The organism is Chloracidobacterium sp. (assembly GCA_016715795.1).
GTDB lineage: Bacteria > Acidobacteriota > Blastocatellia > Pyrinomonadales > Pyrinomonadaceae > OLB17.
Genome location: JADJXP010000001.1, coordinates 864,071 through 920,052 on the forward strand (window position 1 = coordinate 864,071; position 55,982 = coordinate 920,052).

The following is a 55,982-nucleotide window of genomic DNA, read 5'->3' on the forward strand; positions in this document are numbered from 1 at the left end:
ACTCTCACGGCTGATCGGCTCCAGCAGGATGCGAATGACACCGCGGCAGCCCATGTTCATGCTGAAGACAGAATCCTGGTCGCTACTCGTATCATAGGTTAGTACCGTTGAACGCTGAGATTTGAGAACCTGTTTTGCACGTTCGAGCACATCGGCTTCAAGACAGCCGCCTGAAATAATACCTACGGTCTTACCGTTTGCGAGTATGAGCATGCGGGCTCCTGGTAGCCGATAGCTGGAGCCCCGCACATCGACAACCGTTGCGAGCACCGTGCTCTCATCTACGGCAGCGGTCGCAATCGCATCAAGAATCTGCCGGAGCTCTTTCATCTGATGATGTCCATACGTCTAAATCGCCGCCACACCCGCCATTTTGCGCTCACCGCAAGAACAAGTCACTTGTCTCGACAGTAATGCCTGTTTGGGACGAATATTCATCATCTTACCTAGTACTCGGTCGCGAGAGTTCAGGATTATTGGGGTTAACCTTCTTCAATCGCTCGAGTGTCTTAGCAAGGTTCTCTTGGTCTCCTTTTTCACGGTAGGCAAAGGCAAGATTCTGAAGGGCCTTTTCGAATTTAGGATCGGCCGAAAGAATGGTATTGAACTCGGCTATAGCGCGGTCGACGTCGGCCGGCTCTCTCGACAAGAATGTCAACGCCAAGTCGTTTCGGATGTCTTTGTCATTAGGAGCTTTCTTCAAGGCTTCGCGATACCATTTCTCTGCGTCCAAAAACTTGCCACCATCATAAAATGCGTTCCCGGCCTTGATCAGCGGCTCGGCCTCGGCGGGCTTGACCTTGCTCGCTGCCTCATAGAATTTTGCAGCTTCGTCAAACCGCTGGATCTGATAATAGAGGTCCGCTGCGGTCATCTGAGCCTCGTAATTTTGGGGTTCGGAGCGGGCCTTTTCGATCGCAGCCGATACTTCAGGAACCGACATTCCGCTAGACTGGCCGTTAACATTACCAATCGGCGGGTGGTTGGGCGGCAGGGCCGAATTTGCGGCCATTAGCTGATTTGCTGCCGGCAGCGAACTTTTGGACGTGGTCGCATCGCGATTGACGCTGTTAGCGAACATAAACCCTACTATCAGCCCGATCATCAGGCCGAGTACAGCAAAAAGCAGATTTTCCTTGTTCATTCAAACTAGATTATAGCCAAAATCCGGGCATAGAAAAGGCGTCCGTAGGACGCCTTCATTCAAGAGATGGTGGAGACGAGGGGGATCGAACCCCTGACCTCATGAATGCCATTCATGCGCTCTCCCAGCTGAGCTACGTCCCCGTTACGCAATTACGAATTGCGAATTACGAATTATAGATTACGGACGGCCCTTAGGGCAAACTCCGTCTGTCGCCCAAGAAGCCATTCATAATTCGGCATTTTTAATGCCTAACTTATCAGCGGCCTTTGAAAACAGGCTTGCGCTTTTCGAGAAATGCGGCGACACCTTCCGTTTTGTCGTCGGTCGAAAAGCAGATGGCGAACAGGTCCACTTCTCGGCGCAGCCCCTCGTCAAGATTTGATCGGGAGGCAAACTTGACGGCCTCCTTTGAGAGCTGCAGGGCGATCGGCGCTTTTTCGGCGATCCTTTCGGCGAGCTTCATTGTTTCGGGTTCGAGTTGATCGGCTGGAAAGACGTGATTAACGAGGCCAAATTGCGCGGCAGTCACTGCGTCGATCATGTCGCCGGTCAGGGCCATCTCCATGGCACGGCCTTCGCCTATCAGGCGCGGCAGCCGCTGGGTGCCGCCGCCACCGCACATAATACCGAGATTGATCTCGGGTTGTGAGAATCTTGCATTTTCACTAGCCATGCGTATGTCGCAGGCCATTGCCAGTTCGTTGCCGCCACCCAGGCAAAACCCATTGACCATCGCGATTACGGGCTTAGGAAACGTATCGATCGAGTTGAACAGCGAACGCTCATGAAAGCTGTCACGCTGCGTTACGGGCGTCTGTCCCTCAAATTCGCTGATGTCGGCGCCGGCTATGAACGATTTTTCACCGGCACCGGTTATTACCAGCACACGAATCTCGTTGTCCTTGCGTAAATTGTCCAACGCGGCCACGCCTTCTGAGTGGACCTTGTTGTTGAGTACATTGAGTTTATCGGGACGGTTGATGGTGAGAACGGCTACTCGGCCACGGCGTTCTACGGTGATCGTTTCAAACTTTGACATAAAAAGGACACAGGGCTATCCGGCCAGTCGCGACGATGGGCAGTCGCAGCGTTCAGTATCATTCACTCACGCCATCGACAATGTTATCGTCAGCGATCCATGCCACGAAAAGCCTGAGCCAGTTTTCTTTGGGTTCTTCAATTGAAACGCCGACACGCGATGTTCCATAGCTCGCCGGCAGGATACGGACGACCTGGGCTTTGACCTCAACGGGAACACCATTTGGCCTGTGCGAGCGGATGTAGAGGCTGTCGCCTTGCTTTATAGGCTGATTCAACTGAAATAGAGCCCCAAGTGTCGAGATATCGTCTGTCTCAGTCGGTTCACTCCACGCCGCCCCGTCATCGGCCCGCCCCGATACGACAATGGGCAGGCGGAGGGCCATTCTGAGTGCAAACCGTTTTTCCTCGAAAGGCTGGATAGAGGTCATCACGAAACTGATCAAAACGCGCGGAAGCCAAAAACTCCGTTTAGCTTAACACGAAACGGCCCGCCGGAACACAATTTACCCGAAACCCGACGATAGTTATACTATACCAACAGCGATTATCCAAAGATTTGGCGTCGCTGCAGAGTTTATGTCTGTCTCAGAAATTCGTCGTAAGGTAGTCATCCTCGGTTCGGGCCCCGCAGGCCTGACAGCGGCCATTTATGCAGGCCGGGCACAGCTCGATCCGCTTGTGATCGATGGCCCACAGCCGGGCGGTCAGCTGACCATAACCACCGATGTCGAGAATTATCCGGGCTTTGCCGACGGTATCATGGGGCCCATACTCATGGACGAGTTTCGCGCGCAGGCATTAAGGTTCGGTACCGAGATCATCAATGTATGGATCGATCGAGTCGACCTGTCTGAGCGGCCGTTCACTCTCTACGGCAAAGAAAGCGAAGACAGTGACGGAGTATCCACCGTAATAAAAGCTGAAACGCTTATTATCGCAACGGGCGCGTCAGCCAAATGGCTTGGTATCCCCGGCGAGGCACCGCTGCCCGACGGTCTCGGTGGTAATGGCGTGTCAGCTTGTGCGACCTGTGACGGGTTCTTTTTCCGTGATATGCCGATCGTTGTGGTCGGCGGTGGCGATACGGCGATGGAAGAGGCACTGTTTCTGACCAAGTTTGCCTCGGAGGTGACCCTGGTGCATCGCCGTGACGAGTTTCGTGCTTCGAAGATAATGCAGGACCGCGTTCTTGCACATGCGAAGATAAAGGTCGTGTGGGATACAGAGGTCACTGAGATACACGGTACAAAGGAAAGCGGTGTTGACAGCGTGACGTTACTTAACAGAAAAACCGGCGAAACAACGAGTCTGGCAACACGGGGCGTATTCATTGCCATAGGTCACAAGCCCAACACCGACCTTTTTGCGGGTGTTCTCGATATCGACGAGGTAGGTTACCTAAAGACAGAAGGCCGGACGATGAGAACAAGGATTCCCGGGGTTTTCGCCAGTGGTGATGTCCAGGATTCATACTATCGCCAAGCTGTAACGGCTGCCGGAACGGGCTGTATGGCGGCAATCGACGCCGAGCGGTTTTTGGCCGAGAATGAGATCGAACAAGTGACGAGCGAGAAAGTAAGAGCTTAGCGAAATGCCGATTTACGAGTATAAATGTCAGCAATGCGGGGCCCAGCTTGAGGTGCGCCAAGGAGTATCGGACAAACCTCTCACGACTTGCGAAAAATGCCATGGCAAGCTCGAGAAGCAATGGTCACTGTCGGGTTTTCAGTTTAAGGGAGCGGGTTGGTACGTTACAGATTACGCGGGAAAAAAAACTGAATCGAGTTCCAAGGTGGAATCAACGGTTGCCTCCGATACGGCATCAAAACCAACAGACAAGACGACAACGGCCTCCGACGCGAAAGTCTCAAAGCCTGAGAAGACATGATCCGCTGCTTAACCATTGCGACCGTTTGCCTGTTGACGCTGGCCATCAGCGGTATGGGTCAATCACGCCGGAACAACCGGGGCGACAGCATTGAAGGCACGGTCCTGCCTGTTATCGCCGAGCGCAGTGGCAAGAACGAAGGCCCGATCAAGATTGAAGACCTTTTTCTATATGAGAATGGTGTCGAGCAACGGATCAGGAACTTTGTTCCAGATCCGAGTCCGTCCAGGATCCTAGTCCTGGTGGACAATTCACAAACGCTGCCTGTCTCGACCGATACTCTGAAAAAGGCAGTGATGGAATTCGCTTACGAGATATTTGAAGGCGACCAACTCTTCGTTGTTGCCTATGACGAAAAGGCCGAGATCATTCAGGAATGGACCGACGATGCTAAGAAGATGGAGGCGTCGCTGGAGACCTTTCGCAAAAGGGGGAATCCAAACCTCTTCGATGCGCTCGAGATCTCGATGAAAGAGATATTGCTTCCGCTGATGCCCGGCACACGCAAGACAGCGGTGGTACTCGTGGGTGATGGACTGGATCGAGGCAGCAAAGCGACCTTCGACAAGATCCTTGCCGAGTATCAGAACGAGAATGTGGCCGTATATTCGCTTCAGATCGCCGATCGCACAGGTGGAGCTTACCGGCGCGATCAGCCAAAGGCCGCTGCTATAATGACACGCCTTGCGGATGAGACCGGCGGAAAAGTATTTCCCTTCGAAGAGGCCCAAGCCGCAGCAAAGGCGATTTGTGACGAATTAAGGCGGAACCGTTACCTGCTCTCTTATCTACCAACCAACGCTACATCCTTCGATTCGCGCCGACTCCTGCTTACTGCATCCGAGGGGATCAACATCCGGATGAAAACTGCCCAACCACCGAATGTAAAGTAGTCAAGTTTAGACCGCGACCGGCGCGGCGATCTTGCCCCATGACTGATAGTTTTCTAATTTCAGGTTCTCAAAGCTGAAATTCAGCAAGCCGTGGAGGCCTTTCAGATCATCTGCATTGACAAGTGCTAACTCGGGTAGCGGCATTGGCTCCCGGGCGAGAAGCTCGTCAACCTGTTCGAGATGGTTGGCGTAGATATGCAGGTCACCAAATGTATGGACAAACTCTCCGGCACTGAGCCCTGTCACATGCGCAACGAGATGGGTGAGCAAGGCGTAGCTCGAAATATTGAAAGGCACGCCAAGAAAGGCATCTGCTGAGCGTTGGTAAAGCTGACAATGCAGAGTTCCGCCGTCTACCTTGAATTGAAAGAGCGTATGACACGGTGGCAACGCAACGTCGTCACACACACGCGGATCCCAACCCGATACGATCAGCCGTCGCGAATTTGGGTTTGTCTCGATCTCGCTTATCAGCCGAGCGATCTGATCTACGCCATTCGTTCGCGGGTAATCCCCGCCGAAGGATCGCCATAGGTAACCGTAAACAGGCCCAAGATCACCGACATCGCGTTCAAACCTAGCGGTCTGTTCCTTGGTTGCCCACTCGGCCCATATATCTACGCCTTGCGCTCTAAGTGCGGTTTCATCGGTCGATCCGCTCAGGAACCAAAACAGCTCCTCCGCGACCCACCGAAACGGCACACGCTTTGTCGTGACGATCGGAAACCCCTCGCGAAGGTCGAACCGCATCTGATATCCAAATGTAGAGAGTGTTCCGACCCCTGTCCGGTCCTCGTGTCGCGTTCCGTGAGCCAAAATATGCTTGAGTAGATCGTGAAGTTGGCGCATCAAATGAATATTAAATAGTCGATAGAGAATAGTAAAGATAGGCGGTTCTCAGCCCGTGATTTACTATTCGCGGTTTCCGATTTACCATTTATTAGCAATGTTGGAGATAAGTTTTAACTCACCTCAATGCGGTTGGATGTCGATTGGTTTTAATGACGGCTCGAATGAGTTTCATACGACGACGGCACATTCACCGCACGAGGGAGCTTTAGGCGATCTGATGTCTATACTTTCCGCGATCGCGAACCCGGCGACTCGTGAGAACGAGCACACATTGAGATGGAACCGTGATCCGGAGGAGTTTGACTTTCGTTTTCTCCGTACCGGTGAGGAGTTGACGATCGAGATCTACCAGTATCCATCCGACCGGCGTGATAGCCGAGAGCGTGAGCTTGTTTTCTCGCACAACGGTACAGTCAGTGACGTGTGCTCTGCATTTGCCGAAACCTTCGAGCAGCTTTATCAGGATCGCGATACTGACGAATTCGAGTTCAACTGGCGTCAGCCTTTTCCCATTGCGGAGTTTGGCAGGTTCAAATCTGTGGTCTCCGGATGAGAAGGTGGCTCCTAAGGTTGCTGCTGGTCGGTGCGACAATTGTCGTGCTTATGGCCGTTTGGATCGGTCTTGATCTTAATTGGTCATACAAGGTGGACATTCGAGATTTCGATCCGGACGAGGTCGCCCGTCTCGATACGGCAATGTGGCGGTCGTACTATGAGCGTGAGCGACTAAGACTATTCCGAGAACTTACTGAGCTTCTTGGCCACCAGTTCCATTTTCCATTCTGGCGCCGACAACTCGTCGCGTTTCATGCGGCGAAGGGAGCATTCGTCTTCAAGGACGGGCACTCCCGCGATGGCTACCTCAATGCAATGCCTGACGTTCAGCGGTTCTATGAACAGATCCGCGATGTAAGCATCACGGATTTTGATGCTCATAGGGCTGCTGAACTTGAGGTCGAATGGTGGATAGTTCACCGTCAGCGGAAGATGCATCAGCCGGGCGATCTTTCGCGGGCGCTCGCCGAGGCGGCCGCGGCCGTCTACCGTCTGCCGGCAGAGAACTTTACCGAGCATGCCGACCTCCGCGCTCAAGCGATGGAGATCCGGGATAGCAAGGCCGAGGCCGGCGGTGTTACAGAAGGAGACTGGCGGCATATAGACGAGCTACTCCACCGATCGTGGCGTTCGCTTCACGTGGCGGTAAACAAATGAAAGAGAGACTTCTGGACCTTCTGGCATGCCCCACGTGCGGTGGTGATATCCTGCTCGCTTACGCGAGTTCCTACGAGGACAAGGAGATCATAGAAGGTGTCTTGACCTGTAGGAAATGCACGCGCGAATACAAGGTCGTCCATGGTGTCCCACGGTTTGCCGACCTTGGTAAGGTCGACGAAGATAAGGCGGCAACGGCCGAGAATTTTGGCTGGCAATGGACAAATTTTACACAGGAAGACTCACGTTACGAAGAGCAATTGCTGGGCTGGCTCCAGCCCGTAAAACCTGAGTTTTTCGAAGGAAAGATAGTCCTCGAAGGCGGCTGCGGCAAAGGCCGCCATACAAAACTCACCGCCAAATGGGGAGCAAAAGAGGTCGTCGGCATCGACCTCGGAGACGGCGTTGAATCCGCATTCGCCCTTACCCGCAACCTGCCAAACGTGCATATCGTCCAGTGCGATATCTACAAGCTGCCGTTAAGAAAAGTATTCGACTACGCATTTAGCGTTGGCGTCTTACACCACACACCAGACCCGAAGGGAGCGTTCCTCTCGCTGGCTGGCAAGGTAAAAAAGGGCGGACATCTCTCGGCCTGGGTTTATGGCGCGGAGAACAACGAATGGATCACGAGATACGTGGATCCCGTGCGGAATGGCTTCACATCGCGAATCTCTCAGCCTGTGCTATACCAGGTTTCAAAGCTGCCGACGCTTGGCGTTTTTCTCTCGACAAAGTTGGTTTATCGCCCGCTGAACTCCGTCGCAAAGCCGGTGGCAAGCAGACTTTTTTATAACGAATATCTCAATCACCTCGGAACCTTCGGCTGGCGCGAGCATCACAATATCGTCTTTGACCATCTGGTTGCTCCGACCGCATTCTATCTCTCAAAGACAGAGTTTGAACAATGGTGGAGTGAGGTCGACGCAACTGATGTCGAGATCACATGGCACAATAAGAACAGTTGGTGTGGATTTGGCAAATTATGAGATTTGAGCGGGGCGTTGGCAAGAGATACCGTCAGTCGATCGAGGATGCGTTTGATACGATCATCGCGCGCGGAAACAACTTTCATCGCGAAATGATGAGCGAGATCGTGAAGTCGCGAATGCTCATTCGCTGTAGACCGGTTAAGGAGGTTAATGCGTCCGGTATCACGGGGGTGATCGATTCCGGATGTACAAATGCTAAGATCACGACCGGTCCGATGAGCTTGCGCGAGGCCCTAGGCGAGATCTACATTGCCATCGCAGAGGAGACGATCGATACCGGTTGCCAGCGCGGCTGCGAGGGGACGTTTGTCCACGAGGGGCGTCATGCGTACGACTTCGCACAGACCATTGCGAGCCTGTCGAACGCAGCCGTTAATCCGCTAAGTATCTTTAATCCAACGCTTTACGAGCTCGAATGGGAAGCCCACAAGACCGCCGGCGACTATCTGCTATGCATCGACAAAAAAGAATACCTTGACGAGGGCCTTCAGCTCATGATCCTTTGCTCCACCGAATCTGGCGGCTGCGAACTCAGCGACGACGGCATTCGCCGACGCTTGAACGAGAGCTACGGAATGCAGCCCGACGGCAACGTCGGCCCCCTCGCAAGCGAGATGATGGGCCTTACCGTTTAGCCACGCGTTTACACGAATCATACGAATTACGGATTGGTTTTTGATTCGTGTGGTTCGTGTAATTCGTGGCAAACTACGTCTTATGAATGCCGACCTGCCACAAGAAATGCAGCAGCACACCTACGCCATCATGGACGAGGTCGAGGGCTCGCATTGGTGGTTTGTCGGCCGTCGCGCAATTCTCGAGAGCTTTCTCGAATCGATCGTCTCAAGGCTTGAGACTTCAGACTCACGACTGCGTGTCCTGGATGTCGGCTGCGGCACCGGAGCGAATATTGAGATGTTGTCGCAATACGGCGACGCCGAGGGCGTCGATGTATCGGACGACGCGTTGGAAATCTGCCGCCGCAAGGGATTAAAGGTAGAAAAAGGCCTCGCCGAGCGGTTGCCTTACAATGACGGAGCCTTTGATGTTACGACAGCCCTCGACGTGATTGAGCATCTCGACGACGACGTTGCGGGCCTCAAAGAGATGCATCGGGTCACTCGTGGCGGCGGGTATTCGCTGTTTTTTGTGCCCGCGTTCATGTGGCTGTGGGGCGTGCAGGATGATATCTCGCATCATCGCATTCGTTACACACGGAAACAGATCGTCGAACGGATCGAGAACGCCGGTTACACGGTCGAGCGGGCAACCTACGCAAATTGGACCTTCTTCGCCCCGATCCTCGGCGGCCGTGTGATAATGAAACTAACCGGCATCAAACCAGCCTCCGAGAACAACATCAACGTGTCCGCCCTTAACGGCGTGTTTGGAAAGCTATTCTCGGCCGAGCGGTTCTGGCTCAAGAAGTTCAATTTTCCCATCGGCGTCTCGATCGTGGTCGTAGCGAGAAAGAACTGACCACTGATAAACACGATTCGACAGAGATAAGAAGTGCCTCTGTCCGTGTTTATCTGTGTTCATCTGTGGTTTAATTTAACTTTTTGGCAATGCGTCAAGACACAAATCCCGAGCTTTCGTTGTTCCTTCCTGTCCTCGACGAGGAAGAGAACCTGCGGCCGATGCACGCAAAGATACAGGCCGCTCTCGATGAACTCGGCAGATCGGCCGAGGTCATCTATGTCGATGACGGCTCGACGGACAGCAGTCTCAAAATACTAAGAGAAATCGCCGATAACGACGAGCGTGTTCGCGTCATCAGCCTGCGCCGCAATTACGGCCAGACGGCGGCGATGTCGGCCGGCATCGACGCGGCGACGGGCGACATCCTCATTCCGATGGACGCCGACCTGCAAAACGATCCGGCTGATATACGGCGCCTGCTCGACAAGCTCGATGAAGGCTTCGACGTCGTCTCGGGTTGGCGAAAGAACCGCCAGGACAAACTTATTTCGCGCAAGATTCCGTCACAGATCGCTAACCGCATCATCTCGTGGATCGGCGGCGTCCACCTGCACGATTACGGTTGTTCGCTAAAAGCCTATCGTCGCGAAGTGATACAGGACGTGCGGCTCTACGGCGAGATGCATCGATTTATACCGATCTATGCTTCGTGGGCCGGTGCCCGTGTGACCGAGATTCCCGTCGATCACCACGCCCGCACGATGGGCAAGTCGAAGTACGGGATATCTCGCACCATCAAAGTTGTTTTCGACCTGATGACGATCAAATTCATGGCGTCGTATCAGACAAAGCCGATATATGTTTTCGGTACATTCGGAATGATCGCGTTCCTTCTAGCACTGGTCGCCGGCATCTGGGCCGTCGTGCTAAAACTCGAAGGCGTCTCGTTCATCCTCACTCCGCTGCCTGTAATCACCGTCGTCATGCTCGCGATCTCGGTGCAGTTCTTCCTAATGGGCCTGCTCGCGGAATTGCTCGTTCGCACCTATCACGAATCGCAGGACAAGACGATCTATGCGGTCAGGGAACGTATCGGATTCGAAAAATAGCTAATAGCTGATAGCTAACAGCTATTAGCTACTTTCTTAAATGTGCGGCATCACCGGCTGGGTCAAATTATCAAATAGTTCGACGGATCATACCGAGGCCGTTCTGCACTCGATGTGCGAGACGATTCTGCACCGCGGTCCTGACAGTGAGGGTATCTGGATGGACGACACCGTCGCTCTCGGTATGCGGCGGCTGTCGATCATCGATCTCAGGACCGGCGACCAGCCCGTTTTTAGCGAGGACCGCGCGGTCGTCGCAATGCAGAACGGCGAGCTCTATAACTATCGCGAGGTCCGCGAAGAGTTAGAGAAAAAAGGCCACCGGTTTACGACCCAGACCGACACAGAGATCATCCCGCACCTCTATCAGGAATACGGCGAGGATTTCGTCAATCACCTCAACGGCATGTTCGCGATATCGCTGTGGGACTCGCGCAAGAAAAAACTCATTCTCGCCCGCGACCGATTTGGCGAAAAACCGCTGTATTACGGCGTTTTTGACAACAAACTTATCTACGCGTCCGAGCCCAAAGCGATTCTCGCCAATCCCTCCGTCAAGGCCGACCTCGACCTCGACGCCCTGCGGCACTATCTCAGTTACGATTACGTTCCGGCCCCGCTTTCTATCTACAAAGGTATCGCAAAACTCCCTGCCGCCCTTGTCCTCACGGTCGAGAACGGACAGATAAAGACACGCCAGTATTGGAAGCTCGAATGGACCAACCGATTGCAGAAGCGCGCGCGTGAGCAAGGGCGTAACGCCCACCTGGAAGAAAGAGCGACTGAGCTTCAAAGCCTCCTCTCCGACGCGGTCCGAATGCGTCTCGTCTCGGACGTCCCACTCGGCATACTGCTTTCCGGAGGCGTCGACTCATCGACCGTGGCAGCATTCGCCACACAGTACGCAACAGAAAAGGTAAAAACATTCTCGATCGGCTTTGAAGAAGATTCCTTTGACGAATCAAAATTTGCCCGCCGCGTCGCGCGACATCTGGACACCGAACATTACGAAGACAAGCTCTCGGCCGCAACGGCCGGCGATCTCATCAGCGAGATCGGCCAGTGGCTCGATGAACCGATGTCCGACGGCTCGTTGATACCGACTTTCTTACTCGCGCGGTTTGTCAGGCAGCACGTGACCGTTGCTCTCGGCGGTGACGGCGGCGACGAATTATTCGCGGGTTACCCGATGTATCGCGCACATCAGTTAATGCGAAAGTATAGAGCGATACCGCGATTTCTCCGCTCCGGCCTGATCGAGCCGGTCGTAAACCGTCTTCCCGTATCGACAAAGAACATGTCGTTCGATTACAAAGCAAAACGCTTTGTCCGAGGCGCGAATCTTGAGGCAGTCGAACGCCACCACACGTGGTTCGGCTCCTTCGCGGCATCCGACCACGAGCGACTGCTGACCCGCGACGTCCTCGACCATAGCAACGGAGACATCTACGCCGACGCCCGCGCGACGCTGTCGCACTCGAACGCCGCCGACGAGATCGAGCAGATGCAGCAACTCGACATCAGCTACTACCTCGCCGAAGACATCCTGACCAAGGTCGACCGAGCCGCGATGGCCGTCTCGCTCGAAACGCGTGCCCCGTTTCTCGATCCTCGCGTCGGGCAATTTGCCGCCTCGATCCCCGTCGATTACAAACTCCGCGGCGGCAAAGGCAAGTTCATCCTAAAGAGGGCCGTCAAACCGCTCCTGCCCGCCGAGATCCTCAATCGCCCCAAAAAAGGCTTCGGCATCCCCATCGCCGAATGGCTCAAAGGCCGACTAAATCCTCTGATGCACGATCTGCTAGACGAAAAGCGAATTCACGAACAAGGTCTCTTCAACCCCGAGTATGTTGCTGCCCTCATCCACGAACACGAAACCGGCCGGGCGAGCCATCACAAGCAACTGTGGACATTGCTTGTTTTCGAGCTTTGGTTTGAAAACTTTCTGTCGGATCGCTGAGACGAAGAGATTCAACCACGGATAAACACAGATAGACACAGATGTCTTCGTTTCATGGTCTGTGTTCATCTGTGTGCATCTGTGGTTTCATCGTCTTCGTCTTTCGCGTATCATCAGCCTATATGGGAAATCTCTACCCCGAGATCGAACCGTTTGACAGCGGAATGCTGCCGGTTTCGGACATTCATACTATTTATTACGAACGTATCGGCAATCCTGAGGGCACTCCGGTAGTATTCCTGCACGGCGGGCCGGGTGGGGGGTTGATACCGTTGTATAGGCAGTTCTTTGACCCAGCGGTTTATCACGTCGTGTTGTTTGACCAGCGTGGCTCGGGCCAATCGACGCCGCACGCTGAGCTGAGCGAGAACACGACGTGGGACCTGATAAACGACATCGAGACGCTGCGTGAGAAATTTGGGATCGACAAATGGTATGTGTTTGGCGGTTCCTGGGGATCGACCCTGAGCCTCGCCTACGCGGTGAAACATCCTGATCGATGTCTCGGGCTTATACTTCGCGGCATTTTCCTTACGCGTAAGAAGGAGCTGCAGTGGTTCTATCAATACGGAGCATCCGAGATCTATCCAGACTTTTGGGAACGCTACCGTGACGAAATCCCTGAGGACGAACGCGGCGATTTTATCACCGCGTATCATAAACGCCTGACCAGCGAGGACGAGGCGACACGGCTTGCGGCCGCACGTGCATGGAGCGTCTGGGAGGGCTCAACCTCAAAGCTCTACCCGAGCCAGGACCTGATGGAACATTGGGAAGGCGAGCACGAGGCGCTGAGTCTCGCCCGCATCGAGTGTCATTATTTTATGAACAACTCGTTCTTCCCGACCGAGAATTACCTGATCGAGAATGTCGACAAGATACGGCATCTGCCGACCGTGATCGTCCAGGGCCGCTACGACGTCGTCTGCCCGATCACGTCTGCATGGGACCTGCATCGTGCGTTCCCCGAGGCCGAGTTGATCGTCGTGCCGGATGCCGGGCATTCGGTGAGCGAGCCGGGCATCACGTCGGCGCTGGTCGAAGCGATGGAGCGGTTCAAGATCGCGGGTTGAGTTTTTACGTGAATCTTCGCCCTTATCGCTGTATGATAGGAACGATCTAAAGAAGGACTTATCTTATGCCGAATATTGGAACAACAGAGATCATCCTGATCGTCGCCATCCTTTTCCTGCTGTTTGGTGCAACGCGTCTGCCGCAGCTTGCGAAATCGCTCGGTCAATCGCGAAAGGCATTTAAGGAAGGGATGCGTGAGGCGGAGGAAGAGGAAAAGGCTGATACGCAGAAGCTCGCCGCCCCTGCGCCGCAGATCAGCGAGATGACTGATGAGGCCCTCGAGGCTGAGATGCGCAAGCGTGCAGAGGCCAAAGAGGCTTAACCCTTTTCGCCGGTCAGCAAGGTAGCCTTAACGGAAAACCGGAACGACAGCGTTCCGTCCTCGTCATCTATCAATTGAGCGAGTCCGGCGGTGACTCGCTCTTTTTCATTTTCGTCGAGCGTAGAGAGCCACGTCGGCATCAGGAAATCGGCGATCAGCGGCGACGCGACAAACGCCGCACCATCGTCAAACTCGAATATCTCGTTTGCGATCTCTGTGCGGACATTGACCATTCCGCCACGCTCGGCAATTGATTCGAGCTCGGCAACGGTCGGTAGCTCAGTGATCATCGTCTCGGCCGCGTGGCCGTGCTCGCCAAGATCTTCGTTGTAAAGTACCTCCCAAAGCAGCGAGAATACCTCACCAAAACTGCCTGTGCCCGGCAGAAAAACCGCAACGTCGCCGCCCGTCCGCGCGACGCGAACGGCGTCCTCGACCGCGGTTTCAATTTCGGACGGTCGTATGAAACTTGCATCCGAGATCACCACGTCAAAGGCATCGTCATCAAACCTGATCGTCGAAAGATCGACGTCTGAGCCGAGAGCAACGGCCTTGTCCTGCGCGATCGTGAGCATGTCGTAATCCTCGCACGCGGCGAAAATGTCGGTCTTTCCGCCCCATCTTTCTCCGAGCGAGATCGCATGTGTACCCGTCCCGGCGTTTAGATACAGCGCGTTTTCGGCGTCGCTGAGGTCAAGGTGTTTGTCCACGAGATCAGTGAACCGCCGGGTCCATTCCTCCTGAAGCAGCTCGCGCAAATACGCCAATTCTTTCTGCGTCTTGCCCATATGAGTATTAGACTGCATCGGCTTATCGCAAGCAATTTTGATCGGTCTGGTTGGCATCGTGTTATTCTTACCGGACCAAGGTGAAAAAAAACCGCTAACAAAATATGAGTAAGAGCGTTGCGGAACTATTCGATCTCACGGGACGGACAGCAATTGTCACTGGCGGATCACGCGGGCTGGGTAAGGAGATCGCCGAAGGACTCGCTGAGGCCGGGGCGAAGCTCATGCTTTGCGCCAGACGGACGGAATGGCTGGAGGAGACAGTTGAGGAACTGGCGACACGCGGATTTGAAGTGGCAGGAGAGGTTTGTGACGTTTCAAAAATTGAAGAGGCTGATGGCTTGGTCATCGACACTGTCGAGCGGTTTGGCAGCGTAGACATTCTTGTCAACAACGCTGGCATCTCCTGGGGAGCGATGCCCGAGGAGATGACACTCGATCAGTGGCAGAAGGTGATCGATATCAATCTAACCGGCTGCTTCCTTATGGCACAGGCCGTGGGGCGAAAGATGCTCGCTCAGGGACGCGGGTCAATAATCAACATCGCTTCGATCGCAGGATTGACATCTTCGGCGAACGGCCCGTTCTACGCGGGTTATGTGGCCAGCAAGGCCGGACTGATCGGCCTTACTCGCGAACTTGCGGCTAGCTGGGGACGCCGGGGCGTTAGGGTAAACGCCGTGGCTCCGGGCTTCTTTCGTTCGCGTCTCGCCGGTGCGGTAATCGACATCTACGAACGCTCGATTCAGGAGAATAATGTTATCCCGCGCATCGGTCACGAAGGCGAACTAAAGGGCGTAGCGGTCTTCCTTGCCTCGGAAGCATCAAGCTACATTACTGGCCAAACAATAGCAGTGGATGGTGGAATGACGGTCTGAATCACATCTCTAAAGACGGTGTTGTAGTCAAGGCGGAGCTTCGCTGTTCGGCGCGGGGGCCGGTGGTGAAGTGGGTAGTCGGTTGACGAAGAAGTTCTGATCTTCATTTATTTGTTCGTAGCTGTCCGAAGCGTGGCATCGGACTTGTCGAGTAAGAGCTGGTGGCTCACTCATTCATCTCTTCGGGTCTGCTTGTGTTAGCGAGGCAGTGTTTCTCACTGCCTCAATACCCATGATGTTTCGTTTCGCACTTTGCCGGCGGTCAAGCAAGGCAAGGTTGGCTTGGCTCTATCAGGTCACGGTCATTTCGGACCATGCGATTCTTTCGAGCATTGCCAACTGTGCGTCCACGCAGGTCGAACTCTTCTGCCGTGATCGAGTCACGAAGCATTATCGAGAGTTTGACCAGAAGTTTGCGGGCAGTGGCCGTTTTGGCCACAGCCCTGGGTTTCCTCTTTGAGAGCCGTTTGTAGAATGCGTTCAGTCTCGCATCCGAGCGAACGGCTATCTGAGAGGCTTGGCCCAGATGAAAGCGAAGCAGTCTCGGCCCTGCCTTGCTGATCCGCCCGAAGCGTATCTTCTCGGCACTGGAACGTTCGACGGGATCGTAACCTGCAAAGCGTGTTACTGCTTTGGTTCCTTTGTCGAAGCGTGTGACATCGCCGACCGTGTGAACGAATATCAGGGCCGTGAGATATCCGACGCCCCTCTGGGTCATCAGCAGCTGTGCCTTGGTGTCTGCCGTTGCTTTCTGCTTTAGCCAAGACTCGACCTCGAGTATTCCGCTTTGAGGTGCTCAAGCGTAGAGAAAAGCTGGTCACGGCACAGTGCCGAAGCCTCGCACATATCCACCTCCTTGATCACCTTCTGGGCGGCGACGGTTCTCATCAGCGACTTCGGCATTCCGATGTCCCGGGCAACGGCACTCAGACGGTTGTAGATCTGTGTCCGGCGCCCAACCAGGCTCGATCTCAGCTTGATCACGTCGAGTATCTCCGTGCTCTGTATTGGTCGCCGCCAGATCGCCGGAAACTCATTCCGCATCAGCGACCAAAGCATGTGCTCGGCGTCGATCCGGTCGTTCTTGTGCCGGGAAAGTGCGGTCTTCCTTATCGAAACCGGATTGCCGACGAGCGACGTATGACCGGCCTCGGCGACTATCCTCTCGAACCACCCGCATCGACTCGATGCCTCGATCCCGATCACGGCCTGTTTCCCAAGCGACGAGTAATACTCGCGTACCTTCTCAATGTCGTGAAACAGCTTTAAAGCCCCTGTCTCACCCGTCTCCTCATCACACCAACAAAGCGTTTGCTGGTATGGATGAAAGTCAACTCCAATGTAAAATGTCATAGCGGTTTCTCCTGTCAAAGAGCAGATTTCTTCGTCAAAAAGATACTACTCCACCGACCAGGAGAAACCGTCTTTATAACATCAGGTTGGGCGTTAGTCACCACTAAGAAGACATCCTCAAAAGGCTGAACTAATGTCCGGTTCCGGCCTGCTCTTCCTTGATCAATTTGGCGACCCAGTAAACGTAGTGAAAGCCTGAGAAAATGGCGAAGGCGGCGACGACCAGGTAAACCGTAGGCAGGAATGAACCGTTCCATTGCGGGTTGGCAGCGGCGAGCAGGATCAGTATTACAGCGCTCACCTGGACGAATGTGCTAGCCTTGCCAAGCCACGACGGCTTAAAGCCGCGAAAGCCGGTCATCATATTGATCGCACCGGCAACGGCGACGATAGCGATATCACGGCCGATGACACATGCCGTCACCCAGAAAGGCACCGGCAGATGACGGCCCGGGGATAACATTCCGGGAATCGTCAGCATCACGAATGCAGTCGTCAACAGGAGTTTGTCAGCGATAGGATCGATGATAGTGCCGAGTTCGGATTCCTGCTTGAGGCGGCGGGCGAGAAAGCCATCAATGCCGTCAGAGACGCCCGCGATCGTGAAAAAGAGCAGTGCCCAGCCTTCGCGGTGATAGACGAGCATGGTAGCGAATACCGGGATCATGCCCATTCGCAGAAACGTGAGTATGTTTGCGACCGTCCAAACCCGATCGGTACGTGTCGTGAGGGGCTGCGTAGGCTCGCTCATTCGGCAGTGCGGAGTTCCAGAAGGCTGATCTCAGGCGGGCATTGATACCTCAACGGAACGACAACGGTACCGATGCCGCGAGTGATGTAGATCTGAGATGAATGGCGGCTGTGTAGGCCGGCTTTCAGACGGCGAGTGCGACGGACGCGGTTCTCATTGTTGCGGACCTTGATCTGTCCACCATGCGTGTGGCCCGAAAGCGTGAGGTCCACCCGAAGCCTTGAAGCCTCTCGAAAGATGATCGGATTATGGGCAAGGAGCAACTTCATCTCGTCCGGAAATGAGCCTCTCAGCGCGGCCGGGAGATCAGTTTTGCCGACCATATAATCGTCAACGCCACAAAGCCAAAACGACGAGCCGCGAGCCTCGAAGCGTTGGCCCTGATTGATCAAAACGTTTATGTCTTCACCGCGAAAGAGGTCGGTTACGAGATTCGCGTCGGTCCAGTGGTCGTGATTGCCAAGGCACGCGTAGGTGCCGTAGCGTGACGTGAGTTTGCCGAGGACGGCGGCCACCGGGGCGATGTATTGCCGCTCGTGCGAGACGTAATCTCCGGTGAGCACGACCAGATCGGGCCGGAGGCGGTTAGCGACGCGAACCGCCCGCTCAATATGCTTAATTTCGGTGAACGGACTGTGGTGCGTGTCAGAAAGGTGGAGAACGCGAAGTCCGTCCAGCTTTGAGGGCAGGCGCTTCAGAAAGATCTCGACGTGTTCGAGAGAGAGACTGTTTGCCTCATCGAGAGCCAGCCGAGCGCGTTTCGACCATGTGCCGGCCAGTGTTCTGATTGGGGCTTCGGACGTGACAAACGCATTGATACGTTCTGACAACTTCACGCGTTTTGTCGCTGTTCGTGCCATTCGAGAGGTTTGTGCAGTGTAGCGCGCTCGGGCGGCGCATAACAAATGATGCTACACACCCATGACGCGGAGAAACCTGCGCTTTCCGACTTGGAGTAGGACGCCGTCAGTATCGACATGGATCGCTGCATTTGCGGCAGAGGCCTTTTCGCCATTCACGCGGACGCCTCCCTGCTCGATCAAACGGCGAGCTTCCCCCTTTGATGCCGCAAGCCCGGTGTCGGTTAGAAGCTGAGCGAGGTTGTGGCTGCCGGCAGGCAGATCATGTTTCTCTATCTCGTCAGGGACCTCCTTCTGCACAAAGCGACGATTGAATTCGTCCTCGGCTGCACGAGCATCCGCCGCTGAATGAAAATCCGTGATCACGAGCTTTGCCAGATCAACCTTGAGATCACGAGGATTGCGACCATTCGAAACCTCAGATTTGAGATCCGCAATCTCTTGATATGAGCGGTCGGTGAGAAGTTCGTAGTACTTCCACATCATCTCGTCGGATATGGACATCACCTTGCCAAACATTTCGCCCGGCGGCTCTTCGATGCCGATGTAGTTGTTGAGCGATTTCGACATCTTCTGCACGCCATCAAGGCCCTCCAGCAGCGGCGTGGTCATAATAACCTGCGGTTCCTGTTGGAATTCGCGTTGCAGGTTACGGCCCATCAATAGATTAAATTTCTGGTCGGTTCCCCCGAGTTCGACGTCCGATTCGAGGGCAACCGAATCGTAGCCCTGCACGAGCGGATAGAGCAGCTCGTGGAGTGAAATGGGTTTCTCGTCCTTGATCCGTTTATCAAAATCGTCACGTTCGAGGATCTGCTTGACAGTAGTTTTTGCACAAAGGCGGACAAAATCGGCAGCACTAAACTTATCCATCCATTCGCCATTAAAACGCAATTCTGTCTTTTCGGTGTCGAGCAGTTTCGACATTTGCTGACGATAGGTCTCTGCGTTTGCGCTTATCTCTTCGCGCGAGAGCGGTGGGCGCGTGACATTCTTGCCGGAAGGGTCGCCGATCATGCCCGTAAAATCACCGATCAGGAAAATGACCGTGTGCCCCAGCTCCTGGAAGGCCCGCAATTTACGGATCACAACCGTGTGGCCGATATGAATATCGGGCGCCGTCGGATCAAGGCCAAGCTTGACCCGTAGCGGTTTGCCGGTCTTCTGGCTGCGTTCGAGTTTGGTTCGCAGGTCATCCTCGCGGATCAGATCAACCGTCCCTTTTTTGAGGAATTCGAGCTGTTCGTCGGTGGTCATAAAAACTAGATTCTATGCGAAACGCTGATACGCTACAATCAACGACATGAGCGACTTGAGCAAGATGCACCTTAGTTTCATAGGCTGCGGCGTGATGGGCGAATCTATGATCGCCGGGCTGCTGAGAAAGGATCTCGTCGATCCGAAGAATATCTCGGCAAGTCACCCGCGTGGTAACCGGCGTAAGGAAGTTGTTGAGAAGTACGGTATTTCGGGATTTGCCGATAATGCGGACGCAGCGAAGTTTGTTACCGATCAGGATAACTCGGCGATTGTGATCTGTGTAAAGCCGCAGCGGTTGGAGCGTGTCCTAAACGACTTGAAAGGCGGACTGCATCCTGAGCAGCTTGTCATCTCGATCGTGGCCGGTGCAACGATCAATCATCTGGCCGAGGAACTTGGCACGGCCAAGGTGGTGCGAGCTATGCCCAATACACCGTCGCAGATCGGTGCAGGGATAACAGCCTGGACATGCACCGTTGCGGTTGATGGTGCGGAGCGTCAGCACGTCCGGGAGCTGCTCTCAGCGTTAGGCACAGAGCTGTTTGTGGAGACCGAGAACATGATCGACATGGCGACGTCGCTCTCGGCGACGGGGCCGACATATATATTTATGGTCATGGAGGCCCTGACCGACGCGGGCGTGCATCTGGGCTTTTCGCGCGACATGGCGAAGGAACTTGTGCAGGAGACGATGCTGGGCTCCGTGAAATTCGCAATGGAATCGCACAAGCATCCCGCCGAACTCCGCAACATGGTCACCTCACCCGGCGGCACTTCGGCCGAAGCCATCTATCAAATGGAAAAAGGAACGCTGCGGACCGTGCTCTCAAAAGCCGTATACGCAGCGTATAAGCGTGCGGTCGAGTTAGGTAAGAAATAACTACTTCAGGTACTTATCAAACCAGTCTAGGTTGCTCTGCATCGCGGCGACCTGCATCTTTGGCTCGTTGGGCCCGTGCGGCTGGCGCGGCAGGACGATCATTCGCGTCGGGACACCCTGCTGTTTTAAGGCGTTGTAGAACTCGTAGCCCTGCGAGATCGGTACACGAATGTCAGCCTCGCCGTGCTGGATCATCGTCGGCGTTTTGACGCCCTTGACGTTGAACATCGCCGAGTGCCTCGCATAGACCTCAGGAATTTCCCATGACTGGCCGCCGAAGTAATCCGGAATGAATGCCGGTATGTCGGCCGTCCCGTTAAAGCTCATCAGGTTGGTCACAGGCGCACCGGCGGACGCGGCCTTGAAGCGATGCGTCTTGGTCACGATCGTCGAGGTCATGTAGCCGCCATAGCTCCAGCCCATGACGCCGAGGCGGTTTTCGTCCGCAACGCCCATGTCGATGACCTTATCGATGCCCGTCATCAGGTCGTCATAGTCGCCAAAGCCCCAGTCCTTGATGTTGTCCTGTCTGAACTTGGTGCCGTAACCGCTCGATCCTCGAGGATTTGGCCGCAGTACCGCGTAGCCGCGCGAGGCAAAGGTCGCCAGCGGATACGCGCCGCGGCCGCCGCGAATACCCCAAAAACAAGACAAACCTTTGCAAACGATCTCATTACAAACTCCCCCGGAAGATGGATTTACCGATATGCGTTTTGCATCGCGTCATATATCGGCCTGATACTGCTTTGAATTGCCCCATCATTCTACCTGACTTTTCGACGAACACATACTCAACGCCGGAAGTCAGATGTCGTCGTTGGAAAGAGGACCTTTGGACATCTCTTATTCTGTTGCTGTGGGGTTTGACAGCACAATATATGGTGATAAAATCCTAAGCGCCTTCAATGCTCTTTTGGGGGCAGTTCAAGTAATTCTCAATTTGGTGCTTTTGCGGGGTTGCGTTTTTGCGGAGCCCGCCGCTGGCCTTTTTGCATATCGAGGAGACAGATCAAAGTGAAAAAGTTCATTGCCCTTATCGTATTTCTTGTGCTCGGTGTGGTTGCGATCAGCGTGGTCTCGAATCGTGTTGATGCAAGCCGTGCTCTCTTTAGGACCGGCTCCGCTGATGAGATCGAGACCGCGAGGCGGCTGAGCCTCGACCTTTTGCGATCAACGGCCGCAGCCGACGCTGACGAACTTCGCGTCATGCGGGTCGAGATCGACGGTCTTAGAATGGCCCATACACATGTGCAGCAGTTGGTTCAGGGCGTTCCGGTTTGGGAAGGCGAGGCAATCGTCCATCTCATGGCCGACGGGACATTAGCAAGAATTACTGACAATCTTAAGCCGTCGATTGCCGTCAGCACCACGCCTAATTTCAGCGAAAAAGATGCGATCAGCCTAGCTGAGCGTATGTATTCTGGCACGGCCCGACAGACGGATCCGGCCGTGGTTGAGCTTTATGTCTTTCGCGACGATATGCGTGACCATTTAGCCTATAGGGTCGAGACGCCGAGGCTTGATGGCACAGACGCGACCTCAGCACCGGTTGTATTCATTGATGCCCATACGGGCGAGAAACTCTACGCATACAACAACCTACAAACCGGGAGCGGTAGTTCGCTCTACAGCGGGACCGTGACGATCGATACGAGTTCAACGGGCGGGACATTCTATATGGAGGACCTGACGCGAAAAATGGGCACCTTCAACATGAATAACACCGGCAATACATCGACCGGGACCGGCGGTACGCAGTCGCGGTTTACCGATGCAGATGACAACTGGACGGCAACGAATGCCCGAGCCGGCGTGGATGCACATTACGGTGCGCGCTGGACATATGACTATTTTCTTAATGTTCACGGCCGCAACGGTATCAATGGCAGCGGCGGCCCCGGGACGACGACCGCGGCGGCGAGTAGCTCGATCAGCCTGATAACGTCACGAGTCCATTTTGGCAGAAATTACAACAATGCTTTCTGGTATCAGAATAAGATGACCTATGGTGACGGCAACGGTACGACGTTCTCACCGCTTACGACGATCGACATTGCCGGCCACGAGATGACGCACGGTATTACAGAGAACACGGCAAACCTGACCTACTCAGGCGAATCTGGAGCTCTGAATGAATCAATGTCAGACGTGTTTGGGGCCCTGGTCGAATCTTGTGCCCGCGGTGGCGTTGTCAACGGTGATACCTGGAAGATCGGCGAACAGTCCTACACGCCGGCCACGTCCGGGGACGCACTGCGCTATATGGATAATCCGCATCTGGCCGGTAACGGAGGATTTACTTCGGATGATGACCCTGATCATTACTCCGAAAGGTACACCGGCAGCAGCGACAATGGCGGTGTCCACATAAATTCGGGCATCGCAAATCACGCATTCTATCTGGCTGCGAACGGTGGCACACATCACCGCAGCGGTGTTACCGTGACCGGAATGGGCACGACGGATGCTGCTCGTATCTGGTATCGAGCTCTCACGGTCTATATGACCTCGAGTACCAATTTTTCAGGTGCGCGAACCGCGATGCTAAATGCCGCAACAGACCTATTCGGATCGTCGAGTACGCAGTACGCGGCTACGGCGACTGCGTGGTGCGCGGTAGGCGTTGGGACATGCCCCGGTTCGACGCCGACACCCAGCCCAACGCCGACAGCAACGCCCACCGCAACGCCCACGCCGAGCCCTACTCCCGGAGGAAATCTCCTCATCAACGGCGGATTTGAGTCCAGTGCGAGCCCATGGATAGGCTCCGGCAGCGGATATTTCTATATTTCAAATGGCAACTACCCGCACAGCGGCACAGGCTATATCTATTTTGGCGTGAATAACAGCGTTTCCGGCCAATCATACCAGACCGTGACGATCCCATCCACGGCGAGTGGAACACTGACGTTCTGGCTTAACGTCGTGTCGAACGAGACAACAACGTCGGTCAAGTATGACAAATTGTTCGTTGAGGTTAGGAATACATCCGGATCGCTGCTCAAGTCACTGGTGACATACAGCAACCTTAACAAGACAACGGCGGGTAATTACACTCAACGAACATTTAATATGGCGGCATATCGTGGCCAAACCGTTAGGGTGCAGTTTCGCTCGACGACCGACAGCTCGCTCTCGACCACATTCAGGGTGGACGATGTCGATCTGAGATAGCTCAACCGTTCTCTTCTGTGCGAACATTAAGGGGGTCGCCTGAGTGGGCGATCCCCATTTTCCATGTTGATGCAGTTACTCGGCAAGATCTGGAAGCGTATGCCGAGATCGATGCGCGCCCGCGTTGCACGTAGTGTTCAGGTTAAGTTCACTGTGTCGGCTGCTGCGGTCGTTACTAACGGGGAAGGCCATGTGCTGCTTTTGAATCACATCCTGCGGCCTGATTCGGGCTGGGGTATTCCGGGTGGTTTCGTGGATCGCGGTGAGCAGCCTGAAGAAACACTCCGTCGGGAGGTGCGTGAGGAGACCGGATTGGAGCTGAGTGACGTGAGGCAGTATAGGGTCAGAACACTCGGCCGCCATATCGAGGTGATCTTTACTGCTCGCGGGATAGGTGAGCCTCGCGTTCTAAGCCCTGAGATCACTGAGGCCAAATGGTTCGATCTCGAAGGGATGCCGTTCGAGATGAGTGTCGATCAGAAGTTCCTTGTGCGCAATGCCCTGAAAACAAAGGAGGTTGAGCAAGATTCGCACTAGGCTTCCTGCGACTGTATAATATTCATCACAGTTAGTATGGAGGCTCAAATGGTTGATCTTGTTCCACCGCCTGAGACGGTAATGGACATTCTTGTTAGAACCGGGGCATATCGTCGCGGACATTTTATCTATCCGAATGGCAAGCACGCGTCACATTATTTCCAGATGCCGCTGGCATTGCGGCTATATGATACGGCTCGTATATTGTCCGTTGGCCTCAGCAGGCTTTTTCGGATGGAGAAGACCATCGCGAGCCAATTACCGAAAGTTTCGATCATCAGCCCCAGCCATGCGGGTATCATGGTCGCGTTTGGTGTGCGTGAGGCCTTGAGCGCCGAGCAGACATACTGGGCCGAGATCGAGGATGGTAAGCGGCAGTTTAGGCAGTATATCTCCGATTACGATATGCATCCGGCGATCATCGTCGATGACATCAATCGTTCTGGCAGGGCGATCAATGAGACGATAGCGATCGTGAGAGAGCTCGGTGTCGAGGTGATCGGCATTGGCACCATAGCCAAGTTTGACGACGCGCCGACGAGTTTTGATGGTATTGAAGCAAAATCTCTACTCAGCTTTGACGTTAACTTTTACGAGACAGAAGAGGCTTGGCGTGGTTCCCGAAGTGCTTCCGATGCTGAGGTAGAACACGTCCGCTTCTGACAGTAAGCTTAAGATAGCGGCATATTTCGTGTTCTGCACTAGATCGCGTGTCTATTAGCCAGAGCTCGATCCATAGTTACTTCGTCTACATATTCAAGGTCCGCTCCCACGGGCATTCCCATTGCAATTCTGGTCACGAGCGGTCCGAGTGGTTTTAGCAAACGGGCGATGTAGTTCGCGGTCGCCTCGCCCTCAGTCGTCGGGTTTGTGGCGACGATGATCTCGCGGACATCGACACCGGCATTATTCTCGGAACTGAGCCGTTGAATAAGATTCTGCAGCATCAATTCGTCCGGACCGATGCCGCGCATGGGTGAAAGCGAGCCGTGCAGAACGTGATAGAGACCCTTGTAGGAGCGTGTTTTTTCGACGGCGACCAGGTTATATGGCTCTTCAACAATGCAGATGATCGAACGGTCACGTTTGGGGTTTGAGCAGTAGTGGCAAGGATCGACGTCGGTCAGATTATTGCAGGTCGAACAAAAGACGATCTTTTGCTTTACTTCACGAAGCGCGTCCGCGAACTCTTCGACCTCGGCCAGCGGCCGCCTGAGTACGTAAAAAGCGAGACGTTGGGCCGACTTGCCCCCAATTCCGGGCAAACGCTTGAATTCGTCGATGAGCTTCGCTACAGGTTCGGAATAGTCCAGCATTACATCATTCCCGGCGGAAGCATGCCGCCGAGCTTGCCTTTAAGCGATTCCTCGACCTTGCGGCGAGCTTCGTTGAGGGCGGCAACGATCAGGTCCCGGAGCATCTCGACATCGCCGTCCTTCATAAGGTCCGGTGAGATCTCGAGGCTGACGACCTCAAAATCGCCGCGCATAACGACCTTTACAGCCCCGCCGCCGGCAGCCGCTTCTACCGTCATCTGTTTCATCTCGCGGCCCAGATGCTCCTGCATCTCCTGGGCCTGTCGCATCATGGCTTCAAGATCCAATCCACCGGGTAACTTCATATCGCAATTATACCTCACGTAACTATGACTTTGCCGCGGATGGGAATATCTTTCGGCTGTTGGTCACGTCAAACTCAATTGCCACAATCTTTGGTCAGTGATGCGGCTATTGGTTGAATCCAATGACGAAACTCCAAGGGAGCCTGATTCATGATAAAATAGCCGGGAAGTTTGGTAACCGGCAGCGATTTTCCCGCACATTCGTGTGAGTGCGTCGCCGCTCGCTTCAAATAGCGAGGCGCGGCCGCTCTTGCCGGTTACCAACTCGCGTCTTATATGGCGAGTATGCCGGTTACAAACGCCCTGACGATCGATTTTGAAGATTGGTATCAGGGCATCGAGATACCGTACGAGCGGTGGGGCGAGTTTGAGGACCGCATCGAGATGGTCGGCGACAAGCTGCTCCGAATTCTCGACGAAGCGGGCGTCAAGGCCACCTTTTTCATGCTCGGCTACGTTGCCGAGAAGCACCCTGAGATCGTCAAACGCATCGAGGCCGAGGGCCATGAGATCGGCACGCACGGATTCTCGCACACGCTGATCTATAAACAGGCTCCGGAGCTTTTCCAGCAGGAATTGACGCGGGCGATCGGTTTTCTCGAGGACCTGACGGGCCGGAAAGTGCTTGGTCACCGGGCGCCGTTTTTTTCTATAACTAAGGAATCGCTCTGGGCACTCGATATCCTCGGTGAGCTTGGGATCAAGTATGATTCGAGCATCTTTCCTGTGCTGAATTACCGCTACGGCATACCCGATGCGCCGCGATTTCCATACACGATCAAGCGAGAGAAGCACGAGTTTGTCGAGTTCCCGATATCGACGCTGAAGCTGCCGGGCTTTACGATACCGATCTCGGGCGGGGCGTATTTCCGCATTTATCCGTATCAGGTGACCAAACAGGCGATAAAGGCCGTCAATCGCCAGGGCCAGCCGGTGACGTTCTATCTGCACCCGTGGGAACTCGACCCCGACCATCCGCGGATCGATGTGCCGCGGCGGATCGCGCTGACGCATTATTTCAATCTTGGTGCGACGGAACGACGGCTCAAGAAATTGCTGAGAGACTTTAATCTAGCACCGATGAAGGATGTGCTGGCGATCGAGTCAGTACTACCTACGGTAGCGGGTGGTTGAACCTAGATGACACAAACCGTAGAAGAAAAAGTCCGCGACCATTTTCACGACGATGCAGGACGCTTTGATGCGATCTACGAGACGGACAAAAGCCCGCTAGGCCGCCTCGTCGACAACTGGTGGCGCGGCGTCGTGCAGAAACGCCTGGAACTGAACGTCGAGAAACTTCGGCCTCTTGCGGGCAAAAAGATCCTCGACGTCGGCTGCGGCTCGGGCCGTTTTTGCATTGCGTTTGCGAAGGAAGGTGCGAACGTTGTGGGAATCGACTTTGCTAGGGGCATGATCGAGATTGCCGACAAGCTGGCCGATGAGGCGGGCGTGGGCGACAAATGCGAGTTCCTCGTCGGAGCGTTTCCTGACGACATCGACCGCTCTGATGCACCGTTTGATGCATGCACGGGCAACGGCTTTTTTGATTACATCGAGCATCCCGTGCCGATCATCGCGGCGATGCGCGAGATGACGAAGGGCAAACTGATCATGAGTTTTCCAAAGGCCGTTGAATGGCGGGTTCCTGTTCGACGCTTCCGTTTTTGGCTAAAAGGCACCCCGCTGTTTCTCTATCGCGAACAGCAGGTCTGCGAAATACTGGCCAAAGCTCAAGTGACCGATTACGAAATGATCCATCTCGACCGCGATTATTTGGTTGTTGCCGATGTCTGATCCTGTCCGCGTTCTTCACATCATCACGCGAATGATCGTCGGCGGCGCGCAGGAGAATACGCTCCTATCTGTCGAGGGTCTCGACGCAATGCCGGAATACGACGTCACACTCGTCAGCGGCGTCGACAAAGGCAAAGAGGGCGAGCTGCTCTCGCGGGCTCGCGAGACGACAAACCTGATCGTGCTGCCCGAGATGGGCCGGTCGATCAACCCTTTCGCTGACCTTGTTGCCTTCTGGAAGCTCTACCGGCTGATCAAAAGGGGACGCTACACGATCGTCCACACGCACTCGTCGAAAGCGGGCGTCCTCGGTCGCCTCGCTGCGTGGCTCGCCGGAACGCCGATAATCGTCCACACGCTGCACAGCCTCGTTTTTCACGACTACCAACCGTGGCTCGTAAACCGCGCGTGGTGGCTGGCAAAGAAGATATGTGCGCCGATGACGGATTTCTATATCTCGGTTTCGGAGATCATCGTCAAAAAAGCCGTTGCGGCCGGGATTGCCGAACCGGAACGATTTCGCACGATCTACAGCGGGATGGAGTTGGATTGGTTCCTGAATGCAAAGTTCGACGTCGATGCGGTCAAGCGCGAATTCGGCATTCCGCTCGACGCTCCGGTCGTCGGCAAGATCGCACGATTATTTGAGTTGAAAGGCCATGACCAATTGATGGATGCCGCTCCCGAGATCGTCCGACGCGTGCCGAACGTGAGATTCTTCTTGATAGGCGACGGCGTGTTGCTCGAACACTTACAGGAACGTGCCCGCGGCTATGGCATTCTCGACAATTTCGTTTTCGCCGGCCTGATCGACCGCGAGCGAATTCCCGAGATGATCTCGGCGATGGATGTTGTCGTGCACACTAGCCTTCGTGAGGGTCTCGCCCGCGTGCTGCCGCAATCGCTCGCAATGGGCAAACCATGCGTGTCGTTTGACATTGACGGTGCACCCGAAGTTGTTATTACTGACCACACCGGATACCTCGTTGAGCCGTTTGATTCCGCCGGTTTGTCGGACGGCATTGCGCGTCTGCTTGAGGATGAGACGCTTAGGCAAAAGCTTGGCCAGAACGGCAGAAGGCACGTCGATCCAAACTTTCGGGCTGAGAAGATGGTCGCGGATATATCGGACGTATATCAGATGCTGCTTTCGAAAAAGGCAGATCGTGTCGCGGTATTCAATAGGCGCTGACGCTAGCGGTTTCTTCGCTTTTGCAGGATAATGAATAGCGCACCATGAAGTTTTTTTCGGACATTCGGCTGTTACTGCTGGCTATCTGGCTCGGAGCGGCGGTTTTCTTCATTGCGGTTGCCCAAGCGGCTTTCGGTGTCCTAGAACAGCGTGAACTGGCCGGTGCCGTCGTCAATCGGACGCTTGCGGTGCTGCAGTACGGCGGAATGGGAATCGCGGCCGTGCTAGTACTGACCTCACTGGTCGGGACGGCCCGCATCAGCGCATTCTGGCTCTGGGTCGAACGGTTTTTGTTGCTCATTCTTGCCGCCGCGTGCGCCGTTGGGCAGTTCGTGATTGGATTCTGGCTTTCGTCGCTGCGGTCGCAGATTGGCAGGCCGATAGACGAGGTCGCTGTGGACGATCCGCTGCGGCAACAGTTCAATACTATCCACGAGTATTCTACTTGGGTGTTGTTCGCCGGAATGGCTGCGGCGCTGATCGCGTTCTTTATTATCGCGAACCGGAAGTTCAACAAGCCGGCGGTGGATGCAAAGGACGATATTTACGATTTTTCAAAGGAATTCAAGACTTAGCTTATGCAGGTGATCGAAAACGTGGCGGACTTCAGTTCGCAGTTCGGCCGTTGGCGTGAAAATGACTCACTCGCCGGGTACCCATTCGTTCGGAACATACAAGCGCCGTTTACACCAGTTCGGCGGGCGTTGCCGATGCTGAACCTTGCCCTAATCTCGTCTGCCGGAGGCTATATCGACGGGACTGAGGCGTTCGATACCGACTCAAAGGACGGCGATCTTAGCTATCGCGAGATACCGATTGAGGTCGGGGCCGAGGACATCCGTTACGCCGCAAAAGGTTACGACACCACAGCAGTGACCGAGGACCGGAACGTCCAGGTTCCGATCGACCGCTTGCTTGAGTATGAGGCCAACGCCGTGATCGGCAGTCTGAACGCCGTTTGGTGGTCGATCAGCAGTTGGGTCCCGAACGCGGAGCGCGTTGCCGAGGAGTTCGGCCCGCGGATTGCCGAGCGGCTGCACCGATACGACGTGCAGGCCGCGCTTTTAGTTCCGGCCTCGAAGCTCTGCCATCAGACGCTCGGCATCGTCGCCCGCGTCATCGAATTGTCGGGAATTTCGACGATGACGCTGTCGGTAGATCCGGCAACGACTGACATGGTCCGGCCGCCGCGAACGGCATATTACACGGGTGAATTTGGTTCGGTCGCTGGCGAGCCCAATTGGCGGGAGCATCAGCTTCGTATCCTTGACGAAGCCCTTAGATGGACCGAGACGTTCGATCAACCGGGCTCACGAAAATTGGCGGTCGCCCTTGAGAGTCAGGTCGAAGCGGCTCGGGGCGAACGATAGTTCATCTGCCACCCATTTGCCAAGTCTTCAATTCGTCGATCGGATAGATCAGCATGATGATATTGATTACCAGACTGTCACGTATCCAGAAGATCAGTACGATCTCCGTTACGGCGAACAGGATCACCGAACGCAGCAAGCCTACCTTCTTCGCCAGGCCGAAACCCGCCGCACAGCACACGATATCGGCGAGCGAGTTGATTATCGAGTCGCCAAAGTAGTCAAGCGAGAGTGTTACCGTGCGATACCGCTCGATGATATAGGAAGAGTTTTCGGCGATCTCCCAGATCGCCTCGATCATGACGGCCATTACGAACCGCCACGCGACCGGTATTCGCCCAAAGATAAGACCAAGAAGCCAGAATTCCAATACGCCGTGCAGCACGTGTGTGAACGCATACGGATCGACCAGATGCTGGGAATTATGTGTCGTCCAGATATCCCATGACCAAGGCAACAGGTCGCCTGCCTGACACCACCAGACGCGCCCCTGCAGCCAAAGGACAATGGCAGATGTTGCCATTATCGCAATGAACGCGATGGTGGTCTTTCGCTGGAACAGGCTATTTTCGGTCAAATCCTATTCAGTCGAGATACTCTCGTTGCCTTGGAGCGCCGCATGCAATGTATGCCAGCTAAGCGAGGCGCACTTAACGCGTGCCGGAAATTCAAGCACGCCGGCGAATACTCGGAGCTTGCCTAGGTGCGTCGCTTCGACCTCGGGATCGAGGCCTCCGGTTACCATCCTATGAAACTCATCAAAGAGTTCTTCGGCTTCGTCTCTGGTTCGGCCTTTAACGGCCTGGGTCATCATGGATGCGGAGGCCTTTGAGATCGCGCAGCCTGAACCCTTGAAAGAAACATCCTCGACAACATCATCCTTCATCATCAGATATACGCGCAAGGCATCGCCACAAAGCGGATTGTTCCCATCCGCCGACCGGTCGGCGTTCTCGATCTCACGAAAGTTACGAGGATTCTTATTGTGTTCCAGGATCGTTTCCTGATACAGGTCGCTGAGTTCTGACATCTATGACAATCCTACGATATTGCCGTCCTTATCGATATCGACTTGTTCGGCGGCCGGGTGTTCAGGCAGAGCCGGCATTGTTCGCATGTCTCCGCAGATCGGATAAATGAAGCCTGCACCAACGCTCGCCCTGACCTCGCGGATCGGGAGCGTGAAGCCGGTCGGAGCACCTTTGAGCTTAGGGTCGTGGCTTAGGCTCAGATGCGTCTTGGCCATGCAGATCGGCAGGCCGCCAAAGCCGTTCTCTTCATACGCCTTGATCTGTTGGTCGGCAAATGGCTCATACCAGACGTCCTCCGCTCCGTAGATCTGTTTGGCGATCGTCTCGATCTTAGCCTTGATCGGTTGATCAAGCTCGTAAAGAAACTTGAACTCGCTTGACTGGTCGGCAGCGGCGATCACCATTTCAGCAAGCTCGACAGCACCCTTGCCTCCATTCGCCCAATGTGTTGAAACGGCGGCTCCCAAGGCCCCAGATTCGATGGCGACCCTCTTGACAGCCTCGATCTCATCCGCGTGGTCTGAATCAAAGGCGTTTATCGCCACGACCGGTGTAACGCCGTGCAGTCTGACATTCTCGATCTGTTTTCTCAGATTCGACGCACCCGCCTCCACGTCGGCTACGTTGTTCTCCAGCATCTCAGGCGGCAGCGGTTTGCCGGCGACGACCTTGTATTTGCCGCTGTGCGATTTTAGCGCCCGGATCGTGGTCACAATGACACAAGCGTCAGGCGTCAGGCCACTGTAGCGGCACTTGATATTAAAGAACTTCTCAGCACCGATATCTGCTCCAAAACCGGATTCCGTCATCACATAGTCTGCGGTCCTGACACCTATCAAATCTGCCAGGATACTGCTGTTTCCATGGGCAACATTAGCAAATGGCCCCGCATGGACGAGTGCGGGTGTATTCTCAAGCGTCTGCATGATCGTCGGCCTTATCGCATCGCGCATAAGCACGGTCATAGCTCCGGCTGCTCCAACCTCCTCGGCAGTAACGGGTGTCTTGTCGTGTGTAAGCCCGACTACAATGCGCCCGAATCGTTCCCGCATGTCGCGAAGCGAAGTTGTCAATGCGAGCACCGCCATGACCTCAGAGGCTACCGTGATGTCGAAGCCGGTCTCACGCGGTATTCCGCCCTCCATGCGGCCGCCGAGGCCAACGATTATCTTCCTGAGAGCTCGGTCGTTCGTATCGACCACGCGTTTCCACGTTATGCTGTGTGGGTTAATGTTTAGCGGATTGCCGCGAAGCAGGCGATTGTCGATCATCGCGGCGAGTAAATTGTTGGCCGCCGTGACGGCGTGGATATCACCCGTGAGGTTCAGATTGAACGTCTCCATTGGCACGACCTGCGCGTACCCACCGCCTGCGGCGCCGCCTTTGATACCGAATGTTGGACCCTGTGAGGGTTGTCGGAGCGTAACGACGGCACGCTTCCCGAGGCATTTCATCGCCTGGCCTAGACCGATCAGCGTTGTCGACTTACCTTCACCGAGCGGTGTCGGCGTGATCGCGGAGATATCAATGTACTTTGCCTTCGGCCGGTTCTTGAACTTCTCGAGTACGTCTAGGCGAACCTTAGCGATGTAGGGGCTGCCATAGATATCGATATCATCCGGGCCAAGCCCCAGTTGTTCGGCGATTTCTACGACCGGGCGAAGTTTGGCGTGCTGGGCGATGTAGAGGTCTGATTGCATCCGGTAATTATCGCCTGATTCCTGCTCTGAGTGAAGTGACGATACTCACAAGCATCAAGCAAAAACTTCGATCACTTTCTGGATAGAATCTGCGAGCTTATCAACCTCGTCGCGGGTATTGTAAAGGGCAAAGCTCGCCCTCGCCGTGGCCGGAACGTCAAAAAACTGCATTACCGGTTGGGCACAGTGATGGCCGGCTCGGATCGCAATACCCTGCTGATCGAGGATCGTGCCGATGTCGTGCGGGTGGACACCTTCAATAGTGAACGAAAGAACACTCGCCTTGTTGGCTGCTGTCCCGACGATCGTCACACCGGGAATGTCGGCAAGGCGGCTCGTGGCGTATTCGAGCAGTTCGTGCTCGTATGCGGCGGCGGCCTCGAAATCCAACGCGTTTATGTAATCGATCGCAGCACCGAGCCCGATGCCTGCCGCAATAGCAGGTGTTCCTGCCTCAAACTTTTCGGGGATCGGAGCAAATGTCGTTTTCTCAAAACTGACAGTGCGGATCATACCACCGCCTGTCTGGTAGGGCGGCATCTCATCGAGCCATTTCCGCTTGCCGTAAACGACGCCGCTGCCGGTCGGAGCGAACATCTTGTGACCCGAAAAGACAAAGAAATCTGCGTCGAGATCTTGCACGTCCACCGGAAAATGCGGCACGCTCTGGGCAGCATCGACGCAGACTGGTACACCGAATTTGTGAGCGGTCGTAATCATTTCCTTGATTGGATTTACCGTGCCCAATGAGTTTGAGACGTGTGCGACGGCGACGATCCGCGTGCGCTCATTGAGCATATTCTCGTACTCGTCGATTATCAGTTCGCCTGATGCGTTCATTGGGATGACCTTGATCACCGCACCACGTTCCTCGGCGATCATCTGCCACGGGATGATGTTCGAGTGGTGTTCCATCCGCGATATCAGGACCTCGTCGCCCTCTTGCACGAATTTTTTTCCGTACGACTGCGCGACGAGATTAATGCCCTCGGTCGTGCCTCGGACAAAGATGCACTCCTTGACGTCAGGCGCGTTGATAAAACGCTTTACTTTTTCTCTCGCCGCCTCATACGCTGTCGTTGCATGTTGCGACAAGTAATGCACACCGCGATGTATATTTGAATGCTCCTCGGCAAGATACTTCGACGTCCGGTCTATGACCGACTGCGGCACCTGCGCCGACGCAGCGCTATCGAGATACACGAGCGGCTTGCCGTTCACTGTCTGCGACAGCACGGGAAAATCGCGTCTAATCTTTTCCACATCGAAAGCCATTTCTTTTGCCGCAGAGGTCACAAAATTCACCGAAAACTAAATGCTCGTGCCTAGCCGATTCAAAACCGTTGCATCGAGTTCGGCCTTGATGGCGGTTATACCGATCTTATTTATGATCTCCTCGGCGAAGCCATAGGTCAGCAGATTGCGCGCGAGCGATTCGGGCAGACCGCGTGTTAGCAGATAGAAAAGTTCCTCTTCCTCAAGCTGTCCGACGGTCGCTCCGTGGGCGCATTTGACGTCGTCGTTGAATATCTCAAGCTGCGGTTTTGTATCAACGCGGGCGTCATTCGAGAGCAAGAGGTTCTTGTTCTGCTGCTGGGCATCGGTGCCGTGGGCATTCTCGCGTACGAAAACCTTGCCGTTAAAGACGCCCCGCGACTTGCCGTCAAGCACGCCCTTGTAGTTCTGGTGCGAAGTGCAGTTCGGCACCGTGTGATCGATCACCGAATGTGTGTCGCTATGCTGCGAACCGCCGAGCATATATAGCCCGTCAACCCAAGCCTCGCCGCCCTCGGCGGTAAATTTAGCGTCGATGTCATGCCGGGAGATCGCCGAACCAAGGTTGATCGAGGTCAGGTCATAACGGCTATCGCGCCCCATGCTTGCCTCGGTCACGCCGTAATGAAATGCCTCATCCGACTCACGCTGCACACGATAGTGCGTGAGGCTGGCGTTGTCCTCGACAATGATCTGAACGGCCGAGTTCGTAAAACTCTTGGTCTGCGAGTCGTAGCTCTCAACGATCGTCGCCTCGCTGCCCGATTCGGCAATAACGACAATGTGAGGAAAGATCGCCCTATCTTCGCCAGCCGCGAACGAGAATTCAACCGGTTCGTTGATAACAGTGTCTTTTGCAATTCGAAGGATGGCGATATTGGCGAATGCTAGGTTTAGCGCAGTAAAACCGTTGCGTGCAGTGCGGAATTGACCAACGACATCGAGCGGCACGTCTTGTCCGATCGCAATTGACGAGCTATCTACTGTCCAGTCAATAGCGGCCAACGGTGCGACGTTCGTGTATTTCCAGTCTTCGGTTTGCGGCGTTGGAAAACCGTTCGCTTCAAAAAACGAAAAGGCATCTTCGCGAAGCGAACGCAATGCCGAGTCCGGCTCGTTCTTTATCACTTCACGAAACCAGGCGCTTAGAGTTGCTTCCTTTGCCAGTTGTGGGCTCATCATTTCGCGGCAGCCTTGACCCAGTCGTAGCCTTTCTCTTCGAGTTCGACAGCGAGATCTTTACCGCCTTCCTTTACGATCTTGCCGTCGGCGAGGACGTGGACAAAATCGGGCTCGACGTAATTCAGCAGCCGCTGATAGTGTGTGACAAGGATGATCGCGTTGTCGCTGCTGCGCAGCTTGTTGACGCCCTCAGCGACGATGCGTAAGGCGTCGATATCGAGGCCGGAGTCGGTTTCGTCGAGTATGGCGAGCCTTGGTTCGAGCACGGCCATTTGCAGGATCTCGTTCCGTTTCTTTTCACCGCCCGAGAAGCCCTCATTGACCGACCGTTTGAAGAACTGCGGATCCATATCGACGATCTTCGCCTTTTCTTTCAGATAGTCGTTGAATTCGAGCGGGTCGAGTTCCTCCTCGCCCAGATGCTTCATCTTCTCGTTGTAGGCCAGCCGCAGAAACTGCGAATTCGAAACACCCGGAACCTCGACCGGATATTGGAACGCCATAAAGACGCCCGAACGCGCACGTTCGTCGGGTTCGAGTTCGAGCAGGTTGCTGCCTTCGTACAACACTTCGCCCGAGGTCACCTCGTAGCTCGGATGCCCGGCGAGCACTTTTGACAGCGTCGATTTGCCCGATCCGTTAGGGCCCATTATCGCGTGTACACTCCCAGCGTTGACCTGAAGATTGAGGCCTTTCAATATCTCCTTGCCATCAATACCGGCATATAAGTCCTTTATCTCTAATAACATCTAGTCCAATATCTTCTCCATTTCTATTCCCGCCATGCCGAACCATTCCTCAGGCGGTGTTTCGCGGAGGATATAAAACCCGTTCTTCTCATACAGCGGCCTCGCTCCCGGCAGGACGAAGGTTGTGTATAGATACAGACTCTTAAAGCCTTCCTCGCGCGCGTGCTTCTCAAGAGCTCCGAGCAGCTGTTGCCCGACGCCCTTGCCCTGGGCATCGGGGATCACTCCCATCGAGCGGATATAGAACCTCTCACCGTCCGGCAGGCCGGAAACCGTTCCAGCCGGTAAATCACCAAGATACGCAAGCCATATAGGCCCTTCGGCAAACCGTCCGCGAACGGCGTCGGCCTTGATAGCCGTATAGTCAAACGCATCAGGCGTATATAGGTTGCGGAACGGCCCAAAGGCAGCGGCGACAAGTCGTTCGATCAAATACTCATCACCCGGCCCGGCTAACCTAACCACGCTCATCCTACGGTACCCTCGAGTTTCAACCCCAACAGCTTCTGGGCTTCGACTGCATATTCCATCGGCAGTTCGCGAAACACTTCCTTACAAAATCCGTTGATGATCAACGAGACCGCATCTTCCTGCGAGATACCTCGCTGCTGGAGGTAGAAAAGCTGCTCCTCGCTGATCTTAGACGTCGTGGCTTCGTGCTCGACGCGGGCGGTGTTGTTCATCACCTCGATGTAGGGGAACGTATTCGCTTCCGACTTGCCGCCTATCAGCATCGAGTCGCACTGCGTATAATTGCGCGCACCGGCAGCTTTTGGCATCACCTTTACGAGGCCGCGATACGAATTGTTAGATTTCCCAGCCGAGATGCCCTTCGAGACGATCGTCGATTTTGTATTCTTGCCGAGATGGATCATCTTCGTGCCGGTATCGGCGATCTGGGCGTTGTTTGTGAGAGCGACGGAGTAAAATTCGCCGATCGAATTGTCGCCCTGCAGGATCACGCTCGGATATTTCCAAGTGATCGCCGAGCCGGTCTCGACCTGCGTCCACGAGATCTTAGAATTCACGCCGCGACACGCACCGCGTTTGGTGACGAAGTTATAGATGCCGCCCTTGCCGGTTTCATCGCCCGCGTACCAATTCTGAACCGTCGAATATTTGATCTCAGCATCGTCAAGAGCGACCAGTTCGACGACCGCCGCATGAAGCTGGTTCGTATCGAACTGCGGCGCGGTGCAACCCTCGTTATAGGCGACATAGCCGCCTTCCTCGGCAACGATCAGCGTGCGTTCGAACTGGCCCGATTCCTGCGTATTGATGCGGAAGTACGTCGAAAGCTCCATCGGGCACCGCACACCTTTTGGAATAAACACGAACGATCCGTCTGAGAAAACGGCCGAGTTCAACGCCGCGTAATAGTTGTCGTTAACCGGCACTACCGAGCCGAGATATTTCTGAACAAGCTCAGGATAATCAGCTACTGCCTCCGTAAATGAGCAAAAGATGACGCCCGCCTTCTTAAGTTTCTCTTTGTAGGTCGTCGCGACCGAAACGCTGTCAAACACAGCATCGACGGCGACATTTGCGAGCATCTTCTGCTCGCTCAAGGGTATGCCGAGCTTCTCAAAGGTTTTGACCAACTCCGGATCGACCTCGTCCATCGAGGCCTTCTTCGGCTTCTGTCGCGGTGCAGCGTAGTAGGAAATGTCCTGAAAATCGATCCGTGGATACTCAAAATTCGGCCAATGCTTTGGTTCCTCCATCTTGAGCCAGTTGCGGTAGGCCTTTAGCCGGAATTCGAGTAGCCAGTCGGGCTCGTTCTTCTTTGATGAGATCAGGCGAACGGTAGCTTCGCTCAGGCCCTTTGGGATAATGTCGGACTCAATGTCAGTGACAAAACCGTACTTGTATTCTCGGTTAGTAAGTATTTCCGCGGCAGTCGACATACTTAAATCCTTTGCGGTTCGATCGTTCGATCGATCCCCTGGATCGAGTGAAACATCGTATCAACGGTCTTTTCACTCCCGACTAGTTGAGCCAGGGTAATTTGCGACAGCGCGTTCTCGACGATCTCATGGAGGCCGACTATCACCGGCCGTATCCCACAGTCGCCGTTATGAACACATGTTTCCAGCACTCCGGTGTAGCTACCGCAATGTTTGTTGATCACCTCTTCATCGAGCACATGGATGATCTCGCTAAGACGTATTTCGGCGGCTGGCCTTGCGAGCAAGTACCCGCCCTTTGTACCGCGTGTCGAGAGGACGAAGCCGGCCTTGTTAAGGAGCCACATTAGCTTGCCGGCGTTAGCCGTCGATATGCCCTCGCGTTCGGCGATCTGCGGCAGCGTTAGCGAGTCGCCATTGGCAAGGTTGGCTAACTGCACCAGGCAGCGAAGCCCATATTCTTCCTGTGCCGATATCTTCATTACTACAACAACCGATCCTGCGGCATAGTTAAGGTTCGCAAAACATTATTTTTTTGTCAAGATTGCAGGCAGTGCACCAGCTGCACAAACTCCCGGTTATCCACTGTGATCAATCAGGGAGATGCGAGGTGCCGCCGAATCGGGATGCGATAAATATGGCCGATACCGCACCCCAATTACCATTCGAATCTCGGCCGCGAATATAAACGATATGTCGCGACGGCGAGACGATGACAGTCCGGATAGCTGATTCCATAGGCGAGTCAAATGCTCCGTCCTCGGCTGCCATCGGGATCGGTACACCGCCCCGCCAAGGCGGCACGTCGATATAGACTTCGGCACCGTTAACCGTTTGATTGCCATTATACCCATCGTTGATCGAGCCGCGAAGAAGATACGATTTCGAACCGGTGCGCGTAACTGTCAGCGTTTCGACCGTCGGGCCTTCGGAGGTCATATACGGCGTACGAGCAAGCTTTGCCAAATACAGCAGAACAGGCCTGTTCAGATTCCAGAAATTGCCGTTAGTTCCGCCGTCGATACAGGTGTAGGCCGGCATAAAGCCACCACATGTGCCCGAACCCAGGCCGATCTCCATTGCAAGGCCAGCAACGCCGAGTTCGCCATAGGCGTATTCACGTGCGGTGCCGCTCGTTGCATACAGATTGATGCTTTGGATCGGTTCGTAGCCGTTGAAGCCGGCCATCCGCTGCGCGATCGTTCGCAACTGCAGATTTGGCGGCGGAGTCTGATCTTGTCCCCAAGGATAAAGGATGAGATTCCCGGTGCTGTGCATGTCGAGGAATATTCCCGTCGCATCTAAGGGGGCAGGTGAGGTCTGGCCGGGTGCACGTTGGTCAGGATAGAGTTGATCCAGCAGGTCCTCGATATACGATGCTTCCGGCTCAGAGGCGGCTGAAAGGCCGGGGAACGTCTCGCTGCAAGGCGGCGTTGTCGGAGGATTCACCGTGCCCCATAGGTATGAGAAGTTGCGGTTCAGATCGATTCCGCGGCTGACATTCGTACAGTTGCCGCTCGTGGCGTTCATGTTCTTGCGCTTCAGCAACGATTGTTCGGCCAATTTGCGGCCATCCGGATTCACGATAGGAATGACAATGATCTCGTGTTCGTCCAAGAGCCATGTGGCATCGGCATCGATCCCATAATTTGACAGCAGGTAATCGACAAAGCGCGTTGCGATCTCGGGCGGCACCAACTCTCGAGCGTGGATCCCCGCCTCAAGAAAGAACCTTGGTTTGTTGCCTCGGATCGCCGAATTTGTCAAGCTGATCCCAAAGAGGTGATAGCCATTAGCCGCATTTTGAATCTTTTCCCAACTTTGGCCGTAGGTGAAGACCCGTGCAAGCGTGGGATACTGGACAGCTTTCTGGTCGAGGAATGTTCTCGTCTCTTCAACGGTGCGATAGCCGCCCAAATACGTGTCATTCAAGTCGATCGAGGCGAGCTCCGCAGTTAGCTTTTCGTCAACGCGGACACGCCAGCCTCCAGCAGCGAGGTTACTGAGTTGCTCCTTGGTCGTCCAGAATATCAGCTCGTTGCCGTCGCGATATTCCATCAGATCGAGATCCAGCGTGACAACACGCTGCATTTCGGCATCGTCGGTAATCGTAATGCGGGCCACGATCGGTGGGTCGCCTGTCTGGGCCATGATCGGGCCCAGCACGCACACGAACAGCGCTAAAATAAAGCAAATCCTGGCGCAGGCAAGGTTCATCTTGAATTTCTCCGAGTGTCGAAGAGATTATCAGAAGTAAACGCGTTTGTTAAGGCCTGGACGTCAAAGCGGCGAGCTTAGAGGTCGAAATTAAAGCTGACATAGCCGATCGCTTTTACCGGCTGCCCGTCCCGTGTAAAGGGCTTGAACCTCCATTTCTTGATAGCCTGTCTAGCGGCGCCCTGCAGCATGAATGGCCCGGATAATTTTTGGACCTCATCAACCTCGCCTTTTTCATTGATCGTGAGATCGACCCTAACGATACCCGTCATTCGCTGTGTTTTTGCAAGTGGCGGATAAGTTGGCGACACGCGATCGGTCGCAAATTCGAGCAGTGAGCCGATCTCAAGAGGGCCGTCGTTTGGCACCGGTGCCGGACCAGCGGCTATGACCGTTGCCGGTGGCTCCTTTTTCGGTGCAGGACTCGTCGGCTTTACAGTTGCCGGAGGTGACGGAATGTAGATTGGCTTCTCGTTGTCTGCAACAGTGCTCTCTACAGATGTCTTCTCAGGTGTCTTTACCTCGCGCTCTCGCATTGCAACCGTCTGAGCGACCGGCGGCGTGGTCCCAGGTGACGCCGTTTTCGCTGCGACCAGCTCGGTCGGTACTGATACGACCGGTTTTCCGTCGGCTGCATCCAGCACGACGCTGCGGGCATTCGCCATCGTCTCGCGTGTGTCTGTAACCTCATCTTTCCAGCGGCGAGAATCATAATCATCGCGCGCCAGGATGCTCCGCGAGTTTGTGGCCTCCTCAAGCAGGGCCATTGCATCGGCCGTCCGAATGGGTGATTTACCGATCTCTTTGGATTGAGTCACAACGATCTCAAGCGTCTCACGCATCTTTTCAAGATCGTTGAGGGCCTCGAGCGGCAGCGTGCGGTCAGAAACGCTGATCCCGAGTGCGCGATACCGTTCCGCGCGGTCGCGGGCATTCTTGACGACCTGACCGGCCACGGCCATGTAATTCGCCGATGCATTCGGTTTCGTCGTCTTCTGGAGGTTGAAATACTCGTTCAGAAAGTCCTGCGCGCGCTTGTAGTCGCCCTGTTCGAGGTAGCTGTTCATCAAGAGGACGCTGACGACAGACTGAACGGCCGCATCGCTCGTTTCCTTGCGAATGTTTTCGAGCTCGTAGCTCGCGGCCGCGTAATTGCGAACGGCGATGAAAGCCTTTGCCTTCGAGATGCGGTCACGCATCACGTCACCGGAAGTCGGCGGTGGTGCCACGTTTGTTGTTTGCTGAGCGACCGTCTGTGCGTGAGAGCCGACGATCAAGATACCTAAAACCAGAAAAACCGAAGTGCAAAACCTTCTGACATTTAACGGCATTCCTTCTCCTCCTCTGAGTTGAATAATTTTCCGTAAAGGTCAAGCGAATATGCCCAAGAGAAGGCTCACTTATACGACCCGAACTCGCAACCGAATCTCAAGAAAATCATCAAATCGACCGTGTTTCCATGGTACGCAAGATCAGTTACGTAAACTCTTGATGATTTTATCGCGATAGCGGAGCGCGTCTCTTTTTATAGCACTTTCGTCCAACGTGAGCAAACGCCGGTCGCGCATGACGACGCGGCCGTTAATGATGACGGTGCGGACGTCAGAGGCTTTTGTCGAGTAAACAAGGGCCGAATAGACATTGAACCAAGGCGTTTGGTGCAGTGCGTCGATATCGACGATCGCGATGTCAGCTCGCTTGCCGGCCTCGATCGAACCGATCTTGTCCGCCAAGTGCAGGGCGCGAGCTCCGCGGATGGTAGCCATCGCGAATGCTTCTTCGGCAGGCAGGGTCTTAGGGTCGAGCGACCATTGTTTATGGAGCTTGGCAGCCGTGTCGATCTCTTCCCAAAGGTTAAGGTCATTGTTCGACGCGGCACCGTCGGTGCCGAGGCCGACGGCGATATCTTCGCGAAGAAAGTAGGGGATCGCAGCCACTCCCGATGCAAGTTTAAGGTTTGACTGTGGGCAATGTGCTGAGCCGACACCGCGTTCTTTGTAAATGCGAACTTCCTCAGGCGTGAGCCAGACGCTGTGCGCGGCGATGGTCCTATTAGATAGAAAGCCGAAGCTGTCGAGGTATTTGACCGGTGTCATCCCGAAGTTCTTCTCGGCATCGTCGCGCTCCTTCTTGGTCTCGGCAACATGAATGACGACCGGCGCCTTCAACCGGTCCGCGAGACTGCGAACTGCCTGGAGATGCTCCTTCGACACCGTGTATGGGGCATGCGGTGCGGCGGCCGGCACGATCAGTGGGTCGTTCTGCCATTTCTTGATGAACCGCTCAGTATAGGCCATCGCCTCGGCGTGCGTCTTGTTGTCGGCGACCGGAAAGTCAATGATCGTTTCGCCAAGCACGCCGCGAACGCCAGCCTTCTTTGTCTCATCGGCGATGGCGTCCTCGAAGTAGTACATATCGCAATACGTCGTCGTCCCACCGCGTATCATCTCGGCGAGGCCCAGCCGCGTTCCGGCCCTCACGAAAGCCTCATCGACGTTCTTTGCCTCGGCCGGGAAGATGAATTTCGTCAGCCAGTCGTTCAGGTCGAGGTCGTCCGATATTCCGCGAAACAGCGTCATCGGCACGTGCGTATGCGTATTGATCAGCCCCGGAATGATGACCTTGCCCGTCGCATCGATCGTCTGCCTGGCTCGCACGTTCTGAGTCACGATCCGCCGCGTGCCCATAATGTCGATCTTGCCTTTAGTGATCGCGATAGCTCCGTTCTCAATGACCTCGCGATCCTCGCTCATCGTAACGATCGTACCGCCGACGATAAGGAGGTCGACACTAATAGCAAGAGGCGGCGGCGTTCGTGGCGCACCCATCGATCGTCCGCCGGCGCTGACCGTTCTCACCGGCTGAGCGACACTGAGGGCCTGCAATACTAAGACGCCAGTTAGAATCGCTACTAAAAGTAAAGACCTTTGTGTTCTCTGAGATTTCATTTTAAGTACTTCGTACGGATTTGATGCGGTTCAAATACTCGACATCAGATAGGTCTTTATGGCGTCCGACCGCAATCTTGTTTCTTATGAGATCGTCATAGCTGATCACATTTATTTCGACGCCTTCGCAGGTCACGATCTTTCGCTTCTCAAACGCTGAGTCAAAGTCTACCGATTTGAGGTAATTGAGAATATCGACCGCTAGGGGCGCGACGCCCATGACCACCAAGCTGTTTTCACGAGTAAAAATCTCGGTTTTCAGCGACGGGCCGCCAAGTCCAAATTCGGTCAGAGCTTCGACGATTCGTTTTGCATTATCTTCTTCGCGCGCAACAAAAACATCGATATCCTCTGTTGCGCGAGAATAGCCGTGCATTCCCACCGCGTAGCCACCAATTAACAGATACCTAACTTTATGCTTATTTAACGATTCTAATAACTCTTTGAATGTGTCCGGTAGCTCGAACTCCATAGTTCAATCGTCTTAGCCTTTCTATGTGCTGCAACCTTTCGGTCAAGGTCGAATTGCGATACCACTCAATCAGGTCAGATTCTGCATCGTCGAATCCGGAGAAAACCTTGAGCTTTGTTTTGTCCAGACGCAATTCAGGAAGGTGCTTTTTGGCATTCATTTCTCTGTCTTAATTATATCTAAAATACTCGGATTTGACAGACGCTTTTTCAGGGTTATCTAAGAAACTTCGTGTCAAACGCCCGCGGCAGCAGGTCTTTCATCTGGACGGTCTCGGCACTGCCGTGGAGGTTGGCGAAAATGACGGGAATATCGCCGCCGAATTCCCAGATGATCTGGCGGCAGACACCGCACGGCGGCGTGAGGTCCTCGGTGTCGGCGACGACCGCGATGCGGCGGATCTTTGTCTTGCCGAGCGAAATGGCCTTCCAGACGGCGACACGCTCGGCACAGACGGTTAGCCCGTAGCTCGCGGATTCGACATTGCAGCCGACCACGATCGAGCCGTCCTCGGTCTCGAGGGCCGAGCCGACCTTGAATTTAGAGAACGGCGCGTAGGCATTCTCGCGCACCTTCATTGCTTCCTCTACCAATCTCTCATCTGTGATTTCCATTAGTGTCTGTTACTCATTCGCGGCACTTCGTTCCTGCTTTAGCTTCTCACGCACGAGGCTGCACAGGAATTCGATGCTAACGCCGGTCTGTGCGCCTTCCGGGATAATGATGTCCGCATGACGCTTTGACGGCTCGACGAATTCAAAATGCATCGGCCTGATCGTTCGCATGTACTGGTCCATCGTGTGCTCGTATGTCCGGCCACGCTCGGCGTGATCTCGTTTGAGGCGGCGGATCAGGCGGACGTCGTCCGGAGTGTCGACAAAGACCCGCACATCCAACAGGTCAAGCACGCGAGACTCGGCAAATATCAGTATTCCCTCGACTATCACGACCGGACGCGGCTCGATGACCTCAATGTTCGTCGTTCGCGTGTGTGTCTTAAAGTCATACAGCGGCATCTCGGCTGGCAGGCCCTGTTTGAGACGCAGGATATGATTGACCATCATGTTGCTGTCAACCGAATCAGGATGGTCAAAATTTGCCTGATGCCGTTCGTCAAGCGGCATGTCGGCGAGGTCGCGATAATACGAATCCTGCTCGACAAGTACGACATTCTCGGCGCCGACGGCCTCGACTATCGAACGTGCGATCGTCGTCTTGCCTGACCCTGTACCTCCGCATATGCCGATTATCATATTCTCGAAATGACCCTCGTCAGCAATTCACCGAACACTTCGGCCGCGTCGGCACCTGTCGTCATCACATGCGAATGGTCGATCTCCTCGTCCGTCATGCCCGCCGCATAATTTGTGATGCACGAGATGCCGAGCACGCGAACGCCCATATGCCGCGCCGCGACGGCCTCGGGAACGGTTGACATTCCGACCGCGTCGGCCCCGAGCAGACGATACATACGCACCTCCGACGGCGTCTCGTACGTCGGGCCCGACAGGCCGCAATAGATACCTTTATTAAGGAAATCGATCCCGTTTCGCTCGGTCGAGATGGCGGCGGCCTCTTCGTCAACGATTCTCTGCAGCTCGCGGTCGTAGACCTCGGTCATATCCGGAAATCTCGCTCCAAACCGCGAATCGTTTGGCCCGCGAAGCGGATTCACGCCAAAACAGTTGATATGGTCAGTGATCATCATCAGGCTGCCCGGCGGCATATCAGAATTCAGGCTGCCGGCGGCATTCGTAAGGATCAGGTTCTTGATGCCCATCACGCCAAAGGTCCGGACGGGGAGCATCACCTGTTCCATTTCGTAGCCTTCGTAATAATGAAAGCGGCCCTGCTGAACGGCAATGGTCACTCCGTTAATGTCACCGATCACAAGCTGCCCCGCGTGCCCCTCGACAGTTGAGCGGACAAAGCCTGGTATCTCCGCAAATGGGATCGTCATCCCCCCATCGACCTTCTCCGCAAACGCACCCAGCCCGCTGCCTAACACGATCGCCGCGCGGATATCGCTCGGATATCGTTCCTTGATGAATGCGGCGGCTTCAGCGGCCTTTTCGTAGGTCATAACGGCCAGAGAACAAAAAGATTAACATATCGCCCTGTTTCCTATAAGCTGTCCCACCGTGGGACAGTTATGGGACAGCCCGCAGATCAATTAACTACTTGAAAATACAACACTTACTATCGTGTATCGGTGGTGTCCCACTGTCCCGCAAAGATTTCAAATTCTGGCAGGTTACATAGCCGAATCGATTTTGAAACGCCTGCCAGCGCGCATCAAGGCTGTTGCAAGTATAGCACGGCCTTGCACACAAATCAATTTTCCTTTCTATAAGGAATCCCTAACGCTTTTGGGGCACGTGAGAGGCCGATAAAGCCGGCCAGGACGATTATCGTCAGGACATACGGAATTATTTGGATGAACTGGACGGGTATGTCTTCGCCTGACGGCATCTTTATGGCGCCCTGGATCTGGATCGTCAGGGCCTCGGTAAAGCCGAAGAAAAGACAGGCGATCAGGACAGGAACGGGACGCCATTTGGCGAGGATCAATGCGGCAAGGGCGATAAATCCGCGACCAGCGGTCATGGCCCGTGTAAATAGTGATGATTGGCCGATCGATAGATATGCGCCGCCTGCCGCGGCGAGCATTCCCGAGATGACGACGCAGATGTAGCGGAGCGTAATGACCTTGACACCTGCGGCGTCGGCGGCTGACGGATTTTCGCCGGTCGCCCGCAGCCGGAGGCCAAATGGCGTTTTGTAGAGGACATACCAGCACACCGGCACCAACACCAGAGCGATAACGGTTGCAACCGACGTCCGGAAAGCCTCGGGCAGCATCACGTCCTTTGCGATCTGCGGCGTCGAACCGGTCGAATCATAGAGAGCACCCGAAATGAGCGCCGGCAGGCCGAGCATGAGAATGTTCACCCCAAAGCCGGCGACAACCTGATCTGCCTCGAACTTGATGGTTGCGACCGCGTAAAGCAGCGCTGTTAGGCCCCCGGCGACTATCGCCGCCGCGAGGCCGATGAACGGCACCATCGTGTGCGGCACACTCGAGCCCGGCTGGCTTAGCTCATACGTCACGACAGCGCCGGTAAACGCTCCGGCGAGCATCAGGCCTTCGAGGGCGATATTGATAACGCCCGAGCGCTCGGAGAACAGTCCGCCGAGCGCAGCAAAGATCAGCGGCGTTGCCAGGCGCAGGCTCGAAAAGATCAGTGCTATCGTAAATATCTCGCTCATAGGCAATGTGAAAATGTGAAAAAGTGAACAGGTGAAAAAGAGGCACGATCTGTTGCGATAACCTTTTTCACTACTTCACATTTCCCCTTTTTCACTTTCTCGTAAACCTCTGTAGGCTCGCGACCAGCAATATCACGACCGCCTGAAGCACCTCGACGAGGTCCTTTGAAACATACTCGGTAAAGGCATCGACAAAAATGCCGCCACGCCGCAGTACCGCAAAGAACAAGGCCGCAAAAAAGACGCCCAACGGATGATTACGGCCCAGTAACGCTACCGCGATTCCCAAAAACCCGACCTCGCCTGAGAAATCGTGATAGTAGCGATACCTGTCGCCCATCACCTCGCCTATCGCGACCATTCCGGCCAGTGCACCCGATATCGTCATCGCGAGAATGATCTGCTTTTTGGGATTGATGCCGCCGTATTCAGCGGCTGACGGATTTTCGCCAACGGCTCGCAGTTCGTAGCCCCATTTTGTCTTCCACAAGAAGATCCAGACCAGCACGCACATCAGCACCGCGATAAGGAATGCGATGCTCAACGGAACAAACTCCGGCATTCCCGGAACGTATTGACTGATCCGCGGGATGTGAGCCGCCTCACCGACGGGCACGGTCTGCATTATTGGGTCGCCCGGCTGCTTGTAGTAATACTGCGTAAAGTAGCTCACCAGCGCTATGCCGATGAAATTGAGCATGATCGTATTGATCACCTCGTGCGAGCCAAACTTTGCTTTTAGAATTCCGGGAATCGCTCCCCAAATACCGCCGACGATCATTGCCGTAGCGATACACAATGGGACGAGCAGTATCGCGGGCAGCGACGCCCACGAGTAATCGACATCCTGTCCGAAGGTGTTGACGACAGTGCCGCCGAGCTTGATTCCCACCCAGGCGGTCGCGAAAGCCGCGACCGTCAGCTGCCCTTCGGCGCCGATATTCAATAGGCCACAGCGAAACGCGACCATGACCGCCAAGCCTGTAAAGATCAGCGGCGTTGCGTAGAAGAGCAGGTAGCCGATGTCTTTCGTCGAGCCGAATGAACTGCCGACTAGCAGGCGAAATGTCTCGATAGGGTTATCGCCGATCAACAACACAATGAGGCCGCCGACGATAAACGCGGCAATGACGGCGATCACGGGCCAGAGGACTTCGCGGAGGACCTTCATTGAGCTCTGAAAGAGTGCTCAACAAATATAACCGAGAAACGCCAAGACTGTCACCCACAATTCACGAAAAAAATCATGAAAAATAGACTTGACAAGAATACACTCATATTTTATTATTCTAACGGACTAAGTATTTAGTCCGGTATCCTGTAATTATTGGAGGAAACAACTATGTTTTTAGCAAAATATGACCCTTTTAGAGAGATGCGGAGCCTCCAGGATGAGGTAAACAGGCTTTTCTCTGCGAGTTATCCGGGCACAAGCGGCCGCGAGGACGTTATGAATGCCTGGAATCCACGCGTTGACGTCTTTGAGAATAACGACAGTCTCGTGATCGAGGCGGAGTTACCCGGTATGACCAAGGACGATTTCGAATTGTCGTTTGAGAACAACATGCTCACATTAAAGGGTGAGCGGCGATTCGAGAAAAAGGATGAGGGCGACAATTATCACCGCATCGAGCGCGGATACGGATCGTTTGCCAGATCATTCACGCTGCCGCCGACGGTGACGGCGGAAGGCGCTAAGGCTGATTTCGAGAATGGCGTACTCCATGTAACGCTGCCAAAGCGTGAGGAGACCAAGGCCCGCAAGATCGAGATCTCGGGAGCTAACCCCGAGGCCAAGACGATCGAGGCCAAGACGGCCAAAGCGTAATACATTGAACCGCCGAGACGCGGAGACGCCGGGAATGAAGGTTTTCTTAATATTCTCTGCGTCTCCGCATCTCTGCGGTTAGAATAACGTTATGAGATTCGATAGATTCACCATCCGCGGCCAAGAGGCCGTGCAGGAGGCCATCGGCGTCGCCGAGCGGAACGAGAACCAGCAGGTTGAGCCCGAGCACGTTCTTGCGGCGATGATGGCCCAGGCCGAAGGCGTCGTTAAGCCCATTCTCGGTAAGATCGGCGCAAATTCGCAGGCCATTTTGACCGAGGTCGAGGCAGCCATTGCCAAGTTTCCGAAAGTTTCCGGCGGGCAGCAGTATTTTAGCTCTCGCACCAACACCATCTTTCAGGACGCCCAGAAAGAGGCCGAGAAGATGGAGGACGAATACCTTTCGACCGAGCATCTGCTGCTTGCCATCGCGTCGGAGAAGACGGGAGATGCAGGACGCATTCTTCGCTCAAATGGCGTGTCGAGTGAGGACCTCGAAAAGGTCGTGACCGAAATGCGCGGCGGCTCGCGGATAACGGACCAGAATGCAGAAGAGAATTTTCAGGCACTTGAAAAATACGCACAGGACCTAACCGAGCGTGCCCGCAAAGGCAAGCTCGACCCAGTGATCGGCCGTGACGACGAGATACGACGAACCATTCAAATTCTCTCGCGTCGCACGAAGAATAACCCTGTCCTGATCGGCGAGCCGGGCGTTGGCAAGACCGCCATCGTCGAGGGCCTTGCTCAGCGTATCGTCTCGGGCGATGTGCCGGAGACGTTAAAGAACAAACGCCTTGTCTCACTTGACCTTGGTGCAATGCTCGCCGGTGCAAAGTATCGCGGCGAGTTTGAGGACAGGCTCAAGGCCGTTCTCAAAGAGATCGAGAAGGCCGAAGGGCAGATCATTCTCTTCATCGACGAACTGCACACACTTGTCGGTGCCGGCGCATCGGAAGGAGCTATCGATGCTTCGAATATGCTCAAACCGGCTTTGGCACGCGGAACCTTGCGCGCGGTTGGTGCGACGACACTGGCTGAGTATCAGAAATATATTGAGAAGGACAAGGCCCTTGAGCGTCGATTCCAGCAGGTCTACATCGGTGAGCCGACGGTCGAAGATACGATCGCAATCCTGCGCGGGCTGAAAGAAAGGTACGAGGTCCACCACGGTGTTCGCATCAAGGATGCCGCGATCGTCGCCGCGGCAACTCTCTCTAACAGATATATCACGGACCGCTTCCTGCCGGACAAAGCCATCGACCTGATCGATGAGGCCGCGTCGCGGATCCGTATCGAGATCGACAGTTTGCCGCAGGAGATCGACGTGCTTGAGCGCGAGATTTTGCAGCTTGAGATCGAGAAACAGGCATTGGGCCGCGAGACGGACAAGAAATCGAAGGAACGTCTCGATGATATCGAAAAGCGCATCGCCGACCTCAACGAGAAATCCTCCGCGATGAAGGCCAAGTGGCAGTCGGAGAAAGAAGAGATCGAGAAGATGCGTGAAGCCAAGGAGCAGCTCGAGCAAGCAAAGCTCGAACTCGAACAAGCGCGTCAGGGCGGCGATCTCACCAAAGCGGCTGAATTGCAGTACGGCCGCATCCCCGAGATCGAAAAACTGCTTGAGACAGAGCAGACGCGACTCGCCGAATTACAAAAAGACGGCGTTTATCTAAAGGAAGAAGTTGACGAGGAGGACGTCGCCGAGATCGTCGCCAAATGGACGGGCGTGCCCGTCTCAAAGATGCTTGAGGGCGAGATGCAAAAGCTTATCCAGATGGAAGTGAACCTGGGCAAACGCGTCATCGGCCAGAACGAGGCTTTGGAGGCCGTCGCGAACGCCGTTCGGCGTGCTCGCGCGGGATTGCAGGACCCGAATCGTCCGATCGGATCGTTCATCTTTCTCGGCCCCACGGGCGTGGGTAAGACCGAAACGGCGCGGGCGTTGGCAGAATTCCTGTTCGATGACGAACGCGCCATGGTGCGGCTCGATATGTCCGAGTATATGGAGAAGCACGCAGTCGCTCGCATGATCGGTGCGCCGCCGGGATACGTCGGCTATGAGGAAGGCGGCCAGTTGACCGAGGCCGTGCGTCGCCGGCCGTATTCGGTCGTGCTATTCGACGAGATCGAAAAGGCGCATCCCGACGTATTCAACGTGCTGCTGCAGATACTCGACGACGGCCGCCTGACCGACAGCAAGGGCCGTGTGGTGGACTTCAAGAATACGGTCCTTATCATGACCTCGAACCTGGGATCACGCGAGATCCAGGCGGCCGCGGAGAATCCGCTCGCCGACCGCGATATCCGCAAGGACGTTCTGCAGGTATTGCGTGACCATTTCAAGCCCGAGTTCCTTAACCGCATCGACGACATCGTTGTGTTCAAACAGCTTGGCAAGGACGAGATCGCGACGATCATCGACGTTCAGCTCGAAAAACTCAGGGCTAACCTCGCCGAGCGAAACATCGCCCTCGAACTCGATCAAACCGCCCGCGACCTGATCGTTCAGGAAGGCTACGATCCCGTTTACGGCGCCCGCCCGCTCAAGCGTGCGATACAGTCGCTGATCCAAAATCCGCTTGCGGTAAAACTGCTCGGCGGCGAGATCGGTGCCGGACAAACGGTCAAGGTCACGGCCGAGAATGGCGAGATGAAGTTCACCGCCGCGGGCAAGGCCGCGACGAGCTAGTTTTTGAATGCACGGCACAAGCCGTATGATTTAGTTGTGTTTAAAAGAGCAATGAAGCAAGAGGAAGTTCACGCCGACGAGGCGAACTGCAAGATCCCGATCAACGATAAGCGGCGTTTCAATGCCGATGGCGAGTTAGTGGCCGAGCCCGAACCGGCCGCTGAGCCTGTAAAACCGGCCGCTGAGATCGCTCTCGAGGCGGAGCTAAAGGCCGAAACCGAACGCCGCGAGGCTGCCGAGGCAAAGCTCGTGGGCGTTCAGGCACGCTTTGAGGAAGAAAAGACGCGGCTCGAACGCGAAACCGCGGAGATGCGCGAGCGGCTAAAGAAAACGCTTGAGGACAAGGCAAAGCAGGGCCAGCTTGACTTTCTGACGACGCTGCTGCCCGTGCTCGACAACCTCAACCGTGCAGTCGAGGCGAGCGAGACCGATCCCGACGTTACGCATCTTCGCGAAGGCGTCATCGGCACGGCGCGTTCGTTCGAACAGGCCCTGATGAGCGTCGGCGTGACGGCCGTTCCCTCGGTCGGCGAGGCATTCGATCCCGAACTGCACGAGGCCGTCGACATGGCCGAGGCCGACGAGGACGGAAAGATCCTCAAAGAATATTCGCGCGGCTACAAATTCGGCGACCGCCTCCTCCGTCCCGCCCGAGTCCAGGTCGGACGGGCGGCATCGGGCTAGGTCCTAGATAAGTCTGAGAGGTAAATTATGACAGCACAAACGATGGATATTATGGACCGCGCTGAAATGCTGCCGATAGATCTAAAGCTCGAACTTGTAGACAGACTTTTGGAAAGCGTTTCTCCGTCACAGAAGGAGATCGACGAACGGTGGAAGATCGAAATAGAACGCCGCGTCGAAGAAGTTCGCTCCGGCAAGGTTAAGACAATTCCGGGCGAAGAAGTCTTTGCGAGGATCCGCGAACGCTACCACAAATAGCGATTGCAAGTTGGTCCTTTTTGAACGACCTGCGGACCTTAAGACGATCTCCCGAAGGGCAATTAGCCACGTCCTTCAGGACGAGGTAGGCGATTGAAAAAGACTCATAGGGCGTTTTAACGTCCTTTCGATTTTAGCTTGAGCACAATGTCGGACAGCGTATACTCCGAGATCAATTTCCACATCACCTGGCACACGAAGAATAGTCTGCCGATGATAACGCCCAGGATTGAAGACCGCCTCTATCATTACCTGACTCACAAGATCATTGAGACGCCGGGCGTTTACCTTCACGCGATGGGCGGTATCGAGACGCACATGCACATCGGTTTGAGTGCTCCGCCAAACCTCTTGATCTCCGACTGGATCGGCAAGTTGAAAGGCGGCAGCTCGTATTACATCAACCACGAGGTTCAGCCAAAATCGCTCGAATGGCAGCGAGGCTACGGGATCGTTACGTTCGGAACGCGGGATCTGAAATGGGTTGTTGAGTACATTAAGAACCAGAAGGAACATCATCGACGCGGTTCGATCCACGAGCGCCTTGAGCGGATTTCGAGCGATGATGCTAAAGCTGCCGGAGAAGGACGTTAAAACGCCCTTTAAACCATTTTTTCAACGCTGACCACGCCGTGAACGGCGTGGCTAATTGCCGCGAAACGCGGTCGGACAGAGTAGAACGGAGCAACATTCCTATGAAAAATCGTGTGTTTGCTGAAGAGATGGAAAAGAGTGTCCTGTGGCAAGTAGTTCACCAAAATCCAGCTACGGATGAAAGGTTCATAGTCAAGAAAGACATGGCGAAACAAGAAGCGCGCGATTTCGCTCAACAAATGCAGGCTGCGATTAATAAGAGTGATGAAAACGAAGGAGTGCCGGATGAAAACTAGTTTTCTGATAACCTTCTTTTTAGTTGGTTGTTTCACAACTGTTGTCGTGGGACAAGTCAAGAAGAAAGCCCCGGCCAAACCGGTCACGACCCAGACGGCGACGACGAGCGATGGTCGAGCTGTAATTTTAAAAAGTGATGGAACTTGGTCTTACGAGAAGACAGGACCGACGGCGAATCTAGTTACCTTAACTGGCAAATGCCGATTGCAGTTAGTTGCAGGATTCTTCCCGTGTAATTCAAAGGCTCTGTTCCTTTCAAGGCCCAATGCTGTTTCTCATGTGACCTTCGTAAAGGTGGAGGGTGGTGGAGAAATGATTTTCGATCTCTCAGGCCGCTCGGACCGACAGCCTAACTTAGAAAACTACTATCTACAAATCGATACGTTGAGCCTGATTCGTGACGGCGAGACGGCTGCGTCAGATGACGGAATGGAAGGCGAGTGTCATTTCAGAATGAACAGGGCTGGAAGTCACATCTTCAGCGTTAAGTGCGATGTCTACAATCGGTCAAAAGGTTCTCTCTACAATTTCTACCTTGAGAATATTACGAAGACAGATCGCAGAGAGATGGAATAGTGACGAGGTCGAAGGATTGGTGGCATAGCCGCAGGATCGATATTTAGCTAGACGGAAAAGCAGAGCTTTTCCGCACATCAATGGGCAAAGCCCAAGAAGCCTATTTGCGAATAGAATGAGACTAATCGAGTGCGTTCCTAATTTTAGCGAGGGCCGCGAGCTTGGGGTGATCGGGCAGATCACGGACGAGATCGAACGCGTGCCGGGCGTGAGGCTGCTTGATGTCGATCCGGGGGCGACTACTAATCGGACGGTCGTGACGTTTGTCGGTGAGCCGGACGACGTGGTCGAGGCGGCATTTCAGGTCGTCAAGAAGGCGCAGGAACTGATCGACATGCGGCGGCATAAGGGCGATCACCCGCGTTTTGGGGCGACCGACGTTTGCCCGCTCGTGCCGGTTTCGGGTATCTCGATGGAAGAGACGGCCGAGTACGCTCGAGCGTTGGGCAGGCGGATCGGTGACGAACTCGGTATACCTATATATCTATATGAGAACGCTGCGAGCGAGGGGAAGAGGCGTAATCTGGCGAATTGCCGCGAGGGCGAGTACGAGGCGTTAAAAGAGCGTGTCGGCAGCGACGACTGGATGCCCGACTTTGGCCCGACCGAGTTTACCGAGAGCGTCGCCCGTTCAGGTGCGACGGCGGTCGGGGCGAGAGATTTCCTTTTGGCCGTCAATTTCAACCTCAACACGACCTCGACGCGGCGGGCGAATGCGGTCGCGTTTGACGTTCGCGAGAAGGGTAGGCCAAAACGCGAGGGAAATCCGATCACCGGCAAGGTCGTGACCGACGACAAAGGTCAGCCGGTGACAATTCCGGGCACGCTCAAGGGCACAAAAGCCATCGGTTGGTTCATCGGCGAATACGGCATCGCGCAGGTTTCAATGAACATCACGAACCTGACTGAGACACCGCTGCATATCGCATTTGATGAGGTTAGCGAAAAGGCCCGTGAGCGTGGGCTTCGTGTCACGGGCCTTGAGATCGTCGGGCTGGTTCCCAAAAAGGCGATACTCGACGCCGGCAGACATTATCTTACGAAGCAACGCCGCTCGCTCGGTATTTCAGAGGCCGAGATCGTCAAGATCGCGGTCAAATCGATGGGCCTCGACGACCTGAAACCGTTTGTGCCCGAAGAGAAAATTATCGAATATATGCTCGAAGCCGAAGACAAGACAGACAGCCTGGTCGATATGACATGCCGCGGCTTTGCCGAGGAGACAGCTTCCGAATCGCCCGCTCCCGGCGGCGGTTCGATCTCGGCCTATCTAGGCGCTCTAGGTGCGTCGCTCGCGACGATGGTCGCGAACCTCTCGTCGCACAAGGCCGGCTGGGACGACCGTTGGGAGGAATTCTCCGACTGGGCCGTCAAAGGCCAGGCGATTAAAGATGATCTTCTCCGACTGGTCGATGAGGACACCGAGGCATTCAACCGCGTGATGGCCGCGTTCGGCTTGCCAAAGGGTTCGGACGAAGAAAAAGCCGCGCGAACCGAGGCGATCCAGGCCGCGACCAAATACGCGACCGAGGTCCCATTCCGAACAATGGAACGCACGATGGACGCATTCGAGATCATCAGCGCCATGGCCGAACACGGAAATCCCAATTCCGTCTCAGACGCCGGCGTCGGTGCCCTATGCGCGCGTTCGGCTGTGATGGGCGCATACCTCAACGTAAAGATCAACGCCGCCGGCCTGAAGGACCGCAAATACGCCGCCGACATCATTGCTCGTGGGGCCGAGATCGAGCGCCGTGCGGCCGAGGCTGAGACCGAGATCCTTGAGATGGTGAATGCCACGATAGCAAAGTGATTGTCGTACCCCAAACAGGGTATTGACACACCGCCCAATTGAGCAGAGAATGACCGAAACGGTCATTAACGGGAGTTTTCTCCCTTTTACATCCCACATAGCTTCCGTTGTCC

62 protein-coding genes and 1 tRNA gene (1 of these 63 cut by a window edge) are annotated in these 55,982 nt (G+C 54.8%); 30 read left to right on the forward strand and 33 right to left on the reverse strand.

Annotated features, from left to right (window positions below; genetic code table 11):
* The 5 genes from IPM59_03925 to IPM59_03945 form a co-directional block, all read right to left on the reverse strand.
* Positions 1-330, reverse strand: the start of a protein-coding gene (locus tag IPM59_03925) for an XdhC family protein (GenBank protein MBK9214735.1). It extends 798 nt beyond the left edge of the window; the window shows 330 of its 1,128 coding nt (coding positions 1-330); its start codon is at positions 328-330; its stop codon lies off the left edge, out of view.
* 112 nt (positions 331-442) lie between these two features.
* On the reverse strand, positions 443-1,144 hold the full coding sequence (locus tag IPM59_03930) for a tetratricopeptide repeat protein (protein ID MBK9214736.1): 702 nt from the start codon (positions 1,142-1,144) through the stop codon (positions 443-445).
* Positions 1,145-1,211: 67 nt separating this feature from the next.
* A tRNA-Ala gene (locus IPM59_03935) sits at positions 1,212-1,287 on the reverse strand.
* A gap of 116 nt (positions 1,288-1,403) precedes the next feature.
* Entirely contained in the window at positions 1,404-2,186 is a 783-nt protein-coding gene (locus IPM59_03940) for an enoyl-CoA hydratase/isomerase family protein (GenBank protein MBK9214737.1), read from the reverse strand.
* A gap of 58 nt (positions 2,187-2,244) precedes the next feature.
* Positions 2,245-2,616, reverse strand: a complete 372-nt coding sequence (locus IPM59_03945; protein MBK9214738.1) for a PilZ domain-containing protein — start codon at positions 2,614-2,616, stop codon at positions 2,245-2,247.
* A 148-nt stretch (positions 2,617-2,764) separates the two neighbouring features.
* Here IPM59_03945 and trxB point away from each other — a divergent pair, with 148 nt between their 5' ends.
* The 3 genes from trxB to IPM59_03960 are packed head-to-tail and all read left to right on the forward strand — an operon-like array spanning position 2,765 to position 4,969.
* Entirely contained in the window at positions 2,765-3,775 is a 1,011-nt protein-coding gene (trxB, locus tag IPM59_03950) for a thioredoxin-disulfide reductase (protein MBK9214739.1), read from the forward strand.
* 4 nt (positions 3,776-3,779) lie between these two features.
* Positions 3,780-4,076: a zinc ribbon domain-containing protein gene (locus tag IPM59_03955; protein MBK9214740.1), complete on the forward strand. Its 297-nt coding sequence runs from the start codon at positions 3,780-3,782 to the stop codon at positions 4,074-4,076.
* Positions 4,073-4,969 (forward strand): VWA domain-containing protein, encoded by an 897-nt coding sequence (locus IPM59_03960; GenBank protein MBK9214741.1) that lies wholly within the window; start codon positions 4,073-4,075, stop codon positions 4,967-4,969. Before IPM59_03955 ends, IPM59_03960 begins: the two co-directional genes overlap by 4 nt.
* Positions 4,970-4,975: 6 nt before the next feature.
* On the opposite strand, the gene IPM59_03965 is transcribed toward IPM59_03960, so the two are convergent.
* Complete coding sequence (locus IPM59_03965; protein MBK9214742.1) at positions 4,976-5,818, reverse strand: thymidylate synthase; 843 nt, start codon at positions 5,816-5,818, stop codon at positions 4,976-4,978.
* A gap of 97 nt (positions 5,819-5,915) precedes the next feature.
* Here IPM59_03965 and IPM59_03970 point away from each other — a divergent pair, with 97 nt between their 5' ends.
* The 9 genes from IPM59_03970 (at position 5,916) to tatA (ending at position 13,912) form a co-directional block, all read left to right on the forward strand.
* On the forward strand, positions 5,916-6,374 hold the full coding sequence (locus IPM59_03970) for a hypothetical protein (protein MBK9214743.1): 459 nt from the start codon (positions 5,916-5,918) through the stop codon (positions 6,372-6,374).
* On the forward strand, positions 6,371-7,033 hold the full coding sequence (locus IPM59_03975; protein ID MBK9214744.1) for a hypothetical protein: 663 nt from the start codon (positions 6,371-6,373) through the stop codon (positions 7,031-7,033). The genes IPM59_03970 and IPM59_03975 overlap by 4 nt, the downstream gene beginning before the upstream one ends.
* A complete protein-coding gene (locus tag IPM59_03980) occupies positions 7,030-8,022 on the forward strand; it encodes a methyltransferase domain-containing protein (protein MBK9214745.1) in 993 nt (330 codons plus the stop codon). Before IPM59_03975 ends, IPM59_03980 begins: the two co-directional genes overlap by 4 nt.
* Complete coding sequence (locus IPM59_03985; protein MBK9214746.1) at positions 8,019-8,660, forward strand: hypothetical protein; 642 nt, start codon at positions 8,019-8,021, stop codon at positions 8,658-8,660. The genes IPM59_03980 and IPM59_03985 overlap by 4 nt, the downstream gene beginning before the upstream one ends.
* Before the next feature lie 82 nt (positions 8,661-8,742).
* The gene (locus tag IPM59_03990) at positions 8,743-9,504 is read left to right on the forward strand and encodes a class I SAM-dependent methyltransferase (protein MBK9214747.1); all 762 of its coding nucleotides are present in this window, start codon (positions 8,743-8,745) and stop codon (positions 9,502-9,504) included.
* 89 nt (positions 9,505-9,593) lie between these two features.
* A complete protein-coding gene (locus IPM59_03995) occupies positions 9,594-10,556 on the forward strand; it encodes a glycosyltransferase family 2 protein (protein MBK9214748.1) in 963 nt (320 codons plus the stop codon).
* 40 nt (positions 10,557-10,596) lie between these two features.
* Positions 10,597-12,516 (forward strand): asparagine synthase (glutamine-hydrolyzing), encoded by a 1,920-nt coding sequence (asnB, locus tag IPM59_04000; protein MBK9214749.1) that lies wholly within the window; start codon positions 10,597-10,599, stop codon positions 12,514-12,516.
* A gap of 122 nt (positions 12,517-12,638) precedes the next feature.
* A complete protein-coding gene (gene pip, locus IPM59_04005; protein ID MBK9214750.1) occupies positions 12,639-13,589 on the forward strand; it encodes a prolyl aminopeptidase in 951 nt (316 codons plus the stop codon).
* A gap of 65 nt (positions 13,590-13,654) precedes the next feature.
* Positions 13,655-13,912 (forward strand): twin-arginine translocase TatA/TatE family subunit, encoded by a 258-nt coding sequence (gene tatA / locus IPM59_04010; GenBank protein MBK9214751.1) that lies wholly within the window; start codon positions 13,655-13,657, stop codon positions 13,910-13,912.
* Here the strand turns inward: tatA and IPM59_04015 are convergent.
* Positions 13,909-14,718: a class I SAM-dependent methyltransferase gene (locus IPM59_04015; protein ID MBK9214752.1), complete on the reverse strand. Its 810-nt coding sequence runs from the start codon at positions 14,716-14,718 to the stop codon at positions 13,909-13,911. The two genes, tatA and IPM59_04015, sit on opposite strands and share 4 nt — an antisense overlap.
* 86 nt (positions 14,719-14,804) lie before the next feature.
* Between IPM59_04015 and IPM59_04020 the strand changes: the two genes are divergently transcribed.
* On the forward strand, positions 14,805-15,578 hold the full coding sequence (locus IPM59_04020) for a glucose 1-dehydrogenase (GenBank protein MBK9214753.1): 774 nt from the start codon (positions 14,805-14,807) through the stop codon (positions 15,576-15,578).
* A gap of 262 nt (positions 15,579-15,840) precedes the next feature.
* Here IPM59_04020 and IPM59_04025 read toward each other — a convergent pair whose 3' ends face one another.
* The 5 genes from IPM59_04025 to IPM59_04045 form a co-directional block, all read right to left on the reverse strand.
* Entirely contained in the window at positions 15,841-16,296 is a 456-nt protein-coding gene (locus IPM59_04025; protein ID MBK9214754.1) for an IS110 family transposase, read from the reverse strand.
* A gap of 38 nt (positions 16,297-16,334) precedes the next feature.
* Positions 16,335-16,931, reverse strand: a complete 597-nt coding sequence (locus tag IPM59_04030) for a transposase (GenBank protein MBK9214755.1) — start codon at positions 16,929-16,931, stop codon at positions 16,335-16,337.
* Positions 16,932-17,061: 130 nt separating this feature from the next.
* Positions 17,062-17,682, reverse strand: coding sequence for a CDP-alcohol phosphatidyltransferase family protein (locus IPM59_04035; GenBank protein ID MBK9214756.1), 621 nt, complete (start codon positions 17,680-17,682; stop codon positions 17,062-17,064).
* Positions 17,679-18,542, reverse strand: a complete 864-nt coding sequence (locus tag IPM59_04040) for a metallophosphoesterase (GenBank protein ID MBK9214757.1) — start codon at positions 18,540-18,542, stop codon at positions 17,679-17,681. The genes IPM59_04035 and IPM59_04040 overlap by 4 nt, the downstream gene beginning before the upstream one ends.
* Positions 18,543-18,593: 51 nt before the next feature.
* Positions 18,594-19,799 (reverse strand): tyrosine--tRNA ligase, encoded by a 1,206-nt coding sequence (locus IPM59_04045; GenBank protein ID MBK9214758.1) that lies wholly within the window; start codon positions 19,797-19,799, stop codon positions 18,594-18,596.
* Positions 19,800-19,845: 46 nt separating this feature from the next.
* Between IPM59_04045 and IPM59_04050 the strand changes: the two genes are divergently transcribed.
* Positions 19,846-20,682, forward strand: coding sequence for a pyrroline-5-carboxylate reductase (locus tag IPM59_04050; protein ID MBK9214759.1), 837 nt, complete (start codon positions 19,846-19,848; stop codon positions 20,680-20,682).
* Here IPM59_04050 and IPM59_04055 read toward each other — a convergent pair whose 3' ends face one another.
* Positions 20,683-21,336, reverse strand: coding sequence for a S9 family peptidase (locus IPM59_04055; GenBank protein MBK9214760.1), 654 nt, complete (start codon positions 21,334-21,336; stop codon positions 20,683-20,685).
* Positions 21,337-21,696: 360 nt separating this feature from the next.
* On the opposite strand from IPM59_04055, the gene IPM59_04060 reads away from it, so the two are divergent.
* The 3 genes from IPM59_04060 (at position 21,697) to IPM59_04070 (ending at position 25,056) form a co-directional block, all read left to right on the forward strand.
* Positions 21,697-23,856, forward strand: a complete 2,160-nt coding sequence (locus IPM59_04060; GenBank protein MBK9214761.1) for a M4 family metallopeptidase — start codon at positions 21,697-21,699, stop codon at positions 23,854-23,856.
* A 63-nt stretch (positions 23,857-23,919) separates the two neighbouring features.
* Positions 23,920-24,393 (forward strand): NUDIX hydrolase, encoded by a 474-nt coding sequence (locus IPM59_04065; protein ID MBK9214762.1) that lies wholly within the window; start codon positions 23,920-23,922, stop codon positions 24,391-24,393.
* Positions 24,394-24,441: 48 nt separating this feature from the next.
* Positions 24,442-25,056 carry a phosphoribosyltransferase gene (locus IPM59_04070; protein ID MBK9214763.1) on the forward strand — a complete coding sequence of 205 codons (615 nt, stop codon included), beginning with the start codon at positions 24,442-24,444 and terminating at the stop codon, positions 25,054-25,056.
* A gap of 38 nt (positions 25,057-25,094) precedes the next feature.
* Here IPM59_04070 and recR read toward each other — a convergent pair whose 3' ends face one another.
* On the reverse strand, positions 25,095-25,709 hold the full coding sequence (gene recR, locus IPM59_04075; GenBank protein ID MBK9214764.1) for a recombination protein RecR: 615 nt from the start codon (positions 25,707-25,709) through the stop codon (positions 25,095-25,097).
* On the reverse strand, positions 25,709-26,014 hold the full coding sequence (locus IPM59_04080) for a YbaB/EbfC family nucleoid-associated protein (GenBank protein ID MBK9214765.1): 306 nt from the start codon (positions 26,012-26,014) through the stop codon (positions 25,709-25,711). Before IPM59_04080 ends, recR begins: the two co-directional genes overlap by 1 nt.
* Before the next feature lie 285 nt (positions 26,015-26,299).
* Between IPM59_04080 and IPM59_04085 the strand changes: the two genes are divergently transcribed.
* Genes IPM59_04085 through IPM59_04105 form a run of 5 tightly spaced genes read left to right on the forward strand, consistent with a single transcriptional unit; the run spans position 26,300 to position 30,373 of the window.
* A complete protein-coding gene (locus IPM59_04085) occupies positions 26,300-27,148 on the forward strand; it encodes a DUF3473 domain-containing protein (protein ID MBK9214766.1) in 849 nt (282 codons plus the stop codon).
* 6 nt (positions 27,149-27,154) lie between these two features.
* Positions 27,155-27,811 carry a methyltransferase domain-containing protein gene (locus tag IPM59_04090; protein ID MBK9214767.1) on the forward strand — a complete coding sequence of 219 codons (657 nt, stop codon included), beginning with the start codon at positions 27,155-27,157 and terminating at the stop codon, positions 27,809-27,811.
* Positions 27,804-29,003 (forward strand): glycosyltransferase family 4 protein, encoded by a 1,200-nt coding sequence (locus tag IPM59_04095; GenBank protein ID MBK9214768.1) that lies wholly within the window; start codon positions 27,804-27,806, stop codon positions 29,001-29,003. The genes IPM59_04090 and IPM59_04095 overlap by 8 nt, the downstream gene beginning before the upstream one ends.
* Positions 29,004-29,047: 44 nt before the next feature.
* Positions 29,048-29,578, forward strand: a complete 531-nt coding sequence (locus IPM59_04100) for a DUF4149 domain-containing protein (protein ID MBK9214769.1) — start codon at positions 29,048-29,050, stop codon at positions 29,576-29,578.
* A 3-nt stretch (positions 29,579-29,581) separates the two neighbouring features.
* Positions 29,582-30,373 (forward strand): hypothetical protein, encoded by a 792-nt coding sequence (locus IPM59_04105; GenBank protein ID MBK9214770.1) that lies wholly within the window; start codon positions 29,582-29,584, stop codon positions 30,371-30,373.
* A 1-nt stretch (position 30,374) separates the two neighbouring features.
* On the opposite strand, the gene IPM59_04110 is transcribed toward IPM59_04105, so the two are convergent.
* From IPM59_04110 to IPM59_04195, 18 genes are all read right to left on the reverse strand, one after another.
* Entirely contained in the window at positions 30,375-30,896 is a 522-nt protein-coding gene (locus IPM59_04110; GenBank protein MBK9214771.1) for a DUF2585 family protein, read from the reverse strand.
* 57 nt (positions 30,897-30,953) lie between these two features.
* Positions 30,954-31,403: an SUF system NifU family Fe-S cluster assembly protein gene (locus tag IPM59_04115; GenBank protein MBK9214772.1), complete on the reverse strand. Its 450-nt coding sequence runs from the start codon at positions 31,401-31,403 to the stop codon at positions 30,954-30,956.
* On the reverse strand, positions 31,404-33,104 hold the full coding sequence (locus tag IPM59_04120) for a formate--tetrahydrofolate ligase (protein MBK9214773.1): 1,701 nt from the start codon (positions 33,102-33,104) through the stop codon (positions 31,404-31,406).
* Between the two features lie 54 nt (positions 33,105-33,158).
* Positions 33,159-34,379: a cysteine desulfurase gene (locus tag IPM59_04125; GenBank protein ID MBK9214774.1), complete on the reverse strand. Its 1,221-nt coding sequence runs from the start codon at positions 34,377-34,379 to the stop codon at positions 33,159-33,161.
* A gap of 36 nt (positions 34,380-34,415) precedes the next feature.
* Positions 34,416-35,561 (reverse strand): Fe-S cluster assembly protein SufD, encoded by a 1,146-nt coding sequence (sufD, locus tag IPM59_04130; protein MBK9214775.1) that lies wholly within the window; start codon positions 35,559-35,561, stop codon positions 34,416-34,418.
* Positions 35,558-36,310, reverse strand: a complete 753-nt coding sequence (gene sufC / locus IPM59_04135; protein ID MBK9214776.1) for a Fe-S cluster assembly ATPase SufC — start codon at positions 36,308-36,310, stop codon at positions 35,558-35,560. The genes sufD and sufC overlap by 4 nt, the downstream gene beginning before the upstream one ends.
* A complete protein-coding gene (locus tag IPM59_04140; GenBank protein MBK9214777.1) occupies positions 36,311-36,781 on the reverse strand; it encodes a GNAT family N-acetyltransferase in 471 nt (156 codons plus the stop codon).
* Entirely contained in the window at positions 36,778-38,217 is a 1,440-nt protein-coding gene (gene sufB, locus IPM59_04145; protein MBK9214778.1) for a Fe-S cluster assembly protein SufB, read from the reverse strand. The genes IPM59_04140 and sufB overlap by 4 nt, the downstream gene beginning before the upstream one ends.
* Positions 38,218-38,219: 2 nt before the next feature.
* Positions 38,220-38,699, reverse strand: a complete 480-nt coding sequence (locus tag IPM59_04150) for an Rrf2 family transcriptional regulator (GenBank protein ID MBK9214779.1) — start codon at positions 38,697-38,699, stop codon at positions 38,220-38,222.
* 109 nt (positions 38,700-38,808) lie between these two features.
* On the reverse strand, positions 38,809-40,434 hold the full coding sequence (locus IPM59_04155; protein ID MBK9214780.1) for a hypothetical protein: 1,626 nt from the start codon (positions 40,432-40,434) through the stop codon (positions 38,809-38,811).
* A 77-nt stretch (positions 40,435-40,511) separates the two neighbouring features.
* Entirely contained in the window at positions 40,512-41,765 is a 1,254-nt protein-coding gene (locus tag IPM59_04160) for a TonB family protein (GenBank protein MBK9214781.1), read from the reverse strand.
* A 141-nt stretch (positions 41,766-41,906) separates the two neighbouring features.
* Positions 41,907-43,262: an amidohydrolase gene (locus IPM59_04165; protein ID MBK9214782.1), complete on the reverse strand. Its 1,356-nt coding sequence runs from the start codon at positions 43,260-43,262 to the stop codon at positions 41,907-41,909.
* A 121-nt stretch (positions 43,263-43,383) separates the two neighbouring features.
* Entirely contained in the window at positions 43,384-43,854 is a 471-nt protein-coding gene (locus IPM59_04170) for a nucleotidyltransferase (protein MBK9214783.1), read from the reverse strand.
* 215 nt (positions 43,855-44,069) lie between these two features.
* Positions 44,070-44,468 carry a cytidine deaminase gene (locus IPM59_04175; GenBank protein ID MBK9214784.1) on the reverse strand — a complete coding sequence of 133 codons (399 nt, stop codon included), beginning with the start codon at positions 44,466-44,468 and terminating at the stop codon, positions 44,070-44,072.
* Positions 44,469-44,477: 9 nt separating this feature from the next.
* Positions 44,478-45,107, reverse strand: a complete 630-nt coding sequence (gene udk, locus IPM59_04180) for a uridine kinase (GenBank protein MBK9214785.1) — start codon at positions 45,105-45,107, stop codon at positions 44,478-44,480.
* On the reverse strand, positions 45,104-45,937 hold the full coding sequence (locus IPM59_04185) for a purine-nucleoside phosphorylase (GenBank protein MBK9214786.1): 834 nt from the start codon (positions 45,935-45,937) through the stop codon (positions 45,104-45,106). Before IPM59_04185 ends, udk begins: the two co-directional genes overlap by 4 nt.
* A gap of 251 nt (positions 45,938-46,188) precedes the next feature.
* On the reverse strand, positions 46,189-47,124 hold the full coding sequence (locus IPM59_04190) for an ABC transporter permease (GenBank protein ID MBK9214787.1): 936 nt from the start codon (positions 47,122-47,124) through the stop codon (positions 46,189-46,191).
* A 91-nt stretch (positions 47,125-47,215) separates the two neighbouring features.
* Complete coding sequence (locus IPM59_04195; GenBank protein ID MBK9214788.1) at positions 47,216-48,295, reverse strand: ABC transporter permease; 1,080 nt, start codon at positions 48,293-48,295, stop codon at positions 47,216-47,218.
* 171 nt (positions 48,296-48,466) lie between these two features.
* On the opposite strand from IPM59_04195, the gene IPM59_04200 reads away from it, so the two are divergent.
* The 8 genes from IPM59_04200 to ftcD all read left to right on the forward strand — a co-directional run bounded on the left by IPM59_04200 (position 48,467) and on the right by ftcD (position 55,869).
* Complete coding sequence (locus tag IPM59_04200) at positions 48,467-48,952, forward strand: Hsp20/alpha crystallin family protein (GenBank protein ID MBK9214789.1); 486 nt, start codon at positions 48,467-48,469, stop codon at positions 48,950-48,952.
* Positions 48,953-49,043: 91 nt separating this feature from the next.
* On the forward strand, positions 49,044-51,647 hold the full coding sequence (gene clpB / locus IPM59_04205; GenBank protein ID MBK9214790.1) for an ATP-dependent chaperone ClpB: 2,604 nt from the start codon (positions 49,044-49,046) through the stop codon (positions 51,645-51,647).
* 51 nt (positions 51,648-51,698) lie between these two features.
* Positions 51,699-52,331 carry a nucleotide exchange factor GrpE gene (locus IPM59_04210; GenBank protein ID MBK9214791.1) on the forward strand — a complete coding sequence of 211 codons (633 nt, stop codon included), beginning with the start codon at positions 51,699-51,701 and terminating at the stop codon, positions 52,329-52,331.
* A 27-nt stretch (positions 52,332-52,358) separates the two neighbouring features.
* Positions 52,359-52,589, forward strand: coding sequence for an addiction module protein (locus IPM59_04215; GenBank protein ID MBK9214792.1), 231 nt, complete (start codon positions 52,359-52,361; stop codon positions 52,587-52,589).
* Between the two features lie 147 nt (positions 52,590-52,736).
* Positions 52,737-53,183 carry an IS200/IS605 family transposase gene (tnpA, locus tag IPM59_04220; GenBank protein ID MBK9214793.1) on the forward strand — a complete coding sequence of 149 codons (447 nt, stop codon included), beginning with the start codon at positions 52,737-52,739 and terminating at the stop codon, positions 53,181-53,183.
* A 101-nt stretch (positions 53,184-53,284) separates the two neighbouring features.
* On the forward strand, positions 53,285-53,479 hold the full coding sequence (locus IPM59_04225) for a hypothetical protein (GenBank protein MBK9214794.1): 195 nt from the start codon (positions 53,285-53,287) through the stop codon (positions 53,477-53,479).
* Positions 53,448-54,056, forward strand: a complete 609-nt coding sequence (locus IPM59_04230; protein MBK9214795.1) for a hypothetical protein — start codon at positions 53,448-53,450, stop codon at positions 54,054-54,056. Before IPM59_04225 ends, IPM59_04230 begins: the two co-directional genes overlap by 32 nt.
* Positions 54,057-54,171: 115 nt before the next feature.
* Positions 54,172-55,869: a glutamate formimidoyltransferase gene (gene ftcD, locus IPM59_04235; GenBank protein MBK9214796.1), complete on the forward strand. Its 1,698-nt coding sequence runs from the start codon at positions 54,172-54,174 to the stop codon at positions 55,867-55,869.
* Positions 55,870-55,982: the final 113 nt, after the last annotated feature.

Bases quoted from the DNA above. Each gene is read 5' to 3' on its own strand.
- IPM59_03930 (MBK9214736.1), bottom strand. From the start codon at position 1,144: ATGAACAAGGAAAATCTGCTTTTTGCTGTACTCGGCCTGATGATCGGG.
- IPM59_03940 (MBK9214737.1), bottom strand. From the start codon at position 2,186: ATGTCAAAGTTTGAAACGATCACCGTAGAACGCCGTGGCCGAGTAGCC.
- IPM59_03945 (MBK9214738.1), bottom strand. From the start codon at position 2,616: ATGACCTCTATCCAGCCTTTCGAGGAAAAACGGTTTGCACTCAGAATG.
- trxB (MBK9214739.1), top strand. From the start codon at position 2,765: ATGTCTGTCTCAGAAATTCGTCGTAAGGTAGTCATCCTCGGTTCGGGC.
- IPM59_03955 (MBK9214740.1), top strand. From the start codon at position 3,780: ATGCCGATTTACGAGTATAAATGTCAGCAATGCGGGGCCCAGCTTGAG.
- IPM59_03960 (MBK9214741.1), top strand. From the start codon at position 4,073: ATGATCCGCTGCTTAACCATTGCGACCGTTTGCCTGTTGACGCTGGCC.
- IPM59_03965 (MBK9214742.1), bottom strand. From the start codon at position 5,818: ATGCGCCAACTTCACGATCTACTCAAGCATATTTTGGCTCACGGAACG.
- IPM59_03970 (MBK9214743.1), top strand. From the start codon at position 5,916: ATGTTGGAGATAAGTTTTAACTCACCTCAATGCGGTTGGATGTCGATT.
- IPM59_03975 (MBK9214744.1), top strand. From the start codon at position 6,371: ATGAGAAGGTGGCTCCTAAGGTTGCTGCTGGTCGGTGCGACAATTGTC.
- IPM59_03980 (MBK9214745.1), top strand. From the start codon at position 7,030: ATGAAAGAGAGACTTCTGGACCTTCTGGCATGCCCCACGTGCGGTGGT.
- IPM59_03985 (MBK9214746.1), top strand. From the start codon at position 8,019: ATGAGATTTGAGCGGGGCGTTGGCAAGAGATACCGTCAGTCGATCGAG.
- IPM59_03990 (MBK9214747.1), top strand. From the start codon at position 8,743: ATGAATGCCGACCTGCCACAAGAAATGCAGCAGCACACCTACGCCATC.
- IPM59_03995 (MBK9214748.1), top strand. From the start codon at position 9,594: ATGCGTCAAGACACAAATCCCGAGCTTTCGTTGTTCCTTCCTGTCCTC.
- asnB (MBK9214749.1), top strand. From the start codon at position 10,597: ATGTGCGGCATCACCGGCTGGGTCAAATTATCAAATAGTTCGACGGAT.
- pip (MBK9214750.1), top strand. From the start codon at position 12,639: ATGGGAAATCTCTACCCCGAGATCGAACCGTTTGACAGCGGAATGCTG.
- tatA (MBK9214751.1), top strand. From the start codon at position 13,655: ATGCCGAATATTGGAACAACAGAGATCATCCTGATCGTCGCCATCCTT.
- IPM59_04015 (MBK9214752.1), bottom strand. From the start codon at position 14,718: ATGCAGTCTAATACTCATATGGGCAAGACGCAGAAAGAATTGGCGTAT.
- IPM59_04020 (MBK9214753.1), top strand. From the start codon at position 14,805: ATGAGTAAGAGCGTTGCGGAACTATTCGATCTCACGGGACGGACAGCA.
- IPM59_04025 (MBK9214754.1), bottom strand. From the start codon at position 16,296: ATGACCCAGAGGGGCGTCGGATATCTCACGGCCCTGATATTCGTTCAC.
- IPM59_04030 (MBK9214755.1), bottom strand. From the start codon at position 16,931: ATGACATTTTACATTGGAGTTGACTTTCATCCATACCAGCAAACGCTT.
- IPM59_04035 (MBK9214756.1), bottom strand. From the start codon at position 17,682: ATGAGCGAGCCTACGCAGCCCCTCACGACACGTACCGATCGGGTTTGG.
- IPM59_04040 (MBK9214757.1), bottom strand. From the start codon at position 18,542: ATGGCACGAACAGCGACAAAACGCGTGAAGTTGTCAGAACGTATCAAT.
- IPM59_04045 (MBK9214758.1), bottom strand. From the start codon at position 19,799: ATGACCACCGACGAACAGCTCGAATTCCTCAAAAAAGGGACGGTTGAT.
- IPM59_04050 (MBK9214759.1), top strand. From the start codon at position 19,846: ATGAGCGACTTGAGCAAGATGCACCTTAGTTTCATAGGCTGCGGCGTG.
- IPM59_04065 (MBK9214762.1), top strand. From the start codon at position 23,920: ATGTTGATGCAGTTACTCGGCAAGATCTGGAAGCGTATGCCGAGATCG.
- IPM59_04070 (MBK9214763.1), top strand. From the start codon at position 24,442: ATGGTTGATCTTGTTCCACCGCCTGAGACGGTAATGGACATTCTTGTT.
- recR (MBK9214764.1), bottom strand. From the start codon at position 25,709: ATGCTGGACTATTCCGAACCTGTAGCGAAGCTCATCGACGAATTCAAG.
- IPM59_04080 (MBK9214765.1), bottom strand. From the start codon at position 26,014: ATGAAGTTACCCGGTGGATTGGATCTTGAAGCCATGATGCGACAGGCC.
- IPM59_04085 (MBK9214766.1), top strand. From the start codon at position 26,300: ATGCCGGTTACAAACGCCCTGACGATCGATTTTGAAGATTGGTATCAG.
- IPM59_04090 (MBK9214767.1), top strand. From the start codon at position 27,155: ATGACACAAACCGTAGAAGAAAAAGTCCGCGACCATTTTCACGACGAT.
- IPM59_04095 (MBK9214768.1), top strand. From the start codon at position 27,804: ATGTCTGATCCTGTCCGCGTTCTTCACATCATCACGCGAATGATCGTC.
- IPM59_04100 (MBK9214769.1), top strand. From the start codon at position 29,048: ATGAAGTTTTTTTCGGACATTCGGCTGTTACTGCTGGCTATCTGGCTC.
- IPM59_04105 (MBK9214770.1), top strand. From the start codon at position 29,582: ATGCAGGTGATCGAAAACGTGGCGGACTTCAGTTCGCAGTTCGGCCGT.
- IPM59_04110 (MBK9214771.1), bottom strand. From the start codon at position 30,896: ATGGCAACATCTGCCATTGTCCTTTGGCTGCAGGGGCGCGTCTGGTGG.
- IPM59_04115 (MBK9214772.1), bottom strand. From the start codon at position 31,403: ATGTCAGAACTCAGCGACCTGTATCAGGAAACGATCCTGGAACACAAT.
- IPM59_04120 (MBK9214773.1), bottom strand. From the start codon at position 33,104: ATGCAATCAGACCTCTACATCGCCCAGCACGCCAAACTTCGCCCGGTC.
- IPM59_04125 (MBK9214774.1), bottom strand. From the start codon at position 34,379: ATGGCTTTCGATGTGGAAAAGATTAGACGCGATTTTCCCGTGCTGTCG.
- sufD (MBK9214775.1), bottom strand. From the start codon at position 35,561: ATGATGAGCCCACAACTGGCAAAGGAAGCAACTCTAAGCGCCTGGTTT.
- sufC (MBK9214776.1), bottom strand. From the start codon at position 36,310: ATGTTATTAGAGATAAAGGACTTATATGCCGGTATTGATGGCAAGGAG.
- IPM59_04140 (MBK9214777.1), bottom strand. From the start codon at position 36,781: ATGAGCGTGGTTAGGTTAGCCGGGCCGGGTGATGAGTATTTGATCGAA.
- sufB (MBK9214778.1), bottom strand. From the start codon at position 38,217: ATGTCGACTGCCGCGGAAATACTTACTAACCGAGAATACAAGTACGGT.
- IPM59_04150 (MBK9214779.1), bottom strand. From the start codon at position 38,699: ATGAAGATATCGGCACAGGAAGAATATGGGCTTCGCTGCCTGGTGCAG.
- IPM59_04155 (MBK9214780.1), bottom strand. From the start codon at position 40,434: ATGAACCTTGCCTGCGCCAGGATTTGCTTTATTTTAGCGCTGTTCGTG.
- IPM59_04160 (MBK9214781.1), bottom strand. From the start codon at position 41,765: ATGCCGTTAAATGTCAGAAGGTTTTGCACTTCGGTTTTTCTGGTTTTA.
- IPM59_04165 (MBK9214782.1), bottom strand. From the start codon at position 43,262: ATGGGTGCGCCACGAACGCCGCCGCCTCTTGCTATTAGTGTCGACCTC.
- IPM59_04170 (MBK9214783.1), bottom strand. From the start codon at position 43,854: ATGGAGTTCGAGCTACCGGACACATTCAAAGAGTTATTAGAATCGTTA.
- IPM59_04175 (MBK9214784.1), bottom strand. From the start codon at position 44,468: ATGGAAATCACAGATGAGAGATTGGTAGAGGAAGCAATGAAGGTGCGC.
- udk (MBK9214785.1), bottom strand. From the start codon at position 45,107: ATGATAATCGGCATATGCGGAGGTACAGGGTCAGGCAAGACGACGATC.
- IPM59_04185 (MBK9214786.1), bottom strand. From the start codon at position 45,937: ATGACCTACGAAAAGGCCGCTGAAGCCGCCGCATTCATCAAGGAACGA.
- IPM59_04190 (MBK9214787.1), bottom strand. From the start codon at position 47,124: ATGAGCGAGATATTTACGATAGCACTGATCTTTTCGAGCCTGCGCCTG.
- IPM59_04195 (MBK9214788.1), bottom strand. From the start codon at position 48,295: ATGAAGGTCCTCCGCGAAGTCCTCTGGCCCGTGATCGCCGTCATTGCC.
- IPM59_04200 (MBK9214789.1), top strand. From the start codon at position 48,467: ATGTTTTTAGCAAAATATGACCCTTTTAGAGAGATGCGGAGCCTCCAG.
- clpB (MBK9214790.1), top strand. From the start codon at position 49,044: ATGAGATTCGATAGATTCACCATCCGCGGCCAAGAGGCCGTGCAGGAG.
- IPM59_04210 (MBK9214791.1), top strand. From the start codon at position 51,699: ATGAAGCAAGAGGAAGTTCACGCCGACGAGGCGAACTGCAAGATCCCG.
- IPM59_04215 (MBK9214792.1), top strand. From the start codon at position 52,359: ATGACAGCACAAACGATGGATATTATGGACCGCGCTGAAATGCTGCCG.
- tnpA (MBK9214793.1), top strand. From the start codon at position 52,737: ATGTCGGACAGCGTATACTCCGAGATCAATTTCCACATCACCTGGCAC.
- IPM59_04225 (MBK9214794.1), top strand. From the start codon at position 53,285: ATGAAAAATCGTGTGTTTGCTGAAGAGATGGAAAAGAGTGTCCTGTGG.
- IPM59_04230 (MBK9214795.1), top strand. From the start codon at position 53,448: ATGAAAACGAAGGAGTGCCGGATGAAAACTAGTTTTCTGATAACCTTC.
- ftcD (MBK9214796.1), top strand. From the start codon at position 54,172: ATGAGACTAATCGAGTGCGTTCCTAATTTTAGCGAGGGCCGCGAGCTT.